58 protein-coding genes, 1 tRNA gene and 3 pseudogenes (2 of these 62 cut by a window edge) are annotated in these 57,671 nt (G+C 32.7%); 27 read left to right on the forward strand and 35 right to left on the reverse strand.

Features of this window, described 5'->3' with window-relative positions:
- A protein-coding gene (locus tag DFR85_RS21540; RefSeq protein WP_168367133.1) for a protein kinase domain-containing protein crosses the window boundary here: on the forward strand, window positions 1–1,931 show its 3' portion. It extends 493 nt beyond the left edge of the window; only the last 1,931 of its 2,424 coding nucleotides appear in the window; its start codon lies off the left edge, out of view; it ends in the stop codon at window positions 1,929–1,931.
- On the opposite strand, the gene DFR85_RS21545 is transcribed toward DFR85_RS21540, so the two are convergent.
- Window positions 1,928–2,719 (reverse strand): tetratricopeptide repeat protein, encoded by a 792-nt coding sequence (locus DFR85_RS21545; RefSeq protein ID WP_110270040.1) that lies wholly within the window; start codon window positions 2,717–2,719, stop codon window positions 1,928–1,930. The genes DFR85_RS21540 and DFR85_RS21545 overlap by 4 nt on opposite strands.
- 51 nt (window positions 2,720–2,770) lie before the next feature.
- Window positions 2,771–3,577, reverse strand: coding sequence for a DMT family transporter (locus DFR85_RS21550; protein WP_168367134.1), 807 nt, complete (start codon window positions 3,575–3,577; stop codon window positions 2,771–2,773).
- A gap of 47 nt (window positions 3,578–3,624) precedes the next feature.
- Between DFR85_RS21550 and DFR85_RS21555 the strand changes: the two genes are divergently transcribed.
- Together DFR85_RS21555 and DFR85_RS21560 are read left to right on the forward strand one after the other, a co-directional pair.
- Window positions 3,625–4,026: a hypothetical protein gene (locus tag DFR85_RS21555; protein ID WP_110270041.1), complete on the forward strand. Its 402-nt coding sequence runs from the start codon at window positions 3,625–3,627 to the stop codon at window positions 4,024–4,026.
- Between the two features lie 2 nt (window positions 4,027–4,028).
- Complete coding sequence (locus DFR85_RS21560; protein ID WP_168367135.1) at window positions 4,029–4,538, forward strand: hypothetical protein; 510 nt, start codon at window positions 4,029–4,031, stop codon at window positions 4,536–4,538.
- Here the strand turns inward: DFR85_RS21560 and DFR85_RS21565 are convergent.
- Window positions 4,518–5,780 carry a phytoene desaturase family protein gene (locus DFR85_RS21565; RefSeq protein ID WP_110270043.1) on the reverse strand — a complete coding sequence of 421 codons (1,263 nt, stop codon included), beginning with the start codon at window positions 5,778–5,780 and terminating at the stop codon, window positions 4,518–4,520. The two genes, DFR85_RS21560 and DFR85_RS21565, sit on opposite strands and share 21 nt — an antisense overlap.
- 35 nt (window positions 5,781–5,815) lie before the next feature.
- Here DFR85_RS21565 and DFR85_RS21570 point away from each other — a divergent pair, with 35 nt between their 5' ends.
- Window positions 5,816–7,585 carry a helicase HerA domain-containing protein gene (locus DFR85_RS21570; protein ID WP_168367136.1) on the forward strand — a complete coding sequence of 590 codons (1,770 nt, stop codon included), beginning with the start codon at window positions 5,816–5,818 and terminating at the stop codon, window positions 7,583–7,585.
- On the opposite strand, the gene DFR85_RS21575 is transcribed toward DFR85_RS21570, so the two are convergent.
- From DFR85_RS21575 to DFR85_RS21600, 6 genes are all read right to left on the reverse strand, one after another.
- Window positions 7,572–8,699, reverse strand: a complete 1,128-nt coding sequence (locus DFR85_RS21575; protein ID WP_110270046.1) for a DNA double-strand break repair nuclease NurA — start codon at window positions 8,697–8,699, stop codon at window positions 7,572–7,574. The two genes, DFR85_RS21570 and DFR85_RS21575, sit on opposite strands and share 14 nt — an antisense overlap.
- 24 nt (window positions 8,700–8,723) lie before the next feature.
- Window positions 8,724–9,263 (reverse strand): adenosylcobinamide amidohydrolase, encoded by a 540-nt coding sequence (locus DFR85_RS21580; RefSeq protein WP_110270047.1) that lies wholly within the window; start codon window positions 9,261–9,263, stop codon window positions 8,724–8,726.
- A gap of 32 nt (window positions 9,264–9,295) precedes the next feature.
- Entirely contained in the window at window positions 9,296–10,915 is a 1,620-nt protein-coding gene (locus DFR85_RS21585) for a cbb3-type cytochrome c oxidase subunit I (protein WP_110270048.1), read from the reverse strand.
- Window positions 10,916–11,063: 148 nt separating this feature from the next.
- Entirely contained in the window at window positions 11,064–12,332 is a 1,269-nt protein-coding gene (locus tag DFR85_RS21590) for an MFS transporter (protein WP_110270049.1), read from the reverse strand.
- 47 nt (window positions 12,333–12,379) lie between these two features.
- The gene (locus DFR85_RS21595; RefSeq protein WP_110270050.1) at window positions 12,380–12,745 is read right to left on the reverse strand and encodes a hypothetical protein; all 366 of its coding nucleotides are present in this window, start codon (window positions 12,743–12,745) and stop codon (window positions 12,380–12,382) included.
- 87 nt (window positions 12,746–12,832) lie between these two features.
- The gene (locus tag DFR85_RS21600) at window positions 12,833–13,510 is read right to left on the reverse strand and encodes a maleate cis-trans isomerase family protein (RefSeq protein WP_110270051.1); all 678 of its coding nucleotides are present in this window, start codon (window positions 13,508–13,510) and stop codon (window positions 12,833–12,835) included.
- 38 nt (window positions 13,511–13,548) lie between these two features.
- Between DFR85_RS21600 and DFR85_RS21605 the strand changes: the two genes are divergently transcribed.
- Entirely contained in the window at window positions 13,549–14,247 is a 699-nt protein-coding gene (locus tag DFR85_RS21605; protein WP_246253034.1) for a hypothetical protein, read from the forward strand.
- Here DFR85_RS21605 and DFR85_RS21610 read toward each other — a convergent pair.
- Genes DFR85_RS21610 through DFR85_RS21625 form a run of 4 tightly spaced genes read right to left on the reverse strand, consistent with a single transcriptional unit; the run spans window position 14,240 to window position 17,551 of the window.
- Window positions 14,240–14,902, reverse strand: a complete 663-nt coding sequence (locus DFR85_RS21610) for an ATPase, T2SS/T4P/T4SS family (RefSeq protein ID WP_110270052.1) — start codon at window positions 14,900–14,902, stop codon at window positions 14,240–14,242. The genes DFR85_RS21605 and DFR85_RS21610 overlap by 8 nt on opposite strands.
- Window positions 14,883–15,863, reverse strand: a complete 981-nt coding sequence (locus DFR85_RS21615; protein WP_110270053.1) for an iron ABC transporter permease — start codon at window positions 15,861–15,863, stop codon at window positions 14,883–14,885. The genes DFR85_RS21610 and DFR85_RS21615 overlap by 20 nt, the downstream gene beginning before the upstream one ends.
- Window positions 15,864–16,844 carry an ABC transporter substrate-binding protein gene (locus DFR85_RS21620; RefSeq protein WP_110270054.1) on the reverse strand — a complete coding sequence of 327 codons (981 nt, stop codon included), beginning with the start codon at window positions 16,842–16,844 and terminating at the stop codon, window positions 15,864–15,866.
- A gap of 35 nt (window positions 16,845–16,879) precedes the next feature.
- Entirely contained in the window at window positions 16,880–17,551 is a 672-nt protein-coding gene (locus tag DFR85_RS21625) for a CRISPR-associated protein Cas4 (RefSeq protein ID WP_110270055.1), read from the reverse strand.
- A gap of 99 nt (window positions 17,552–17,650) precedes the next feature.
- On the opposite strand from DFR85_RS21625, the gene DFR85_RS21630 reads away from it, so the two are divergent.
- Window positions 17,651–18,667: a potassium channel family protein gene (locus tag DFR85_RS21630; protein WP_110270056.1), complete on the forward strand. Its 1,017-nt coding sequence runs from the start codon at window positions 17,651–17,653 to the stop codon at window positions 18,665–18,667.
- On the opposite strand, the gene DFR85_RS21635 is transcribed toward DFR85_RS21630, so the two are convergent.
- Complete coding sequence (locus DFR85_RS21635) at window positions 18,664–19,431, reverse strand: winged helix-turn-helix transcriptional regulator (RefSeq protein ID WP_110271798.1); 768 nt, start codon at window positions 19,429–19,431, stop codon at window positions 18,664–18,666. The two genes, DFR85_RS21630 and DFR85_RS21635, sit on opposite strands and share 4 nt — an antisense overlap.
- A 130-nt stretch (window positions 19,432–19,561) precedes the next feature.
- Between DFR85_RS21635 and DFR85_RS21640 the strand changes: the two genes are divergently transcribed.
- Genes DFR85_RS21640 through DFR85_RS21650 form a run of 3 tightly spaced genes read left to right on the forward strand, consistent with a single transcriptional unit; the run spans window position 19,562 to window position 21,502 of the window.
- Window positions 19,562–19,744: a hypothetical protein gene (locus DFR85_RS21640; RefSeq protein ID WP_110270057.1), complete on the forward strand. Its 183-nt coding sequence runs from the start codon at window positions 19,562–19,564 to the stop codon at window positions 19,742–19,744.
- A 34-nt stretch (window positions 19,745–19,778) separates the two neighbouring features.
- Window positions 19,779–21,023 (forward strand): 3-isopropylmalate dehydratase large subunit, encoded by a 1,245-nt coding sequence (locus DFR85_RS21645; RefSeq protein WP_110270058.1) that lies wholly within the window; start codon window positions 19,779–19,781, stop codon window positions 21,021–21,023.
- Complete coding sequence (locus DFR85_RS21650; RefSeq protein ID WP_110270059.1) at window positions 21,020–21,502, forward strand: 3-isopropylmalate dehydratase small subunit; 483 nt, start codon at window positions 21,020–21,022, stop codon at window positions 21,500–21,502. Before DFR85_RS21645 ends, DFR85_RS21650 begins: the two co-directional genes overlap by 4 nt.
- Window positions 21,503–21,555: 53 nt before the next feature.
- Here DFR85_RS21650 and DFR85_RS21655 read toward each other — a convergent pair whose 3' ends face one another.
- Window positions 21,556–22,332, reverse strand: a complete 777-nt coding sequence (locus DFR85_RS21655; RefSeq protein WP_110270060.1) for a KaiC domain-containing protein — start codon at window positions 22,330–22,332, stop codon at window positions 21,556–21,558.
- A gap of 68 nt (window positions 22,333–22,400) precedes the next feature.
- On the opposite strand from DFR85_RS21655, the gene DFR85_RS21660 reads away from it, so the two are divergent.
- From DFR85_RS21660 to DFR85_RS21680, 5 genes are all read left to right on the forward strand, one after another.
- Window positions 22,401–22,856 carry a protein-tyrosine phosphatase family protein gene (locus tag DFR85_RS21660; RefSeq protein ID WP_110270061.1) on the forward strand — a complete coding sequence of 152 codons (456 nt, stop codon included), beginning with the start codon at window positions 22,401–22,403 and terminating at the stop codon, window positions 22,854–22,856.
- A gap of 5 nt (window positions 22,857–22,861) precedes the next feature.
- Window positions 22,862–23,449, forward strand: a complete 588-nt coding sequence (locus DFR85_RS21665; RefSeq protein WP_210433955.1) for an endonuclease V — start codon at window positions 22,862–22,864, stop codon at window positions 23,447–23,449.
- A gap of 25 nt (window positions 23,450–23,474) precedes the next feature.
- Window positions 23,475–24,074: a cysteine hydrolase family protein gene (locus tag DFR85_RS21670; protein WP_110270063.1), complete on the forward strand. Its 600-nt coding sequence runs from the start codon at window positions 23,475–23,477 to the stop codon at window positions 24,072–24,074.
- Between the two features lie 18 nt (window positions 24,075–24,092).
- Window positions 24,093–25,076, forward strand: coding sequence for a DHH family phosphoesterase (locus DFR85_RS21675; RefSeq protein WP_168367137.1), 984 nt, complete (start codon window positions 24,093–24,095; stop codon window positions 25,074–25,076).
- Window positions 25,077–25,150: 74 nt separating this feature from the next.
- Window positions 25,151–25,798 carry a peroxiredoxin gene (locus DFR85_RS21680; RefSeq protein ID WP_110271799.1) on the forward strand — a complete coding sequence of 216 codons (648 nt, stop codon included), beginning with the start codon at window positions 25,151–25,153 and terminating at the stop codon, window positions 25,796–25,798.
- Window positions 25,799–25,804: 6 nt separating this feature from the next.
- Here the strand turns inward: DFR85_RS21680 and DFR85_RS21685 are convergent, their stop codons facing one another.
- The gene (locus DFR85_RS21685; protein ID WP_110270064.1) at window positions 25,805–26,458 is read right to left on the reverse strand and encodes a metallophosphoesterase family protein; all 654 of its coding nucleotides are present in this window, start codon (window positions 26,456–26,458) and stop codon (window positions 25,805–25,807) included.
- 34 nt (window positions 26,459–26,492) lie between these two features.
- Here DFR85_RS21685 and DFR85_RS21690 point away from each other — a divergent pair, with 34 nt between their 5' ends.
- From DFR85_RS21690 to DFR85_RS21705, 4 genes and pseudogenes are all read left to right on the forward strand, one after another.
- Entirely contained in the window at window positions 26,493–27,641 is a 1,149-nt protein-coding gene (locus DFR85_RS21690) for a DUF763 domain-containing protein (RefSeq protein ID WP_110270065.1), read from the forward strand.
- Complete coding sequence (locus DFR85_RS21695; protein WP_110270066.1) at window positions 27,619–28,734, forward strand: citrate synthase/methylcitrate synthase; 1,116 nt, start codon at window positions 27,619–27,621, stop codon at window positions 28,732–28,734. Before DFR85_RS21690 ends, DFR85_RS21695 begins: the two co-directional genes overlap by 23 nt.
- A gap of 367 nt (window positions 28,735–29,101) precedes the next feature.
- Window positions 29,102–30,145 (forward strand): annotated as a pseudogene (locus tag DFR85_RS21700) (IS110 family RNA-guided transposase).
- 156 nt (window positions 30,146–30,301) lie between these two features.
- Window positions 30,302–30,961: a DUF47 domain-containing protein gene (locus DFR85_RS21705; RefSeq protein WP_110270067.1), complete on the forward strand. Its 660-nt coding sequence runs from the start codon at window positions 30,302–30,304 to the stop codon at window positions 30,959–30,961.
- On the opposite strand, the gene DFR85_RS21710 is transcribed toward DFR85_RS21705, so the two are convergent.
- Entirely contained in the window at window positions 30,956–31,915 is a 960-nt protein-coding gene (locus DFR85_RS21710; RefSeq protein WP_110270068.1) for an inorganic phosphate transporter, read from the reverse strand. The two genes, DFR85_RS21705 and DFR85_RS21710, sit on opposite strands and share 6 nt — an antisense overlap.
- Window positions 31,915–32,118 carry a ribbon-helix-helix domain-containing protein gene (locus DFR85_RS21715; RefSeq protein ID WP_110271800.1) on the reverse strand — a complete coding sequence of 68 codons (204 nt, stop codon included), beginning with the start codon at window positions 32,116–32,118 and terminating at the stop codon, window positions 31,915–31,917. The genes DFR85_RS21710 and DFR85_RS21715 overlap by 1 nt, the downstream gene beginning before the upstream one ends.
- Window positions 32,119–32,281: 163 nt before the next feature.
- On the opposite strand from DFR85_RS21715, the gene hel308 reads away from it, so the two are divergent.
- Window positions 32,282–34,402, forward strand: a complete 2,121-nt coding sequence (gene hel308 / locus DFR85_RS21720; protein WP_110270069.1) for an ATP-dependent DNA helicase Hel308 — start codon at window positions 32,282–32,284, stop codon at window positions 34,400–34,402.
- Complete coding sequence (locus DFR85_RS21725) at window positions 34,362–34,514, forward strand: hypothetical protein (RefSeq protein WP_162582693.1); 153 nt, start codon at window positions 34,362–34,364, stop codon at window positions 34,512–34,514. The genes hel308 and DFR85_RS21725 overlap by 41 nt, the downstream gene beginning before the upstream one ends.
- Here DFR85_RS21725 and DFR85_RS21730 read toward each other — a convergent pair.
- The 5 genes from DFR85_RS21730 to DFR85_RS21750 form a co-directional block, all read right to left on the reverse strand.
- Window positions 34,509–36,083 carry an acyl-CoA carboxylase subunit beta gene (locus tag DFR85_RS21730; protein WP_110270070.1) on the reverse strand — a complete coding sequence of 525 codons (1,575 nt, stop codon included), beginning with the start codon at window positions 36,081–36,083 and terminating at the stop codon, window positions 34,509–34,511. The genes DFR85_RS21725 and DFR85_RS21730 overlap by 6 nt on opposite strands.
- 80 nt (window positions 36,084–36,163) lie before the next feature.
- Window positions 36,164–36,667, reverse strand: a complete 504-nt coding sequence (locus DFR85_RS21735; protein WP_110270071.1) for a biotin/lipoyl-containing protein — start codon at window positions 36,665–36,667, stop codon at window positions 36,164–36,166.
- The gene (locus DFR85_RS21740; RefSeq protein WP_110270072.1) at window positions 36,667–38,196 is read right to left on the reverse strand and encodes an acetyl-CoA carboxylase biotin carboxylase subunit; all 1,530 of its coding nucleotides are present in this window, start codon (window positions 38,194–38,196) and stop codon (window positions 36,667–36,669) included. Before DFR85_RS21740 ends, DFR85_RS21735 begins: the two co-directional genes overlap by 1 nt.
- A gap of 139 nt (window positions 38,197–38,335) precedes the next feature.
- On the reverse strand, window positions 38,336–39,949 hold the full coding sequence (locus tag DFR85_RS21745) for an ABC transporter permease subunit (RefSeq protein ID WP_110270073.1): 1,614 nt from the start codon (window positions 39,947–39,949) through the stop codon (window positions 38,336–38,338).
- The gene (locus DFR85_RS21750; protein ID WP_110270074.1) at window positions 39,942–40,655 is read right to left on the reverse strand and encodes an ABC transporter ATP-binding protein; all 714 of its coding nucleotides are present in this window, start codon (window positions 40,653–40,655) and stop codon (window positions 39,942–39,944) included. The genes DFR85_RS21745 and DFR85_RS21750 overlap by 8 nt, the downstream gene beginning before the upstream one ends.
- Window positions 40,656–40,788: 133 nt before the next feature.
- On the opposite strand from DFR85_RS21750, the gene DFR85_RS21755 reads away from it, so the two are divergent.
- Complete coding sequence (locus tag DFR85_RS21755) at window positions 40,789–41,163, forward strand: thioesterase family protein (RefSeq protein WP_110270075.1); 375 nt, start codon at window positions 40,789–40,791, stop codon at window positions 41,161–41,163.
- Here the strand turns inward: DFR85_RS21755 and DFR85_RS21760 are convergent.
- The 10 genes from DFR85_RS21760 to DFR85_RS21805 form a co-directional block, all read right to left on the reverse strand.
- Complete coding sequence (locus tag DFR85_RS21760) at window positions 41,135–43,102, reverse strand: DEAD/DEAH box helicase (RefSeq protein ID WP_246253035.1); 1,968 nt, start codon at window positions 43,100–43,102, stop codon at window positions 41,135–41,137. The two genes, DFR85_RS21755 and DFR85_RS21760, sit on opposite strands and share 29 nt — an antisense overlap.
- 48 nt (window positions 43,103–43,150) lie before the next feature.
- Entirely contained in the window at window positions 43,151–43,477 is a 327-nt protein-coding gene (locus DFR85_RS21765) for a DsrE family protein (RefSeq protein WP_110270077.1), read from the reverse strand.
- A gap of 530 nt (window positions 43,478–44,007) precedes the next feature.
- On the reverse strand, window positions 44,008–44,823 hold the full coding sequence (locus DFR85_RS21770; RefSeq protein ID WP_110270078.1) for an ABC transporter ATP-binding protein: 816 nt from the start codon (window positions 44,821–44,823) through the stop codon (window positions 44,008–44,010).
- Window positions 44,820–45,680, reverse strand: a complete 861-nt coding sequence (locus DFR85_RS21775; RefSeq protein ID WP_110270079.1) for an ATP-binding cassette domain-containing protein — start codon at window positions 45,678–45,680, stop codon at window positions 44,820–44,822. The genes DFR85_RS21770 and DFR85_RS21775 overlap by 4 nt, the downstream gene beginning before the upstream one ends.
- A 4-nt stretch (window positions 45,681–45,684) precedes the next feature.
- The gene (locus tag DFR85_RS21780; protein WP_168367138.1) at window positions 45,685–46,440 is read right to left on the reverse strand and encodes a peptide ABC transporter permease; all 756 of its coding nucleotides are present in this window, start codon (window positions 46,438–46,440) and stop codon (window positions 45,685–45,687) included.
- Window positions 46,437–47,666, reverse strand: coding sequence for an ABC transporter permease subunit (locus DFR85_RS21785; protein ID WP_110270081.1), 1,230 nt, complete (start codon window positions 47,664–47,666; stop codon window positions 46,437–46,439). Before DFR85_RS21785 ends, DFR85_RS21780 begins: the two co-directional genes overlap by 4 nt.
- A 49-nt stretch (window positions 47,667–47,715) precedes the next feature.
- Window positions 47,716–50,100, reverse strand: coding sequence for a plasma-membrane proton-efflux P-type ATPase (locus tag DFR85_RS21790; protein WP_110271801.1), 2,385 nt, complete (start codon window positions 50,098–50,100; stop codon window positions 47,716–47,718).
- A gap of 25 nt (window positions 50,101–50,125) precedes the next feature.
- Window positions 50,126–50,524: an SRPBCC family protein gene (locus DFR85_RS21795; RefSeq protein ID WP_110270082.1), complete on the reverse strand. Its 399-nt coding sequence runs from the start codon at window positions 50,522–50,524 to the stop codon at window positions 50,126–50,128.
- A gap of 18 nt (window positions 50,525–50,542) precedes the next feature.
- Window positions 50,543–51,592: a M28 family peptidase gene (locus DFR85_RS21800; protein WP_110270083.1), complete on the reverse strand. Its 1,050-nt coding sequence runs from the start codon at window positions 51,590–51,592 to the stop codon at window positions 50,543–50,545.
- A 22-nt stretch (window positions 51,593–51,614) separates the two neighbouring features.
- Window positions 51,615–52,538, reverse strand: a complete 924-nt coding sequence (locus DFR85_RS21805; protein WP_110270084.1) for a tetratricopeptide repeat protein — start codon at window positions 52,536–52,538, stop codon at window positions 51,615–51,617.
- Between the two features lie 141 nt (window positions 52,539–52,679).
- Here DFR85_RS21805 and DFR85_RS21810 point away from each other — a divergent pair.
- The 4 genes and pseudogenes from DFR85_RS21810 to DFR85_RS21825 all read left to right on the forward strand — a co-directional run bounded on the left by DFR85_RS21810 (window position 52,680) and on the right by DFR85_RS21825 (window position 55,512).
- Window positions 52,680–53,681 (forward strand): annotated as a pseudogene (locus tag DFR85_RS21810) (transposase).
- A gap of 165 nt (window positions 53,682–53,846) precedes the next feature.
- Window positions 53,847–54,314 (forward strand): dCTP deaminase, encoded by a 468-nt coding sequence (dcd, locus tag DFR85_RS21815; protein ID WP_110270085.1) that lies wholly within the window; start codon window positions 53,847–53,849, stop codon window positions 54,312–54,314.
- A 95-nt stretch (window positions 54,315–54,409) separates the two neighbouring features.
- Entirely contained in the window at window positions 54,410–54,973 is a 564-nt protein-coding gene (locus tag DFR85_RS21820) for a hypothetical protein (protein WP_110270086.1), read from the forward strand.
- 23 nt (window positions 54,974–54,996) lie between these two features.
- The gene (locus DFR85_RS21825) at window positions 54,997–55,512 is read left to right on the forward strand and encodes a hypothetical protein (RefSeq protein WP_110270087.1); all 516 of its coding nucleotides are present in this window, start codon (window positions 54,997–54,999) and stop codon (window positions 55,510–55,512) included.
- A 264-nt stretch (window positions 55,513–55,776) separates the two neighbouring features.
- Here the strand turns inward: DFR85_RS21825 and DFR85_RS21830 are convergent.
- Window positions 55,777–56,973: pseudogene (locus DFR85_RS21830) on the reverse strand (RNA-guided endonuclease InsQ/TnpB family protein).
- Between the two features lie 11 nt (window positions 56,974–56,984).
- Here DFR85_RS21830 and DFR85_RS21835 point away from each other — a divergent pair.
- Entirely contained in the window at window positions 56,985–57,173 is a 189-nt protein-coding gene (locus tag DFR85_RS21835; RefSeq protein WP_110270088.1) for a hypothetical protein, read from the forward strand.
- A gap of 107 nt (window positions 57,174–57,280) precedes the next feature.
- Here the strand turns inward: DFR85_RS21835 and DFR85_RS21840 are convergent.
- A tRNA-Leu gene (locus DFR85_RS21840) sits at window positions 57,281–57,365 on the reverse strand.
- Window positions 57,366–57,551: 186 nt separating this feature from the next.
- Between DFR85_RS21840 and prf1 the strand changes: the two genes are divergently transcribed.
- A protein-coding gene (gene prf1, locus DFR85_RS21845; RefSeq protein ID WP_110270089.1) for a peptide chain release factor aRF-1 crosses the window boundary here: on the forward strand, window positions 57,552–57,671 show its beginning. It continues 966 nt past the right edge of the window; 120 of the gene's 1,086 nt are visible here — the first part of the coding sequence; the start codon lies at window positions 57,552–57,554; its stop codon lies beyond the right edge, outside the window.

Here is a 57,671-nt window from a genome sequence, read left to right on the forward strand (position 1 = left end):
TTATTAAAGAACCTATGAGTAAAGTATCTTTATATGGTATTTTCTCTACAATAGTAGGTGGTATAGGCTACATTTTAGCGAGTTTAAGAAAAACCTTTACGCCTGTTTCTAACTTAACTAGAATAACTATTCCTGTAATATTAGTTTCAGCCTTTACTTTCTTATCGTATAATTTACTAGGTAATATTTCAAGTTTTTATGGGCTATTCGAGTATAACATAATAGCCATAGCCATACTTTCCGCTGTTTTATTAGCATTCTATAACAAAAAGAATATTTACGGACTAATTATATCTGCAGTATCGTTTTCTCTATTGATATTATTTGTATTAGAGATGGTCTTTTCCTTATCGTTTACTTCTACATATCCTTTTTTAATTGAAAAAAATTTGCCATTATCATCAATAATATTTCCATTATTTCTAATCACAATAAGCGGAATAGCTTCACCTAGAGGGATTTTAGATCCAATTAGTATAAAGAAAAAGTTATTTACAGCATTAAGCAAAAATGAGTATGGAAAGGCTGGAGATTTTATATACACATTGCGTAGTCTAGGGATTTCAGAGACAGATTTATTTTGTGAGTTAATCAATAAAAGCAGAAACTGTAATTCTATCCTTTGGATGCAAGAAAAGTATAAAATAAATTACTCTAAATGTTCTAACCTTAGAGGTCTTGTGGATTGCATAATGTATAAAAACAGGATTCCTAGAGATATTGATGTAATTCTTGACATTTTATATAATAAGGATCTATCATATGCTGAAAAATTAGCAGGTTTTGTATTATCTAAAGGAACTAAGGACTATAGGGAAGAAAAAGCAAAAACGATAATCGCCAAAATTCTTGGAAATACCCAAACAGCTCAAAATAATACAAATACTCAAGTTCAAAGCAAACCGAACGACGAGAAAACTCCTCCTTTAGAAAAATGGGATCCTAATATATGGGTAGGAAGAGAGATTTATGGCTACAAAATTATTAAGGTCCTAGGAAATGGAGGAACATCATATGTTTTACTTGGAAGTAGATCAGGAAATAATCAAAATTATGCTATTAAGATACCTAAATTATCTGTACAGAAAAACGAAGCTACAAGGGCTAGTTTCACTACTTTCGATGATCTATCTAAAGAATCCTCAAAATTACAGGAAATGTCAGAAAAAAATAATGAAATAGTAAAAGTATATGGAACATTTGTAGACGTTAATACGATTAAAAGTATTACTTCAGGAAATAACACGTTAGATTATCTAAAGTCACCTCCTGCGATAGTAATGGAATTAATGGAAGGAGGAACATTAAACGACCTCATAAAAAATCAGATAGTTATTAATTCTACATATTGGACTAATATTGTTAAACTAATTTTCCTTAAAGTAGGATACGCATTAAGTTTTATTCATGCAGAAGGTTATGTCCATTTAGATGTAAAACCGGCTAACATATTTTTTAATAAGTCTCCTGGTAACTATGGAGAGATAATATATAATAGAATAAAATCTGGTGAAATATCTGTAAAACTAGGAGATCTAGGATCTGCAAGGAAAATAGGTGAAAGATTCTTTGAATATACTCCAGAGTATTGTCCAGTCGATCAAGTAAAATCGATATTATTTGGAAAAGGAGCAGATCCTTCAATGGATGTTTACGCTTTCGGTGCATCATTATATAAAGCATTAACTGGATATTCATATAATCCACCTGAAGTGGTAAATTTAATGGATAAAGCGATAACAGATTCATTATCGGGTCGTAACTTTAAAAAGTCTATAGAAGAAGCAGAAAATACCTATGCTACTTTCTATTCACAATTAAAAATCCCAGATGTAGATTTTTCTCTTCAAAAAATTATAATATCCACAGTGAACCCTGATCCTTTGAAAAGACCTAAAATGAAAGATATAATAAAAGAGCTATCTACTTAATGAATATCTTTTTTATTTTTGCTATCTTCTATTTCTTTTACCTTGTCTATATCTTTTATGGCCTCGTCTTCCATACCCATTTTCATGTAAGTCTTAGCTCTTCTAACGTAAGCACCCTTATAATTAGGATTTATTGAAATAGAACGAGTATAAAGTTTAACAGCTTCTTCAAACTTACCTTTCTTCTCTTTCATTATCCCTTTACCAAAATACGCCTCTGCATAGTAAGGATTGAGATTAATAGCAGTATCAAAATCCTTTTCTGCATCCTTATCATTATTCAAGGACATATGACATAATGCCCTATAGTAAAATAGATCTGCATCAAAGCCGTACAGTGATATTGCCTTACTCAGATCTTTTATGGAATCATAATAATTTCCCAAAAAATACTCTGTTATGCCCTTGATCTTATAAAAAATGGGAGAATTCAGATATTCTCCAGAGATCTCTTTTAATTCATCTAAAACTTTCTCGTATTGTTCTAACTTTAGATATGCCATAGCTCTAAGCAATCTAGCTTCTGGCTCATTTATTCCCTCTAATAACTGCAAGGCATCTGTATATCTTATTCTATTAATTAATATTTTTGCAGCATTAATTTTATCCCCTGCATTATTAAATGCTTCTAACGCTTCTTCTTCTCTGCCCATATCTAAAAGTATTTTACCTAATAGCTGATATGCTTCTTTAGAAGGATTAGAAGAAATTAGTTCTTGAATTTTTCTCAAAGCATAATTCAAGTTGCCAGAATTATACTGAGAAATTATGTCTTCTAGTTGTGACATTATTATTAATTATTCAGAAATACCTAAAAAATTATCTTATAAAAACAAGATTCAACTACTCCTATAAAGTATGATAAAAATTGATAATACTATTATAACACTTCCTATTATTTCATAAATATTAGGTATTTGGTGAAAGAAAATTATTGCTAGAATAGTAGCTACAACTGGCTCCAATAGACCTATAGTCTCTATAACATGTGGTTTTACATGTCCAGAAGATACTATTACCGATGTATGTCCTAAAAGGGTAGGAAGAGCTATTAGCCCCATTAAAGCAATAATAGAAATCATGTTTATTTTACCTACTCCATTTATTAACATTAAAGGTATCATAAATATCGAAGAAGAAATGTATATTGCAGAAGTTAATGAAATGGGGTCGCCTGCATCTTTTCTGCTTAAAAAAATGGTATAAAGGGAAATCATAAATGCTGAAATTATAGCAAATACATTTCCTTCAAATTCTCCTGGAATTATTGGATAATTTAAAATAATAACTCCTAAAAACGCAGTTAGTGCAGATATTATTTCCATTTTGCTTGGAGTAAATTTACTTAATGGATATAGCAATATGGCAAAAAGAGGAGAAGTAGAGACTAAAACTGTAGCGTCTATTATTGAAGTAATATTAACGCTCATTATGAATAATATCATATGAATAGCAAGTAAGAATCCAAAAGGCATTACCTTAATTATCTGTTTTAAATTAATCTTTCCAAAAGAGAGAATTAATCCAGCTATAAGAAATCTAAAGAAAGCTATAGCGGAAGGAGATAGATCGCATATTTTAATAAATATAGCGGCAGTACCAAATGATATCCCCCCAAATACAAGGAGGGTAAAATATTTGTTCATAATTCCATTCGAACAAAGCTTATTTTTGAGTTTTATGAATTACTAAAGTGGACATAGCAAAAGTCATTGGTGTAATAGTATTTATTAGCATTATAATTATAGAAATTTTTGTACTAAATGTTAATGAGATGCTAACACAAGGTATATATCAAATAACTAGTTTACCGAATGCCTTGAAGAATTTGTATTTTAAATTTTACTATTATAAAGGAGATTTAATATTATGCGCAAATAATCAAAACAATTTTAGTATAACTATTTATAATATATCTGGTAAATATACATATATAAAATCTCCTCAAACAGTACTTCCACATACAACGAAAAATATAACGATAGTAGTTACTAATTGGAATGAATTTATTAAAAGTTATGAAGATAATTCATATAATTTAACTACAAAACTTGGTTTTCTTGGACTTAACGTAACATCTTACTCGGTGATTTAGTAATGATGTATAAACTTACTATTGCTAGCCTAATATCTAATATCATTATAGCATTATTGCCATTTTATTGGTGGTATTATGGAACTGGAAATTTAATAGAAGTAGCCGATTCACCATTTATGCTTAACATAATTTTTATGGGATCTCAGCTGGAAATAATACAAATAGTAAATCTATTTCTCTTAGCTTTTAGATTTTACGTAATTATAGTATCAGGAATATACATATATTACGTCATAAAAGGGCAAAAGAAAACATACGGATTAATATTCTGGACTAGCTATTTATATATCTTAGATCCTATCGTATTTTATATAATATTTAATTATCTATTTCCCCTTATAGGTTATGGATTTCACTATCCATTTTTTATAATAGGAAAGGAAAAAGTAGATTTTACATATCAAAATACACTTATTTCAACTATAGTTTATAGTTATCCAAGCTCAGCTTACTGGATAAGCTTAGCTGCTGGTACAATATACCTTGCTTCAAGAATTTTTAAGAGATAAATCATGAATAATTTTCATAGCTACATTATAACCAGGAATACCCGTCACTTGTCCGCCTGGATAAGTTCCAGCACCAGTAATATAAAGACCGTCTATAGGAGACTTATATCCCCAACCTTTTACTGGCCTACCATCAAATAAGTAAGGTTCAATCATAGGCAAATGATTAATGTTGCCTGCAGGCAATATATACATTTTTTCGGCATCTTCTGCTGTAATTTTCTCTTCATATATCACCTCTCCTTTAATGAGCGATAAAGCTTCGTCTAAATCTCCCATCATTTCCATAACATTCCCCCCTAACGTTTTATCTAAAAGGGACGGTATTACGATCTCACCTGCATCGCAATCTATAATAGATGAAGCAAATGGTTCCAATTCTTTAGGCACTTTAGGCGAATCTTTAAATATTATGTTATATTTTACCCATCTATTTTTTCCTAGATGAAACTTAGCATCTAAATCTGCAAGTTTTACCGTCTCTGCAGGACTAGTAGCCGAAACTACTATATCAAAATCGCATTCTTTGCCATTAACTTTTACTCCTTTAGCCTTGTTATTGCTAATAAGTATTTTATCAACTTTTGAGCTAGTTCTTATATTTACGCCTATCTCTTCAGCAGATTTAGCTATTCTATCTGCTACAGTTCCCATTCCTCCCTCAACAAATGACCAGTCTGCATAAAAATACGAAACTAAATAAGCTGGAGAATTTTCCATTCCAGGATAAATAAAGAATCTATGCAGTTTTCTCGATAAGTACTTAGAAAGAAAATCTTTAGCAGAGGTTCTCATTAGCTCCTCTACCCCTATTTTTTCAGCTTCTTCTATTATCATTTCTTTTGATGGTGGAGAAGTTACGAAAGTAAATTTATCTTCTATTAATTTTTTAAATTTTTCTATTTTATTTTCAAATTCTTCAAACTTCTCTTCCCCTGCTTTTTTAAGTTCCTCTATTCTTTTCTTTTTATCTCTCCAAAAAGGAATAGGTTGATCAAGGTAAATCGTTTGTATTGGATCTTGCTCTATTACAGGTATTTTAAATTCATTAACTAAATTCTTAGGCATCAAACCAAGAACATAAGACGCTCTACTTATTTTGACTCCATTTATGATCTGGGTATCAGTCATTCCCCCTATTTTATTACTCCCTTCGAAAACAGTTACATCAAAACCTCTTTTCCTCAAATAATATGCTGAGATAAGCCCATTATGTCCAGCCCCTATGATAGCTATTTTCATAATATTATATTTTTGCGAAGAATCTTTATTATTTTATGGATCTAGCAGTTCTCATTGATGAGGCAGATAAGTATGCTAAGGAAAATTCTGTAGAAGGAATAATTGGAAGAGTAACTAGATTTGAAAGTGTAAAAATAGGAGAAACCCATTATGTTTCTATAGATATTTCGTTTGAGGATTATTTAAAAACTCAAGTAAGAAGAGGAGAATATCTAGCTATCAGGTCAATAATACCTAAAGTTACGATAGTAGGAATTGTAGATACAATAACACGATCCGATATGTTAGCATCTTTAAAAATTAGAGAAACTACTAACAATAGAGATCCATCTACAATAATGACTCCTACAACTATTCAACTTTCTCCAATTGCTGAAATAGACGATAAAGAGAAAGTAAGGCCTGCAGTTTCTCCTATAGATCCGCAATCTCCAGTCTTTAGACCTAAAGCAGAATTGTTAGAAAAAGCTCTTGGAATACCTATGAGAGGTGTAGTTATAGGAAATATCTACTCTGGAGGCGAAGAAATAGATGCTGAAGTTAGATTAGACGAAGATACTTTAAGACATCATTCCTTACTTATAGGAACTACTGGAGCTGGAAAAACTACTACATTAAAAGAAATAGTTAACGATGAAAACATTGAAAAACAGAACGTAATTTTCGATAGACAAGGAGATTTCGTACGATTTTCCATTTCGAAATTAGATGATACTACAATAATAATGCCAGTAACTAAACTTATGGAAGGAAAGGAAATTCAGGATTATGTAATAAAATTCATTGATAGATACTCTAATTGTAAGGATGTAGAATACACAGACAATAGTGTAGTCTTAGATTGTGGAAACAAAATACGTTTAGTTCCATACTCTATAAATTTTGGAGATATAATGAATAAGTTCCATAAACTTACACCGTATATGTCCTTAAGAGCTAGCATGGCATGGGAATCATTAATAAGAATAACTAAAAACAAAATTATAAAGGGTATATCGGAATATTTTTCCTTACCTAATAAAGATTCATATATAATTTTTATTACAGAAATACTTCCTAGAATATCTATAGAGAATTTGTATTCCGGGTATATAGAATTTGAATCTAAAAAACTCCCTACAAATAAAAGTAAGAAAACTCAGTTAATATCTACTAATGGAGACAAAATAATCATATCCACTAAAGACGCATTCTTTGACTCTGAAAAAGAACTAAAGCTTCCTAGCCAAACTACTGATGCCATAGAAAGAACATTAAAAGCGTATGGAGAATACGGAATATTTAATGTTGAAGGCAGTTACCAAAAACTCTCAGAAAAAATTCTCCAATCCAGAAATCTAATAATTGATCTTAGCTGGGTTCTTGATTATACTGCATCAATAGAAGCATTAAGTACTATAACATACAAGATTTTGTCAGATTTCTTTGATTTAAAAGATAAAAAATATAAAGAAGGAAAAAATGATATTTTAAGTTTACTTATAATGGATGAAGCACACGAATACTTCCCTCAAGGTGGAGAGGAAGTATCAAAAGAAATAATAGAAGAATTCTTAAATAAACTCATGAGGTTAGGAAGAGTTAGAAACATAGGAGTTATAATGGCTACGCATGTTCCAGACGATCTTAATCCACTTATACTACAATTATCAAATACTAAAATAATCATGAGAAATGAGCTAGAGATAATTAGAAAAATGTACGCAGACGAGTTTGCGGATCTCCTAATTAATGCACAGCCTGGAGTAGGTTTAATAAGAAGTATAAAATTCTCTAATGTGGTATTTAGATCTAAAATGATCTAACTTCAGTATCAAAAGCTAATTTATCATCATGTATTATATCAAGGAAAGATGAAGAAATCTCATATCCTATTATAAATAACGAAGAAGAGATTTTTTTACTTGCAGTATCTACTATTTCTATCCATGTTGGTATACCTCTACAACTAATCCTTGAAAATATACTTTTTATATATTGTAATGTATTTAAATTTAAGGACTCCACTCTGAAAAAAGATGATGGCCCTACTATTCTTTTTACAATAACATAATAAGCATATTTTGGAGGAACGTCTTTCAATATTCCCTCAACATTAATTTGATATGATAACATAAAAGGACCTAAAATACATATAGATTCACCTTTACATAATTTATGATAAAGTAATCTAAGTACTTCCGGATCAGTTATAGGAGGTAGCTTACCTAGAATTTTTTGGATTTCGTCTAGTTTATACAGTTTTTTAGAATTTTCTAATCTTTTTACTATTCCAATAACTTCTTTATCTTTTATTTTATTTAGTCTATCCCTAACTAAAGAAGCATAGGCTTTCCTATGGGTCTCCCTTGACATATTTCTAAATTCAAAAACATTCGTTAATTCTAATGGAGTAGGATATATAGGACCATCCATTATTATTAATCCGTTCATATCATCAATGGCCGAATTTTCTGACTCTAACCTTAATTCGTCAGCAACATCGTCTAATCTATAATCTTGATCAAAATAGTCTCCTATATAATTTCTTATAGCTATATGTTTTGTATTTATAATATCCTCTATTTTCGTTAAAATATCTTTATTTGCAGAAATTCCAAGAAATCTTATTTCCTTATCATATGGGGCTAAAATCAATCCCTCTTTTGTAGAGAAAGTAGCCATCCCAGTCATCACTATCCCTACAGTAGTATCCCTAAGATATCTCGTTGATGAATCTACACTAGATATTTCATTAACATGTTTTTCTTCAATTTCATTAAATTTATTACTAAGCTCAGAAAGAGATACTATTGAAAATTCCTCTCCGAACGCAGACTCTTCGTAATTTCTAATAACTTGAGGTAAAGTATTTTTTATAGATGATATCTCTCTCGAAATGGTGTAAATATAATTCCTTACTTGAGCTTCCGACAGCATAAAATAAAATCTTTAAAGAAATTTTTAATCTTTACGGAGTAAAAACTTTAATGTTTCCCTTATTTCGAGAGCAATCTTTTTACCTAATGGAGTTCCAGGACCTAAGAAGGATATATTACCGACTTTAGCTCCCACAGCTACAGCATCACTTACTGTCCCTGTAATTTTCATTGATAGATCCATTAAAGCTCCACTTTTTGCTTCTGTAACTGTCCTAATCAAATCAATAAGCCCGTTTATATTAACTCCTTCATCTAGAAATACTCCAATATTTATTGTCTTTCCTGCGTTTTCAGCACTTTCTCCTATTCCTGCACTTATTATAATTTTACCGTAATCAGTCTTCTTAAAAATGTAATTCTTAGCAGCAGTCATAAAAATAACAGTATTCTTACAGTCTATAAACTTAGAACAGTATTCATAAGCGTCTTTCCAAGGATTATCACTACAATAATTATGATCTACAAAGATTATCATAACCTTATTTACATACGAAATCCCTTCAGGAAAAAGTGCAGAAGTTAAAGAAAAATAATTCCCATTTAGATCATACAGAACATGCATTAAAAAAGAAATATAAAGGAATTAAAAATAACTTACTGTTTTACTTTGTTTATCTTTAATACTTTTTCAAATCTAGTTATTTTTAGATCGTTCTTTATTTCGGTTAATGAAGGTGCACTTAAGTACATTGCTACCGTAGATACAGCGTCATCAATACTTAGATTTTCGAAGTTTCCAGTTCTTCCTTTCAGTAATGTTAATACTACATTACCTAACCAACCTAATGTAGCTATATCTGCTATAAATGCTCCAGCTGTAGCTATTACTTCTGGTGTTATATATGCAGGTATTAAGGGGAATATCTCAGCCTTTCTTATTAAACCAGTTAAGCCTAAAGCGTCCATACCATATATTACCATTGTAGTTCCTATCATATATCCGATCATGTGAATCCAGCCTATTTTATTAGAATACCATTGCCTTCCAGTTAACATTGGTATCATGTAATACAATGTTGCAAATCCTGCTGGAACTATTGACCAGAATATCATAGCATGGAAGTGACCAGGCACCCACATACTATCATGGATTATAGCATCAAAACTTAAATCTCCGTTAGCTATCCCAGTTACACCTGCGGCTATTGAACCAGCAAAACTAATTGATATCCATGCAGCAATCAAGTTCATCTTAATATTTACGCCTTTTACTGTAGCCCATAAATTCAAGAATGTCATCATTGATGGTACTACTACACCATATGTTAATACTTCTTGTAATATCTTTATTCCTACTGGTAAGTTTACCATGTATAAGTGGTGTATCGGAACGTTATTTGAGAATACTAGGTATAATAGTGCAGCAATCCTAGCGCTTCTATCACTATAAATTGGCCTGTTTGCTAAAGTTGGAATAAGGTAATACATGGCACCTACTGCAGGCATCCAAGAAATGTAAACTATTGAATGCCATAATATACCGAATGCTATTTGGTTAGAAATTACGTTTAACCCTACTAATCCATAGTATGCTAAAATATCCCAAGTGTTAGCTGCTACTTCTCCGCTCCATCCAATAGCTATCATTAATGATGTCATTAATGCGAAAACTGCAAATATAGGTAATTTTTCTTTCATTGTCTTTGTTGCCAAATAGAAATGATAAATTAGCCATATTACCATTATATATACTCCTGCATCCATTAATTCCCAGCCGAAGAACCATAATGGACTAACAACTGCTTGAGAATAGTTTGGTACACCGTATGGTGATAAGTAATACCAACTGTTAGCTGGGAAATAATTATCATTAAATGTTGGAAATGCTACTATTGGACCTTCTATCAACATGAAAGCTATATTGAATAGAATGAATCCTATATTGAGGAACCATTTCATTCTTGGTTGCATATTTAGTATCCTAAGTGATAGAAATATGAAAATTGCCATTTCTAGTTGCACTGCAAATCCAAATAAATCCCTCATTGCATGTAATGCTATTGACGCATAATATTCTTGTGAAGTTATTACTAGAGAAGCTGTTGTAGCCCATGCCGCTTCTTGAATTCTAACCATTAATGCGTCAACTAAACCTAGCATTCCCCATATTAGGCTCATTACGATCATTGCCATAGTTATTCTCGATACCCAAGGTTTATCTAATTGAAATACAACATTAACAAGATTTACCAATCCTTTTGTAACTGAACTCATAAGGGAATATTAACACTATTCAATATTTACGTTTTCTCTCGTTTTAAGTATATACTATTATGAAAATTATTTTAAAAATTTTGACAAATTTTGAAAATAAGTTGGCCAGATCTTGAAAGTAATTGATTTTACATTATTTTATTAAAAATCATTTTAATGGAATAGAAGTATCTTCTAGTTGTTTTCTCTTTGTCTCTTTAGCAAAAATTAAAGATATAAAGAATGCTATGAAGCTAGTTGATGCAAAGAAAATTAGAGATGACGAAAATCCGATTATAGACACCATTTCAGGGAAGAAGTACACACCCAATATTGCTCCAATTCTACTAACAGCAGTTGCAAAACCTTGTCCAGATGCTCTAACTGATGTTGGAAATAATTCTGTTGGATAAAACAATGTTACTGCCCCAGCCCATTGCTCTAGTGCTACGAAACCCATGAAATATGGAACTAAAATTCCTCCTGTTATTCTTGTAATTCCGCCTAGGAATAGAAGTAATGCCATAGAGCCTAATCCTATTAAAAGCACTTCTCTTCTTCCTAGAGTATCTATTAGGCTTCCAGCTAATAGATATCCTAATAGGGCTGCAAAAGAAATTGCGATAGTTCCATAAATTACCTTATATGCTGAAGGAAAAGCAAATTGCTTCAAAATTAATGGATAATATAAACCTATACCATAAGCAGCAACATCGAATAAAAACCAGACTGATGAAGCAAATAGAGTAATATAAATTAACTTGCCTTTAAAGATATCGAAAAATCTTTCAGCTCCCTTGTTTTCATCTTCTTTACTAGGTCCTTCCTTAAGTAATCCTACTGAAACAAGCCATCGTGGAGATTCAGTTAACTTTAACCGTAAAAGAATAACTGGAATTGATATTATTGCTCCTGTTAGAAATACCCATCTCCAGAAATAAATACCTACTGGTAAGAATAATAAATTTGCAACATTAGCTAAAAGTGTTCCTACCCAATACATCGCTACAGAGGCAACTAGATATTTTCCCCTATTAGCCGAAGGAGAGATCTCTGACAACATAGTACTACTAATTGGATAATCTCCCCCTATACCTATACCTAACAATAACCTGGAGGCGAATAATTCAGCAAAATTTTGAGAAATTGCAGAAGTTAATGCAAAGAAAGAAAAGAAAAATAGATCTATACCCATAAGTTTCTTCCTACCCAATTTATCTGCTAAATTACCTAAAATTATTGAACCTATAACCATACCTATTAGAGAAGATGATACAACTAGACCTAACAATGGCGCAGTTAAATTCATTTCTTTTGAAATAAAGGTCTCTGCAAAAGATATTACTGATAGATCATATCCGTCCAAGAGAAAACCAGCAGAAGACACAAATAGAGTCTTAATTTTAACTCCAAAAGGCAGAGTATCAAAGTAACCCATGACTCTAAACTTTACATACCCTTTAAAAAACTATTTTTCTATAATTTTCATTTATACTTCTTTTTAACCCCTGCTAAAACAATGATGGCACCTAATATAAATAAGATAATAGCTAGAAAGAATTCTAAACCTAACGACGAATTATCTATTATTTCACTATATTTCAAAATTATAGGCTGAGATAGATTATTCACAATTTTTAGATGTCCATTATCACCTTGTACTACTAAGTTATTTCCTTCCTTAAATAAGGATGCGTTATTTATGTTTATATTAATATTAGCTACATCATGGAATAATACTACTGTAGGTTCTTTGAAATTTATGTTTAATGTCTCATTAGGTTGTAAAGTATCTACGACAGGTTTTGATGATAAATACCCAAAATAGATAATAGAAATAGCGAATATCATTATTAAGAGGCCCGCAATGACCAAACTCTTCTTCAATCACTCCACTATTTCCTCATTATAGAATTGATTATATTATAAAGCTTACGGTCATGCTTCAAACCCAGGAAATTTTATTTTAATTTTTATTCTTTCCAATGCACCCCACATTGCTGCAGAATTTTCTGTTATAATAGGAATACCCAAATCTTGATAAAGATATTGTGCTGCCTCATAAGTCGATAATGCAGTACATGCAATATAAACAGCATCTGCTTTAAGAACCTCTACTAAATGCTTCTTAACGAGTCTATATATCGTAAATATAGGAGTATTAGAAATATCAACTCCTCTTATTTTTCCTAATCCATCAAAACCAGTAACTTCAAAACCATTATTTTTTATCCATTCTACCTCTTCTAAGGTTCTTTCTTTTATATATGGAGTGCCTACCCATACTCTTTTGATACCTAGTTTTTTCAGTATCCTTATAACTTCCTCTTCTGGTATTACCACGTTTTTTATAATATCTTTTATAATATTAACGTGCTTATGCGTACCATATGTTCTACCGTAAATAACTACATCTGATACTTCTTGTATTAGAGAATATGTTTCTTTTATTTCCTTTTCGAACGCATTAACGTCAGTTGGTTCACACCCCTTAGTAGGCTTCATTCTAGTAGTATGTATAGTAACTCCTTCAGGAGCCATTTTCCATAAATCGTATTCCATCGCCGCGTTATTAGAAGGTAAGATTAAACCTATTCTTCCTCTTCCGCCTGGCATACTCAATTATTAAATTCTCATTTTGTTTAAGTTTAGCTGTGGATCTGGATAAGAAAATAATGAAGGAAATAAAGGGTTTCTTTCAGTATTACAAGAAGGGAGACGATGATATATTAGAAGAAGCTCTAAGCAATGTTAGTTATGAAAAAGGAAAAGTGAAAATAAGAGATGAAGAGATAAAGGTTGAAAAGAAAAAAGATAGTCTTGGAGTATTTTTAGCTAATATACCCTACGCAATTTTAGGCGAAGGAGAACTTCACTGGGATTTACCAGAAAAAGTGACTAAGGTACAAGGCGACGCACTTAAACTTGTAGAAATTGGAGGATTAAATGAAGTAGCAACCCTAGAGACTTATTTAATTATGGAAATGGCATTACGTTCGCTATATACACAATGGATAGGTGAAGTAGCTGTCATAAAATACAAGCAAAAGAAGGTAAAAGTTAAGAATACTGATTACAGAAAACTGAAATTATATTTACTAAAGAAAGGTTGGAGTAAATACAAAGTTAAAATAAATAACGAAGCTTTCCCATATTCGCAAGGTTCTTTATTAGCATGGGCTGAAAGTTTTATGGATGAAAAAACTAGTTTAGCATTTAGACTATCTATAAATGTTAGGAATCTTTTAGCTCACGGAGAAGTTGAATGGAATTTATATCCTACAAGAAGTAGTATTGAATCAGCATCATTTGCATCATGGTTACTTTTCCAAAGGCTTCAAAAGTCTAAATAGCCTTAAAGAAAACTTCTCCATTAATTTCGTATTTTTTTATTGGAATCTCATAGAGTTCTGAAAGAATATCTTCTGTAACATCTTTTGGATTACCTTGAAATACTATCTTTCCACCTTTAATTAAAATAACATTATCGGCTATTTGTATCATATTAACATCATGAGTAGTTATTAAAAATGTTTTATCTTTTATCTTTTTTATTACTTTCATTATAATAATTGAGTTTCTCATATCTAAACCAGACGTAGGTTCATCCATAATAACTAAGTTTCCTTCAGAAAGGGCTTTTGTTATTAAAACAATCTTTTTTTCTCCAGTACTTAAAGTTGAGAAATCACGATTTAAGTATCTTTCTACATTTAAAAATTGTATATATCTTTTATATCTTTCTAAAGTATACTTTCCACCAGAAAGAAGAACATCAATTACTTTCATTTGTACCTCAAAAAATTCTGCAGGTACATAAGACTTGTCCTCGTTTACAACAATTTCACCACCAGATGGTTTTATCATGCCTATTATTGTCCTTAATAGTGTAGTTTTCCCAGATCCATTAGGGCCTAAAATTAAATTAATTCCTTTATTTATTTCAAGGTTTATTTCCTTTAAAATTTCCTTGTTAAGTATTTTTACATTAAGTCCCTTGATTAGCAATACCCTTCACCAGCACATAAATAATTATAGGCGATGCTATGAGCGAAGTAATTGCTGTTATTGGTATTTTAAAACCTAAACTACCATCAGCTACTAAATTACTTAATAGTAGTACCGAAGATCCAAGTAGTGCCGAAAACGGTATCAATTGCGTTGAACTTCCACTAAAGAATCTTCTAACTATATGAGGAACTATTATTCCTATAAATCCTATTATTCCTACTTGAGAAACTATATATCCAGTTATTATACTTATTATGGAAATCCAGAATATTCTGAATTTTGATGGATTTAATCCAGAAGAATAAGCCATCTCATCGCTTATTGATGCTAAATCTATTTTTCTCGAAAATTTAATAGCTAAAAATATAATAGAAAAGGATAATAAAGCAAGAATTATTACATAATTCCATCCTATTACTTGAATATCTCCAAGTAACCAGAAAACTAAAGGAGGAACTTGAGGATATCTAATTTCCATAAATGTTAGCAAAATAGTGATTAATGAAGAAAAAATATATGAAATTACAACACCGCCTATAACTATACCATATACCCCACCTTTCCTACCTATAGCTATGGTTAAGAATGTTGAGAATAATGCAAAAACAAATGCAATAACAGGAGAAACATAAATTATCCAACTAAAAGGTAAATTAAACGCTAGCAAAAAATAAGATAATACTGCACCGAAAGCCCCTCCAGACGCAGTACCGCTAATATATGGATCAAGTAAAGGGTTTCTTAAAAGTAATTGCATTATAGCACCAGAAATAGATAACACTGCACCAATAATTGCTGCAGAAATTACTGTTGGCAATCTTATTTCAAGAAATATTATTTTGTATACTCCTTCAGGTCTAAATATGTCCTGAATAGGAATTTTTACTGAACCATAAATTAAAGATAATAAAAAAGAAAGCATTAAGATCAAAACAAAAAACATTATCTTTAGCTTCATTTAAAACACCGGTAAATCTGGATTTATGTTCTTTATTATCCATGACGTATTAATGTATTGAGGAGCCTCGCCATTAATAATTAACTTAATCATTTGAATGGAGTAAACTGCTAAAGGACCAGGTTCATTCATTAGATTTGCAGGCATTCCTTCGGATAGAATATATATTCTGTGTTCTTTATACGCTGTTACATTTTGTATTCCCGGTAAATGTGAGATCAAATATTCGGTATAACTAACGTTATAAATTTCTTGAACAATTATGACGTGAGGATTACTTTCTATTAGTTGCGATGGATCTAACACTGGATAATCAGAATATCCAGCAAAGACGTTTATCCCTCCTGATAACGAAATAATATTGCTAATGAAAGTATTACCTCCCGCTGTATAAAACTCTTCATTAGGACATATCCATAATAAATAAGCTACTGTAGAATTTCCACTCGTTGTAAAATTGCTTATTTTAGAATTCATCCAGTTTATTAATTCCTGGCTTTGATTAGTAGAGTTAAATATGTTTCCTAAATATTTTATGGAATCTTCTATTTGATAAAAGTTTGAAGCATAATCATTATTAGTTAGAACTAAGTGGAGACCACTAGCGTTGAGTTTTCCTACATAGGAGCCTAAAAGTCCAATCTCTCCCACGACTTTTGTTGGATTTAATGAAACAATTCCAGAAATATTAGGAGGATAAATTTGTTGAAATATGGTAACATTTGATGGCAATTGTGATGTCATATTTAGATATTTTAAAAGTTGATAAGAATATTCATCAATTCCAATTATATGTTTACCTAGACCTAAAGAAACTAATATTTGAGTATCACTAGGAGCTAAAGATACTATTCTTTGAGTATTTTGTTGAGCTGTGATTATTACAGATGATGGAGATTTTGTTTTAATATAATCATATAATGTTAATCCAGCTATAGCTACTAAAACTACAATGAGAATAGCTATATACTCTGATTTCATATTCTTTGGATAGCCTATCCAACTAATAAAATTTTCTAATGTTTATCTTCTCTTTCACATTTAGCTCTATAATCACAATAATCACACTGCCATCTCATTTCAGGATTATTCTTAGCCTCTGCTGATGGAAGAGTTTTCCTCATAAGATAATTATGTAGATCTTCTACTCGCTTTACAGTTTCATTATATAAATCTTGGTCAAATTCTACTTCAAATTCTTCAATCTCGAAATTCCCTCTATCTACATAGAGAAGTATACCCTTAGAGTTAGGAAATGCCTTAAGATATAGATTCAGTTGGGCCCTATGTTCCTTTTTAGGTATATATCTTTTTAGTTTCTTCTCTTCTACGTCTTCTACAGTTTTCACTTCAATGACATATCTAGTTCTTCCTACCGAAACTAAGATTATGTCATCGGCTCTTCCAGTTATGACTATATTGTCTGATGGATGTGGTATTCTAACGGGTACTTCGCTCATTACTTTTATATTTTCCTCTTTTTTTAAGATATCCGCAATAAATTCATGAATTATTGTACCCAAGATAGTTATTTTAGCACTGTCTAAAGTTTGAGGTATTGGAGAAATTCTGGAATAATACTGTTTCCTCATGCAATTCCAAATTTGTGAAGGCCAATATTCGCCTTCATAAAATTCTGAAATAGAAGTTGAACTTAAGTGTTTGTAAATTATTTCCTTAACTACCATAATATATAATTATATGAATTATTTTTATCTCTATATGAAGGTTTTTACGGTCTAAAAAAAGTTTTTAATCTTAAAGTTTTGGCTATAATTTGAGATTTCTTGGAGAAGAAGGAAATATGGAACAAATTTCTTTTACCAATAATGGAGAATTTTGCTGCTCCTTATTCCGTCTTAAGGAGAATTTTCCCTCAAATATTTTTACTTGGATTAATAGTATATTTCAATTCACTAATATTTGTATATTTTCAGCATCTAGACTGGATATCTGCAATATACGCAGGCATAAATGTAGTAACTACTGTTGGGTTATATGCACCAAATATAAATCAAATGCCAAGTACAGAAAAATTATTCCTTACAGTTACAATAATATTCGCAGTAGGATTGTACGCAAGTATGGTGCAATCAATAGTATCCACAGTAGTGAAAAGGAGTACATGGTTAGATGCCAAAGCTAGATGGAGGGGATCGCATATGAGATCACATACAGTAGTTATAGGGAAAGGAGAAGTAATCCTAAGTTCTGCAAAAAGATTAGAAAAATTGGGAGTAGATTACGTAGTTTTAACGTCGTCTAAAGAAATTTCTGATTCATTAAAAAGTGATAGAGTAATTCTAGGTGATCCGACAAAGGATAAAGATCTTCTAGATGCAGGTATAATGGAAGCTAAAAACGCGATTATATGTATGGATGACGACATGAATACCTTATTAGTAACTCTAAAAGTTCAAAAGCTAAATCCTCCGTTAAGTGTAATAGCTGTAGTAAAAAACGAGAATATAGCAGATGAGTTCAAGACTGCAGGAGCAGACATTGTAATACCTTATGAGGAAATAGTAGGCAGAATAACAGCTGCAGCAGCAGTGTCAAATAACGTAGCTGGTTTAATTTTCTCAATGAATAAAGTAAGGGAAGATATAGTCATTGGAGTATTTGATATAAAAAACAAAATAATGATTAAGGACTTACCTAAAGAAGTTATACCTCTTGCAATAGTTAAAGACGGAAAAATAAATCCATACTTTTCTAAAGATACTGAATTAGAACAAGGAGAATCATTAATAATTTTAGGTAATCCTTCTTCTTTTAAAAGAGTAAGAGATATCGTAGGTTAAGAAAAATCGTAGCTATATGTTACCATTAGTTCTGCTTCCTTATCAAATTCTCTCATTTTATCAGTATATCTTTTTATTTCTTCCATATCATTGGCAATATTAACAAATATACCTGCTTTATTGTCGCTTATTTCCCTAAAGTTTATTTCAGAAAAAAGTTTTCTAGCGATTTCCACGTTTTTAGTAAAAATAGCAAACATTGAAATACCTGCTTTATTCAAGTCGACTACTGGAATTAATCTCATAAAATTTTTATTAATTAAATATCTTATATGTCTTCTAACCGTTTTTGATGAGACTTTAATTTTCTCAGATATTTGAATGCTTTCTATCTTTGGGTCATCCTTCATTATTGAAACTAATTTAAAATCAAAATTGGACGGACTATAAGGATACTGCGTAGGAATATATATCATTTCTGGTGTCCCTAATTCTTCTGACATGGAATTTATTTTAGATTTAAGATCTTCAATACTTTTGGACTCTATTTCATAAATGGTAGTTCTTTCCAGACATTCGAACTTGGCAATATATTCTCCGTTCCAATTTTTGTAGTTTTTAAATGCTACATATCCGTGATATTTCCCATAAAAATTAGGATTTATGTACAGAGAAATTTTCCTTATTATTCCATCAGATAGTAATTTATCAATCCTATAATTTACTGCAGGAGGTGATATACCTAGCTTTTTAGCTATAAATCTTTGAGAGGAGTTATAATCCTTTAATAGCATAAGTAAAATCTTTCTGTTTAATTCGTCCATACCATAAATATGTAAAAGAAAAATATATGGTTTGATTATTATCATGCTTAACAAAAGTCACCAATTTTTATTAATACAATAAAAATTTTATGTAAAATAGCTTTTAAGCTTTTTAGCAAAGTTTAAGCTCATGGCAAGAAAATATTGTCCAATATGCAAAAAAGTTGTAGACGAAAAACTAGTTAAAGAAGGTAAAAAGGTTACTAAAATGTGTCCAAATTGCGGTTATATCTTTATTTCGTACGAGATAGGAAAAGGATATATCGAATCAAATAACGATAAAAAGTTCGAAGAAAAAACCGTTTCTAAATAAAAAGTTTATTTATCCTAACTATTTTTCTTCTCTTATGCAAACTCTTACAGAAAAGATACTTAGTAGGGCTGCAGGAAAAAACGTATCTCCTGGAGATGTAACTGAAATCAACACCGACATAGTAGCTTTTCATGATCTAACAGGATATCATGTTATAGAAGTAATGGAGAAAGCTGGATTAGAAAAAATATTTGATAAATCAAAGATAGTAATAGCTTTTGATCATTTAGCTCCTCCCCCAGATATAAGGAGTGCGGAAATTCAAGAATACATAAGAAAATTCGTAAAAAGTATGGGATTACCAAACTTTCACGATATAAATTTTGGAATATTACATGAGATATTAATAGAGAGATACGCAAATCCTGGTCAAGTAATAGTTGCAGCAGATAGTCATACTACAACTTCTGGCGCAGTAGGTGCATTTGCACAAGGTATGGGAGCTACTGATATAGCAGCAGCTGTAATTACTGGAAAAACTTGGTTGATGGTTCCAGAGCCATTCAAAGTTAATCTAAAAGGAGAACCGGCAAAATGGATTAATGGCAAGGATGTAGCTTTGAAAATTTTAGGTGAATTTAAGGCTGACTATTTTAATGGTATGTCAATAGAAGTGCACGTAGAGAATCCAAAAAGTTTCCCAATGGATTATAGAGCTACCGTATCAAATATGGGAATTGAAATGAACGCTGATGCTCTAATGTTTGTACCCGATGAAGAGACTATAAATTACATTAAAACAATGAGAGGATATGAACCACAAACGGTAAAGCCAGATGAAAATGCAAAGTACACAGATGAATATGAGATTGAGTTAGATAAAATGGAACCTTTAGTAGCTGCTCCTTCAAGTGTAGATAACGTTAGAACTGCAAGAGAAGTTGAAGGAACTGAAGTAGACCAAGTATATATAGGCTCATGCACTAATGGGAGATTAAGTGACTTTGAAACTGCAGCAAAGATAATGAAAGGAAAGAAAGTAAAAAGTAGATGCATAGCGATACCTGCTTCTTATGAAATGTTTAAGAAAGCAATGGATTTAGGATATATAGAAACGTTAGTAAATTCTGGTTGTATAGTAACATATGGAACTTGCGGTCCATGTTTAGGTGGTCATTTCGGAGTAGCAGGACCTGGAGAAACTATAGTATCTACAAGTTCTAGAAACTTCAAAGGAAGGATGGGTAGCGTAGATTCTAAAGTATACTTATCAGGCCCTGCAGTCGCAGCTGCAACTGCAATAGAAGGAAAAATAGTAGATCCGAGGGATGTAGAATGATAGTAGAAGGTCCAGTTATGAAATTTGGAGATAAAATAGATACAGATATTATAATTCCAGCAAGACACTTGAAATATACAGATCCACAATATTTGGCTCAACATGCCATGGAACCTATAGATCCTGAGTTCTACAAAAAAGCGTCAAAGGGCGTAATAATAGTTGCAGGGAAGGTTTTTGGAATGGGATCGTCTAGGGAACAAGCTGCAATAGCACTTAAAGCTGCTGGTGTAAAAGCCATAATAGCAGAAAGTTTTGCCAGAATATTTTACAGGAATTGTATAAATAACGGACTTCCAGTAGTAGTATTACCTAAAGCTAAAGACGAAATTAAGGAGGGAGACAATGTCAAGGTTAATGTAGAAACAGGAGAAATAATTGTGGGAAATAGAGTACTTAAAGGAAGAGGAATATCAGGAATGGCATTGGAAATTCTAAAATCTGGTGGATTAATGGATTATATAAAAAGCATAAAATAAAATATATAACAATTTAATCATATAGCATTAATATACCATAAATATTTTTCAAATTATAAAATTTCATCCTTATTTGCTTTCTTAATTTTCTCATTTATTTTTCCAGGTAACGCATAATCCTCTTTTCTTTCATTTATTTTACCTAGGAGAACTATTCCTTTTCCAGGTTTTATGTCTATTTCCCATACGTACTTATCATGATTTGTCTGCCTCATTTTTTCAATAAGAATATATCTCTTTAATTCTCCGTCCCTAACTACTCTTCTGAATCTTATTATACCATCAGCTACATGCTCTATTCCAAAACCAAATGCTTGGGAAGTTGTTATAGCATATTGAGAAGTTGCAAGAATAGTAAATCTCCACTTATATAACACTCTTTTTAAATAATAGCTTATTTTTCTTGACATAGCAGGTTTATCCAAAAATAGTGCACTGACTGAATCTATAACAAGTCTGGCTCTAGGCTTACCTAGTTTCTGCTTAGCTTCAATCACTTTATTTACTAATTCTTCGGCAGAAAGCTCACTTAAAGACCACTCGTCTTCCTTTTCTTTCATCAATGCATCAATAATAATAAGTTTCTTATCAAGATAATCCTCAAAATTCCAATTAAATTGCTTAGCTTGATTTATTATGGAATCTCTACTTTCTTCAGTAGTAACATAAATGCATGCGTCCCCTTCCTTTAATCCCTCAGCTATGAAACTTTCTGAAAAAATGCTTTTTCCTGTACCTGGTTCTCCTGTTAGTGCTACGAAGAATCCTTGCGGTATTCCTCCTTCTATTAATTTATCAAATTCTGGTATTCCTGTAGAGAGTCTTACCATAAGTTTAAAGTTCTCCTTTATAATTAATAAACTTGATGAAGATCAGCGGATCTACCTGAGTGATAACTATGTATTGGGTGAGGAAAAGGGAAATAGGCGGATCATGTTTGCCTTATACAGTAGACGAAATTAGAGAGTGGAAAGCTAAAGGTGTAAAAAGAGTCTTAGTACTACCAGAAGAATGGGAAATAGAGGAAGCTTGGGGTAATGCAGACTATTATTTCAGTATATTAAAGGAAAACGGTTTAGATTACCTTCATATTCCAATACCAGACAATTACCCGCCAACTCAGTCTCAATTTAATGAAATATATGAATGGTTAAATAAAGGAAAAGGAAATTTAGTCCATTGCGTAGGGGGAATCGGTAGGACAGGAACTGTAATAGCGGCATACTTGATCATAAAAGAGGGCTATGATCCTAATGACGCAGTTACAGAAGTTAGAAAATATAGAGAAGGAGCAGTACAATCTTTGCAACAATTCGAATTTTTAATCAAATTATCATCAAAATTTGAAAGATGAGAAGATTGGAAAGCTATTTACTTGATTTTCTTAAGCTTTTTCAAGGATTAATTGCTAAAAATATAAAATTAGAGCATCTTGATATATCTAAAGTAAAAACGCTTTGTGCAGTAGATGTAGCATATAAAGGAGAAGAAGGTTACGCTGTTTCCGTAAAATTCGATGGAAAAAATTACGAACATTATTTAGTTAAAGGTAAGGTTGATTTTCCTTATATTCCTGGCTTTTTATTCATGAGGGAAGCTCCAATAATGATAAAAGCCCTAAGCAAATATTCATGCGATCTAGTACTTGTGGATGGACATGGACTAGCTCATCCAAGAAAAAGCGGCATAGCAACAGTGATAGGAGTATTACTGGATATTCCAACAATAGGTGTAGCTAAATCCAGACTTACTGGAAATATAGTTACCGAGGGGGAAATAAACTATGTCATAGTAAATAATGAAAAAGTAGGAGTAAAATCCGGAAAATATTTTTATAGTCCAGGAAACCGCACAGATCTGAACGACGTTATTGAACTTTCAAAAAAAGGATATCCAGAAATATTGAAGATAGCTGATAGACTATCTAAACAGTTGAAGAAGGAATAAAAACACTTGTTCGTATTTATTAATTATGGAAATAAGAGTTCCTCAAATTCCGGAAGAGAAGGAAATAGAACTAGATCCTAGAAATACTGCAGTAATAATTGTAGATATGCAAAATGATTTTGTTAAAAAAGGAGGTAAGCTTTACGTTCCTAACGCTGAAAAAACAATTGGGCCTATAAACGATTTAATTAAAAAATCTAGAAATTCATCTGTAACAGTAATATATACTCAGGATTGGCATATGAAAGACGATCCTGAGTTTAAGATATGGGGAGAACATGCTTTAGCCGGTAGTTGGGGAGCAGAAATAGTTGATGAACTTAAACCTGAAAAAGATGATTTCGTTATAAAGAAATATAGATATGATGCTTTTTTTGAAACTCCTTTAGATTACATTTTACGAGTGAAAAATATAAAAAACATAGTAATATCTGGAACTGTAGCAAATATTTGCGTATTACACACTGCAGGAAGTGCATCACTAAGGTGGTATAACGTAATAATGATAAAAGATGGAATTTCTGCGCTAGATGATTTTGATTATTATTCAACGCTGAGACAAGTTGATTTTTTATATAAAGGAAAAATTACAACTTCCTCAGGAATAAAGTTTAATAATAGTTAAAAGTCATTTTTAATTCAAATGGATTATTATGCAATAGTTCATAACGACTTTGACGGAACTGCTTCTGTAGCAGTTTATGCAAGAGCCGTAAACTCCTTACCAAAAAAGGTATGGTTTACTGAACCTACAAAAATACATAATTTACTTGCAAAATTGGAACTTAGAGGAGTAAAGAAAATAATGATTGCAGATATAGGAATAAACGGCTCTACTTTCCAAAGTGTAGTGGAAAGCTTAACTAGGCTAAAGAACGAAGGAGCTGAAGTACAATGGTTCGATCACCATGTATGGAAACAAGAATGGAAAGATAAATTAAAGGATATAGGTATAGAAGTTTATCATGATACTTCTACATGTGGTGCAGGTGTAGTTCATAAGGTTTTGAATCCTAACGACGATTTTTCTGGCAAATTAGCGTCCGCAGATTGTTCTGTAGATATATGGTTGCATAATGATCCTATGGGAGAAAAATTAAGGAGAGTAGTAGAAAATAACCATGATTACGCTTGGAAAGAAAAGCTTATACAAATTTTCTATTCTGGCACATTATGGAACGATGAATTTCAAAAAATATTAGAAAAACAAGTTGATGAAGAATTGAAAGGATATCAGAAACTTCCAAAATACTATAAAGTTATAGAAATAGATGGCAAAAAAGTAGCTATAGCAATAAGATGGAGAGGCCCACCGGATATTAGTTACGCTGGCCAATACATAATGACAAGAACTGGGGCAATAATATTTGTGTCCGCCAACGGGAAATCAATATCCTTCAGAAGTAACTCATACGAAATAAGAAGATATGCCGCAAAGTTAGGAGGAGGAGGACACCCACTAGCTGCAGGAGCGTCTTTAAAAATTCCTCTAATATATAGAATTCTTAGAAGATTAGGAATAATTTCGCCAGCCTTAAACTGGGTATCTAAAGTAGTATACAGAACAATAAAAGAAGAAGGTTTCTCTGAATATAAACAAAAAGATATAACTCCTAAACAAAGTTAAAAAGGTTTTACTTGTTAATTCAAAGTGGAAACGTTTTAATTAAACTATTACTATCAAATTGTAGTGAATCCAAAATGGTGAAGATATATCAAAAATTCCCCGATGTTCAAGTTTTAACTACTAAAGGACCAATAGATTTCTATAAAGATATCTTTGGTAAAGGAAGATGGTTATTCCTGTATGCACATCCTGCAGACTTTACTCCGGTATGTACTACAGAGTTTGCAGCTTTTGCACAAGCATATGACGAATTTGATAAACTAGGAGTACAATTGATGGGATTGAGCGTTGATAGCATATACTCTCATATAGCATGGCTAAACGATATTGAACAGAGGTATGGTGTAACTATAAAATTCCCCGTAATTGCAGACCCCGATAAGAAATTAGCTAGATTATTAGACTTAGTAGAAGAAAGCTCTGGAGTTACAGTAAGAGGAGTATTCATTGTAGATCCGCAAGGAACAATAAGATTCATGGCACAGTACCCAATAGAAGCAGGAAGAAAGATAGAAGAAATGCTAAGAATAACTAAGGCAATAATGGTAGCATATAAGGCAAAGGTAGCAACTCCAGTAAATTGGGAGCCAGGTCAAGATGTAGTATTAGGTGCACCGACTACTCTAGATGAAGCTACAATGAGAATGAAATTACCAAATGCTAAGGCATGGTATCTAGTATTCAAGAAGTATAATGAACTACCTGCAGATCAAAGAATCTAAACTTTTTTACATGTTTATTATTGTAAATTTTTTTGTAGCAGGTAATGCTACATTATATACTTTTACGTTCTTAACTATACTGAAAGTTACTTTAGAATAATGAGCATGACCGTGAACAGAAATATTTGGCAAACATGATAACTCTTCAAGTAAATTATCACCTAAACTTGGATATGCAAATTTCTTTTCTCCGTATACAGTATTAAACGTAGTAGCATAATGTGTCAAAAGAATCCTAAAATTATTTGAGGAGCATAACATTTCCTCTATCTTATTTTTCCTATATTTATAAAAATCGGCATTGATTCCTTTCATTTTCTGATAGAAAGTAGGTCTCTGTATAACTCCTTCACTTCCGACTATCGTAATTTTTTTACCGTCAACCTCCATATTTACGCTTTCATCATCTAGCCAAATCACTGAAGGATATTTTTCCCTATATTCATTTCTATATTCTGAAAAATCCTCATTCCCAAAAGTAGCAACTACCTTATATTTAGATAAAGCTCTATATATGGGATCAAAATGTAAAAATCTCCCTCTATCAACAAGATCTCCTGCTAATAATACTAGATCTACTTGTGGCAAATATCTAAGAGCAATAAAGAATTCATTTAAATACCGAGGAGAGTGTATGTCCGAAATACCAGCTATAATCATAGTTTAATAGATACTATGCTAAAATAAATTATAAATGGAAATAGAAGGAATAGCAGATTTACCTCTTCACGGAGGAAAAGTTCCACCATGGTTAGTTCCAATTATGAAAAGATTGGCAAAGTCTATCATTGAGATCATGGTTATTGAATGGGGACCAGAAAAAGTCTTGGAAAGATTGGCAAATCCTCTCTGGTTTCAGGGTTTTAATAACGCAATTGCTATGGATTGGGATTCATCAGGTTCTACTACTGTAACAATGGGAATCTTAAAGGACGTTTTAAATCCAAAAGAATTTGGTTTCGCAATTTTAGGCGGTAAGGGAAAAAATGCTCTTAAGGTCCCTCAAGAATTAGAGGAACTTCCTAAAAACTATAATGTAAATACAAAAAGGCTTAGTATAATAAGCAAAACAGTAGCTAAAGTTGACACAACGTTGGTTCAAGATGGACACCAACTTTATCATCACACTATGGCAGTAACAGAAAATGGATATTGGATAATAATACAACAAGGAATGAATCCAGAAACAAAATTCGCTAGAAGATATCATTGGAAGAATACGGAAAATTTCACAGTAGAACCACATGAGGGAATTGCTGGAACTAAGGGAATTGCAGTAAATATTATAGAGAGAAATAAAGACGACGTTAGAAAGTTAGTTCTGGATCTATTAAGGGAAGATCCAAGACATATCATTTCTGAATATGAGAAAGCTCAAGCCATGGTAAAAGGACAAGGGATTTTAGACATGTGGATTAAAGGTGGATCTATAATAGGACTATCTAAGAAGGCTAAAATGATTTACATGAAACCAGTAGATACCAAGAGAATTAAACAAATTTTAGAAAACATTTATGAGGCTCAACCTTCTACACTAGAAGAAGCTTTAACGCAAGGTATGGGACCATCCACGGCTAGAGCTCTATATTTAGTTTCCGATCTAATTTATAATGAACCGCCTTCTTATAATGATCCCGTAACCACACCTTATGACCCGTTTAAATATGCGTTTACTGTTGGTGGAAAGGACGGAGTACCTTATCCAGTAAATATAAAAGTAGCAGAAGAGGTAGTAACTACATTAGAGGACTTCGTTGAGAGAGCCAAGTTAGATAAAAAAGATAAAAGCTTATCTTTAAATAGATTAAGGGAATTGAGCTGTGGAATTAAGGAAAGGTCTTGAAGACGTAGCAGTAAAAGAGACTGCAATAACTTACATTGATGGAGAATTAGGTAGATTATATTATAGGGGATACTCAATCTTTGATTTAGCCGAATTCTCTAATTTTGAGGAAACTGCATATTTAATATGGTATGGTAAATTACCAAATGAAAAAGAATTAGAAGAACTAAGGATTAAACTATCTACAAATAGAGAACTACCAGATTCCATTATAAATTATATAAAAGAAGTTAAAAAAGACGCTAACCCTATGGATGTCCTTCGGACTGCTATAAGTATGCTAGGAGTGGAAGATACTGATAATTCAGACATAATGGAAAAATCAATTAAGATCACTTCAAAAATACCTACTATAATATCTTATTTTTACAGATCAAGGAAAAACCTAGAAATAATTCATCCTGATGAAACTCTCTCTCATTCTGAGAATTTTTTTTACATGTTAAATGGAAAAAAACCTTCAGAAATAGAAAGTAAATCAATGGACGTTTCACTAATTTTGCATATGGATCATGAAATGAATGCCTCAACTTTCGCATGCCTTGTAGTAGCTTCTACTTTGTCCGATATATATTCTTCAGTAATAGCTGGAATAGCTGCTCTTAAGGGCCCACTTCATGGCGGTGCAAATGCAGAAGCTTTAAAACAATTTATTGAAATTGGAGATAAGAAAAATGTTGAAGATTACATTAATAAGAGATTACAAAGTGGTCAGAGATTGATGGGGTTTGGGCATAGAATATATAAGACATATGATCCAAGAGCAAAGATTATGAAAGAGTATGTAAAGGAAATAACCAAGGAAAAGGGAATATATAACTTATATGAGATTGCAAATGCAGTTGACGAAATAGGTATTAAAGAATTGGGAAATAAAGGTATATTTCCTAATGTTGACTTTTATTCAGGTCTAATGTTTTACTCTCTAGGTTTTGATCCCGATATGTTTCCCGCTGTTTTTGCTTCGTCTAGGGTAGTAGGTTGGACTGCGCACGTAGTAGAATACCTTAAGAATAATAGGTTAATAAGACCTAAGGCTATCTATATAGGGGAAATAGGCAGAAAATATCTTCCTCTAGAAGATAGACAGTGAACTACTCCGCCCTAACGGGCGTGGCTTCCTGCTTCAAAGCCGAGGCTTGCCAAAGGTAGAGGTCTCAGCTCCACAGGCACTAAGGGTCGTTCCGACCCCGAGCACTAATGTGAACCCACAGTATCCCAATATGGGACTGTTGAATGGAGCAGAGGCGTACCACATAGACCCTCGCTTTAACCAAGGCGTCTCAGTGACGCTTACTCCGTCAGTGACTGCCATTAAGAGAATATTTGAAAAATACGTATTTAAATGTAACCACAAAGGGGGCAATCCATCTCCACCCTTACGGATGGAGTCTTCCGCCCCCTTTGAACCCTATATAGATTAATTAGTTGGGGAGAGTAATACTCTCCAACTGGGAAACATGGTCGACCCCTTGACTGAAGCAAAGTCTTCGAACGGGGGCGTGACAAACCCCTACCATCGGACTGAACATTGTGATAATATGCACGGATATGTGATAAAGAGGTAGGGATCCTAGGAATAGACATATCAAAAGATCATGTGACGAGTGAGGGGAGGGTCTACACAACAAGAAGGGTTATGAAGAAATACTAAAAGTGAAACTAAACACAATAGTGGTCGAACCGACAGGAGCATACTCAATAAAACCATGTCAATACTTCAAGGAAAAAGGGATCAAGATACTACAAGTAAGCCCAAATATACTATGGAAGGAGAAGGACTTGAGAGGAAAGAAAACAGATTTTTACGACGCACAAAAACTAATAAACATGGCAAACAAGGCAAAGGAGTACAACTACAACCCATTGAAAGAACTAGTAACACTATATATCTTCCTAAAAGACCTTGAAGTAAAGTACAAGAACAGGGTAAAAAGAGCACTATTCCTAGTCAGTGACGAGGAAAAAATAAGCAAGGAAATGCTTGAAGAATTCTCTAAAGGAAACTTCAAAATACAATTATACAACTTGGAACAAAGATCGTACTTGAAGAAATCGAAGTATTATCTAAAGCACTACTGGAAACAAGCGAGAAAATAAAAGAAGTAGAGAAAATGATACAATTACAGTCTGAAAATCACGTTCTATTAACTATACCGGGAATAGGAAAACTTTCTTCGGGAATAATAATAGGCATTGTTGGAGACATTAAACGCTTTCCTAACCCTGAGTCCTTCGTAGCCTACTGCGGTTTAGACCCAATAGTTGAGAGGAGCGGTAAAGCTACTGTAAGTAAGGGAATATCGAAGAAGGGTAATAAGTACTTGCGCAGCTTGTTCTACTTCCTCGCTGAGATGAATTACTCTCGTAATCCTACATTACTAGAATTTTACGAGAACCATAAGGAAAAGTTGAAGGGAAAGAAGTTGTCTGCTTTAGCCAGGAAATTGGCTAGAATAATTTGGAGTGTTTGGTATAATAATAAGCCTTATGAGCCTAAGTGATCCTCCCCAAATCGCCACGTGGATTGAAAGGTACACGTGGCAATCTTAGTTGACATTATGCTTGAAGTTCAACCAAAATATTTATTACTGAACGCCCCTTGTTAAGATAAAATGCGTACAATGAGTTTTTAATTTTCCTTTAACTACATTTTACTAATGATTAAGTTAACCCTTAATAAAGAACAATTATTATTTTCCAAAGTTCTACAGATAGCAGAAAGTATTAAAGACGCTAGTAACAGACTTACTTCCCTTTATATCAACATATTTAAACAAAATTATGATGCTTCTACAATGGAAATGGTCAAAATTAAAGGAATTTATGAGAAAATAGCACTAGTTAGAGAAGATATAGTTTCTATGCTCTATGGAGAAGCGTTCTTACCTGATTTTAAAGAATCAATGATGATGTTAACACAATCATTATATGAAACTATGAAAGCCATTAAGGACTCAGGAAGAGCTATATCATCAAGAAAGCCAGATGAAAAATTATGCAAGATCCTTCAAGAAAATCTCCTATCGTATCTCTCAACTATTTCCGAAGCCTCAGAAAAGCTGGTTGAGATGATATCTCTCTTACAGAAAGATATAGGAGAAGCTGTAAAAGTAGGAAAAGAAATTCAATTACTAGAAAGAAATGGAGATAATATAAAAGACGGTTTAATACAAAGACTATATGAATCTGAAAAAGACTCTGATATTATCAGTATTTTACAATTAAAGGACGTTACTATATTTCTTGACGACATACTAGATAACATGGAAGAGACGTCCTTAAGTATAGAAACACTTTACGCAACTCTAAAATCATAACCCTAGAATACTTTTTATTATACCAAAAGCGGCTAAAGAAGCAATTATGGCTATAAACGGAGAAGTTCCCCAACCTTTAGCTACTTGTTTTAACTGCTTCTCAACATCATATCCAAAACTTCTAAAACTAAGGCCTATTATTCCCCCCATGGTTGTCTGCGTTATAGATATAGGTATACCGAATATTGTAAAAATTTCTGAAATTATATCACTTCCTAAAAGTGCGGAAGTGGCACTTACATAGCCTAGTCTGGTTACTTTGAAACCAACAACTATTGAAGCTTTTTTTGAACTAAGGTATATTCCCATAGCCGCAGCTAATGCATACAAAGGAGCTACTATATAATACGGTAGTGCAATTAGACCTGCAGAAACTATTATTCCCACTGCGTTAGCTCCTGTTACAAAGGACGTAAAAATGGAGGAGGCAATTATTAGAGACTTATAAATCTTCATTTCTCTTATTACTCTTTTCTCTTTAGAAGTAAGTCTCCTTAATATATAGTACATTACAAGAGCTGAAACTATAGCCAATAATGGAGAGAATCCCCAAGAGGCTACAGTAAACCAAAACTTAAACCAATTGAAGTAGAGAACTTTTGATACTAATACTAAAACAGCTAACGAGGGATAAATCATTTGGCTTAAAGAAGAAGGAATTCCTGATTTATTTAAATAATAGAATGCTATAATAGAAGCAAAAATAACTGAAAAAATTGAGACTTGAACATATATTTGACTTCCCTTTATTTCACCATATATACTACTAGCCATTGTGTAACTTCCTAGGGCTGTACCTATGAAAACACTCAAAGCACTTACTAGGTATGAATATTTTCTTTTTAGTGCATTGGTTGATATTAATATTCCTAGGGCTGTTGCTGAGTTATTTCCACCTACTATAAATGCAGATATTAGCCCAACCAAAAATATTAGGATACCAAATATAAACATTATTTAGTACCTTTATTTTTATTATACTTTATATACTCTATAATAGCCTCTCTAATGAAGTCGCTCCTATTAGTGTATCCTAATCTTCTTACCATATCGTCAACCTTACCTAGCAACTCGTCTTCCAACTTAAAGGAGATTGTAACAGTAGAATTTAGTTCTAGCTCATAAGTACCTTCTCCAACTTTTTTAACAGAATCCATAATGATCACAATATTAGTATTGTGTAATATTGATAAACCTTTTGTAGAAAGCTTAACGAAGTAATAAATCTTATACTATGGAAAACTTTATATAATATGTGACAATGAAGATATCCTTTAAATAGAATTCATTTTTAAATATGTAAAAGCAATAAGTATCTTCATGGAATTTATGTCACTAGAAGAACTTAATGCTGATCAAAGAATTATAGACGTAATAAAGAAAAGAGGAATAGAAAGATTAAATCCTGTACAAACTGAAGCAGTAAAGAAGGGATTAATGGAAGGTAAAAGATTACTAATAACCTCGCCTACAGGATCAGGAAAAACTTTAATGGCTGAGTTAGGCATGATATCCTTCTTACTTAAAGAAGGAGGAAAAGCAGTTTACGTTACACCTTTAAGAGCTTTGACTGCAGAGAAGTATAATACATTCAAAGATTGGGAATCTCTAAATTTCAAAGTAGGAATGTCATCTGGAGATTACGACTCTGACGATGAATGGTTAAGAAACTATGATATAATTGTAACAACTTACGAAAAATTGGATTCCTTGTGGAGACATAAGCCATCTTGGCTTAAAGACGTAAATTATTTCGTATTAGACGAATTTCATTATCTTAATGATTCGGATAGAGGTCCAGTAGTAGAAAGTGTTGCAGTAAGAGCTAAGAAAAAGAACATCTTAGCTCTAAGTGCTACTATAAGTAATTACGCTAAAATATCATCATGGTTAGGTGCAGACGCAGTAACTACTAATTGGAGACCAGTTCCACTTAAAGAAGGAGTAATAGTTCAAGATAGAAGAAAATGTCAAGTTATATTTCAAGATAACCTGACTTTAACATTAAACGGGAGCGACGCTATAATTGCATATACTCTATATACTATTGAAAAGGGTGGTCAAGTTTTAGTTTTCAGAAACTCCAGAAAGATGGCAGAAACTACTGCGAGAAAAATTGCTGCAGAAATGGAAAAAGCCCCATTGAACGATAAAGAACTTCTAGAAGTTGCTAATAGAATAAAAGATGTAGACGATGCTGGTGGAAACGAAAAGGAAGAATTATACAATCTTTCTTTAAAAGGAGTTGTATTTCATCATGCAGGACTATCAAAAGGCTTAAGAGAAATAATAGAAAACGCGTTCAGAGAAAGAAAATTAAAGGTAATTGTAGCTACTCCTACATTAGCTGCAGGAGTTAACTTACCTGCAAGAGTAGTAATAGTTGGAGATATGTACAGATATAATAGAAAAATTCTAGGATATCAGGAAGAAATACCTATTATGGAATATAAACAAATGAGTGGAAGAGCTGGAAGGCCTGGGTATGACGATTACGGTGAATCTTTGATTGTTCTAAGAAACAAGAGAGATATAGAAAAGATATTTGAAAAATATATCTTATCTGATCCTGAGCCTATAGAGTCAAGGCTTGGGAACGAATCATCGTTTTATACGTTTTTACTAGGAATACTCTCCACAGAAGGAGGATTAAATAAGAACGAAATATATGATTATTCACATCAAACTTTATTAGATAGAGAAATAGTAGATGATTACTTAGAAAAAGGTATTTCTTGGCTAAATGAAAATGATTTTATTGAAGAAAGAGATGAAAAATTTAGATTAACTAAATTTGGAAGAAAAGTCTCTGATCTCTATGTAAATCCATTCACTGCAAAAACTATAAGAGACTATCTATCTAGAGCCGAAACTAGTTGCGAACTAGCTTATTTCCATTTACTTGCTTATACTCCAGATGGACCATCAATTGGAGTAAGTAGAGCTGAACAAGATCAGTTAATAGACGAAGCTTATTGCCCATTATTTATAGATGAACCTGATGATGAAGACGAGCTATATGAATATTTATCTGCATTGAAAGTAGCATTAATAGTTAAAGATTGGATAGATGAAGTAGATGAAGACATAATTTTAGAACGATATTCAATAGGATCAGGAGATCTAAGGTCTATAGTGGAAACTATGGACTGGTTAACGTATAGTGGTTCCCATATAGCGGGCGTAATTGAGGCTACTGAGCATTCCAGAAAATTGGAAATACTTAATAAGAGAGTTAAAGACGGCGTAAAAGAAGATTTAATACCTTTAGTACAAATTTCTGGTGTAGGAAGGAAAAGAGCGAGATTATTATATAATAATAAAATAACTACTCCAGAAGATATAGTCATGAATCCAGAAAAAGTTAAGGCATTACTTGGTCAGAAAATAGGTGAAAAAATTGCAAAAGAAGCTGCAAAGCTTATTGCTGGATTACATTAATGGAAAAAGAGAATTTGAAGGAGACGAAGATGAATTACAAAAACTGAGCCTATTACTTTTAGCTATTGGTGTAAAAAGTGAAATTAAAAATAAAAAACTTATAGTATTATAATGGAATATTTCCATGTTTTTTAGGATATCTGTATTCTCTCTTATTTTTAAGCATGGATAAAGCGTTAACAATTATCCTTCTGGTATCTTTAGGCTCTATTACATCATCTATAAGACCTTTTTCTGCAGCCCAGTATGGGTTGGCGAACAGTTTCTTATATTCGGCTATTTTTTGTTTCAGGAACTCATCAGGATTTTGAGAATTTTGAATATCTCTCTTATATAATATTCTTACTGCTCCTTCAGGACCAGTAACAGCTATTTCTGCAGTAGGCCAAGCGTAAACCAAATCTGCACCTAAATTCTTTATGCTCATTGCTATATGTGCACCTCCATAAGACTTTCTTATAATAACTGAAATTTTTGGTACAGTAGCTTCAGAAAATGCATATAACATTTTAGCCCCATGCCTTATTATTCCCTTATATTCTTGTTCTGTTCCAGGGATATAGCCAGGAGTATCAACTAAACTAAGTAGAGGAATATTAAACGCATCACAAAATCTGATAAATCTAGCAGCTTTATCTGCCGCATCTATATCTATAGCTGCACCTAGTGTATTGGAATTATTAGCAACTATACCTATTACATTTCCAGCAACTCTAGCAAATCCTACTACAATATTCTGAGCCCAATGTCTATGAACCTCCATAAATTCTCCATTATCTACAATCCTGTATATTACCTCTCTCATATCAAAAGGTTTAGCTGAATCTGTGGGTACAATACTTTCAACGTCTTTAGTTTCCCTATCTGAAGGATCTCCAGTATCCATATAGGGCGGATCTTCCATGTTATTAGAAGGAAGATAAGACAGTAATCGCTTAGCTATACTTATAGCGTCTTGTTCATTTTCGGCTAAGAAATGAACAACCCCAGATTTAGTAGCATGAACTACAGCTCCTCCTAAATCTTGAAATGTTACTTCTTCTCCTAAAACTACTTTAGTTATTTCTGGACCAGTTACAAACATGTAATAAGCATCTCCTTTAATCATTATAATAAAATCAGTAAGTGCTGGAGAATATACAGCACCACCAGCTGCTGGGCCGGCCATTATAGTAATCTGTGGAATAACTCCTGAAGCCAATGTGTTCATCTTGAATACTGTAGCATATCCTTCTAATGCTATAGCACCTTCTTGAATTCTTGCACCACCAGAATCATTAATGCCTATTACCGGAGCTCCCACCTTTAGAGCTAGTTCATAAACTTTACCAATTTTGTTTGCGTGCGTTTCACCTAGAGTACCTCCTAATTCTGTAAAATCCTGAGAAAAAGCAAATACTGTCCTTCCTTCTATTTTTCCCCAACCAGTAACTACTCCATCACCATAAAACTTGTTTTTATCAAGTCCGAATTCTGTAGCCCTTGTAGTTGCTAATGGCATAATTTCATTAAAAGAACCTTCGTCAAACAATAAGGCTAATCTTTCTCGAGCAGTTAATTTACCTTTATCGTGCTGTGCTTTAATTTTGTCTTCTCCACCCCCTTGAAAAGCTTTAGCTTTTATTTCCCTTAACTGAGCTATTATTTTATCCATATCTGATTTTTCAGAAGTTATAGCCATATATACTCACATATATATTAGTTATCTACCTTATAAAATTTTTATTGTATAAACTTTAGAAAAAAGTATAGTGAAAAAATTTATTTAATTATAAGTAGAGTATCTCCTTTCTTTACTCCTTGTCCAGGTTTTACAATAATTTTCTCTACTATTCCTGCTATTGGCGCGGAAATAATTGTCTCAGATTTCATAGCTTCAACAGAAAGCAAAGGTTGGCCTTTATTTACTGCATCGCCTTCATTAACCCTAATCGTAACTATTCTGCCTTGTAATGGTGATATTACTTCACCTTCCTTTCCTTTGATCATTTCTTCTATTGACTCGCCTTCTTTTGAAGGAAGTTCTGTAAGCCTTTCTAATCTAAATACGCTAGCGTTATCTAAGAGTATATAGCCATTGTCTATGAATGCTCTATGAACTTTTCCATTAACTTTGAATAGATATTCATTTTCTCTTGTACCTTTTCCCAGATATTCTATTTCAAATTCATTATTCTCTGTTTTTATCTTATCTTTATCACCTTTACTATCTATAGCCATTATATAGGTATCTCCAGTATCTGCGTATGCCCTATATAGTTTCATTACCACATCACCCTCGTAGAAGATTGCGTTATTATACCGTAAGTCTTCCAACCAGACTTACTTTGGGCTTTACCTTTGTTATCAGTGCTGCTTGTTCTCAAAAGTCCTCTACTCTGAATTTCTGCAGCTATGGCTGCTTTTATCTCCTCTTGTTCTCTCAAATATTTTACAAATTGATCAGTTTTTTGTGAAATATACGAAGTACTGAATTTTCCTTCTTGAAAATCTGGATCTTGCATTATCCATTTATAAAGCTCTATAGTAGTTTTTATTCCTCCTATTTTATAGTCAGCTAACGCTCTTATTCCGGCTTGTATAGCATATTCTCTACTTTCCCCATAAACTATTAATTTAGATACTAGGGAATCGTAATATGGAGGAACGTAGCTACCAGATTCTATTCCACTATCTACTCTAACGCCAGGCCCTGTAGGCTCCCTATAATATGTTACAAATCCGGAACTTCCAGTAAAATTATTTAAAGCGTCTTCTGCATTTATTCTATATTCTATTGCTGTTCCTCTAACTCTCTTGTTTAGATCCTCTTGGCTAAAAGGCAGATGCTCTCCTGCAGCAAGTTTTATCTGCAGTTTTACCAAATCTATCCTAAATATAAGCTCTGTGGTAGGATGTTCAACTTGTAATCTCTTATTGAGTTCTAAAAAGTAGAAATCTCTAGAAACGTCCGAAAAAGCAGTTTCAAATGTACCTAATGTAAAATAGTTTATCAATTTCCCAAATTTTATGATTGGCTCAAACATAGATTCTCTTTCTTCCATTTTAAGAGCAGGAGATGGCGCTTCCTCTATTAGTTTTTGATTTCTCCTCTGAATAGTACATTCTCTTTCCCAAGCTACTACATAATTACCATATTTATCTCCTATTAATTGAAATTCTATATGCCTAGGATTTACAGCGTATTTTTCTATAAATAAGTCTGCTTTTCCAAAGGCTTGATAAGCTAATCTTTTATTTCTTTCCCAAACGTCCATTAATTGATCCTGATTATCTACTCTTGTTATACCTACACCTCCACCTCCGCTAGCAGCCTTAACCATTATTGGGTATCCTATTTTTTCAGCTAACTTTAACGCTTCGTCTATAGAGGTAACAGGGCCGTCTGATCCAGGAGCTGTAGGAACTCCTGCCATATTTGCTAATCTTTTTCCATCTAGTTTATCCTTTATTTTTCTCATGACCTCGGATGAAGGACCGATAAACGTTATGCCAGCTTTTTCTACTGCTTCTGCGAATTCTGCATTCTCTGATAAAAATCCGTATCCAGGATGAATTGCGTCAACATGAGCTTTTTCAGCAGCGTCTATTATATGTTCAATATTAAGATAGCTATCTAACGCAGGAGCCTTACCAATATAATAAGCTTCATCAGCATATTTTGTATGAACGGCGTATTTATCTGCCTCAGAATATACTGCAATTGCAGTCATTCCCATTTCTTTTATCGCCTTAAGCACTCTGGTAGCTATTTCTCCTCTGTTCGCAACTAAAACTCTACTAAAAGGCGGCATTTTACCCCATATATTATTGCTTTAACTGTTTAAAAGATTTTTACCTTAGAATATTTAAACCTTAAAAAAATAATATTCAGTGTTCGTGATTCTCCTCACCAATCGGATCCCGGATTCCACATCACTAAAAAAGATTATATTAAGCTGCATAAATACCTTCCTCTGCAACGTATTTTTTCCTAGCCAAATCTAACAATTTTCTTGTGAAGAAAATGGAATACATGACTACAATAACTGCAAATATTAATGATAACCATCCTACTAATGCTAGTTGTCCGTTAGCGTCAGCTAAAGCTAATTCCTTCATTAAACCTGTTCTTACTTCAAGATTATAATTATTATATATTTGAGGCCAATATTCACCAATAGCTAAACCTCCCCATGCGCTATTTACAGTACTTGAGAGTCCTGCTATTATATAAGGAAAAGCTGACGGAATAACAACCTTTCTTAGTCTTTGCCAAAATCCCATATTAAGATTATCCATAACTTCCCAATATTCTGACGGCATATTTTTTACTCCTAACCAATAACTATAAAATATATAATAAAATGTGGATATAAATCCTAGAAATAGTACATAAAATTCATCAGTATAGCCTCCAAGAATTTTTGATAAATATGGATACGTTGCACCAAAAAGTAATGGGAAGTATGCTGGAGCAGGAAACGCAGCTATACTCTGAATAATAGGTATGGCAATCCTTTCTGCTTTATGATCTTTGGCTAAAAAATACCCTGAAAATATGGCTATAACAAATGATATGAGAGCTATTATGGCTACACGAATATAATCCATTCCTATTTGAATCAAATCGTCAGGAACAGTGGAGAATAAATAATACCATGTACTAGCTGAAACGTTTTTAACTACTATAAAGGCAGAATATGCAAGAAGAAACAGGAACAAGAATCCTATCCCTGCACCGATTTTTCCCCATGGCATTTTCTTTTTACTTTCCTCTTCATCTATATCTATTGGTCTAGGCCTAGTAACATATTTAGCTAGTTTAGTAAAAGGACCTTTAGCACTACTTAATCTTGCAGAATACCCTACTCTAAATCTTCCTCTCCTCATATTATTCTCTTTAACCTCAGTATCTAAACCATATCTTTGAACTGAAAAAGCTGCAAATTCTCTAAGTAAAAATGTAATACTAGTAGTGAATATTGCTAAAACTAGTAATAAGTACAGTGCGTTAGTGTATTCTCCCATAGCAGTATACTCAGAAATTAGCGTACCTATTCCAAATACTTGATAAGTATGTACCCCTACGCTGAATACCTCGCTTACACTTATGTAAAATAGAGCATCAGCAAAACTGGGAATTAAATTAGCAGCTATTCTAGGAATGGAAAATGGAATATATAATTTTATCATTTTATCTAAAAATCCTAGTTTATAGTTTTCTGATACTTCCAATAGATTTTCTGGAACAGTTTTAAATGCCTGATATATTCCCATCCATATATTCCATACTACTGCCGTGAAAACAAGGAATAATACAGCAAGTTCTACCCCTAAAGAACCACCTATTTCGAAAACAAAGAAAATCAAAACTACTGGGAAAAACGTTATCACTGGAACTGATTCTAAAACCTCCGAGATTGATATGTATATATTCTCAAATATTCTATTTTTTATTGCTATATACCCTAACAACCATCCAGTAACTATAGAAGCCCCTATTGTTATAAAAACCCTTGCCAATGTTGCTAATGTAGCTAGGATCGCTAGTCCTAAATCAAACATTTGCTTCACCACCATTTAATTTAGATTTAGTGGTAACTGGTGTAAGCAATCTATAGAGATTATCAAGCAATTCTTGAAACTTTTCACTCTTAGGATTTCTAGGTCTTTCTATGTCTATTTTTACCTCTCCTACCACATTAGCAGGCCTATCATTCAAAACATAAACTCTGTCAGCTAATTCTATAACTTCTGTTAAATTATGAGATACAAGAACTGCTGATCTCAAAGATGTTTGATCGTTAAATAACATACCATAAACTTCTTGCCTAAGGCCTTCTGCAGTTAATTCGTCTAAATGTGAAAACGGTTCATCCATCAAAAGAACCAAAGGATCTGCCGCTAGTGCCCTAGCTATTGCAACTCTTTGTCTCATTCCTCCACTCATTTGTTTCGGATAAAAGTCTTCAAATCCTTGTAAGCCAACTATCTCTAGCATTTTTTTAGCTATTTTATTCTCTTCGTCTTTATTCAATTTTCTATATTGAAGACCTAATTTTACGTTATCTAAAGCAGTTAACCAAGGAAAAGTAGCAATTGATTGATGAATCAAAGAAATCTTCGGAGTTGGAGAGACAATTTTTTTGCCCAAAAGTCTAACCTCACCCTCTGTAGGTTTTATAAAACCGCCAAGGATTCTTAGCAAAGTGGATTTACCTATACCAGAAGGACCCACAATTGCAACCAGCTCATTTTCTCCAGCATATATATTTACGCCCTTGAAAACTTCATAACCGTTAGGATACTTATAAGCTAGATTTATCCCTTCTAGGATTCTTCCATCTGTATTCCCCGTTTTTCATCACAAATAATTTCTTAAAAGCTTTTCCTCAATTAAATATATGCAAAATTCCTCAGAAAAAATTTTTATTGTTAAGCCTGAATATTCAGCACGTAAAGTATCTTCTGGGGCCGTAGATGTACTTTCAACACCGATGATGATTGCATTTATGGAAGATGTATCGTTTAATTTAGCTAAGAATGTGACAAAGGAAGGAGAAACTACTGTAGGAATTCATGTGGATGTTAAACATCTAAATCCAGTACCTATAGGTGCCGAAATTAAGGTTAGATCGGAATTAATCAAGATAGATGGAAAAAGATTGGTATTTAGTGTAGAAGCATATTGGAGAAATACCAAAATAGGTGAAGGAATACATGAAAGATATATAGTAAATGAAAATGAGTTTATGAAAAAGATTCAGAATTTACAATAAATTTCTCTCCACTCTTTATAATATATTTCATCTTATATAGTTTTGATGCGACATCTATCCCGTATTCTCTAGCAATTTCTCTAAGTGTAAACTCTTTATTATAATATTTTTCTAACGCTCTCTTCATTTCAAATAACGAAGGATCATTAGAGTAATATTTCCTACAAATCCCTTCTGCACTGTACCCTTTTTCTTTAAGAATAGCTTTTATCTTTGGTATACCTGCTTTTATACAAAAATCTACTGAATCCTTTATTTTAATATCTTTTAATTCCATTACTGTATTTCTATCTAATCCTAATTCTGCTATCTTTGATAGCTCATATGGAACACCATATTTTACTGACATGTAAAGCTTGAACGCTTCGTCATACTTTCTATTTAAAGCTTTTAATACTCTATATAAAGCAAATGATATCCAACGAGCGTTAGCTATTATTTCTTCTAAATCTTTTGCCGAAAGTTCTGGACATACAGTAGATATATTTTCACCCTGAGACCATTTTTTCAATAGTTCCTTTCCTAGTTTACATCTTCTCATAGATTGAAGGACAACACTCGAACTAGATACTATGTCTAATACGTCAAAGTTTTCTTCATTTAAAGGGAAACCATTTAGTGAATCAATGTCTATATAGCTCCTCGAGACAGCTTTACCTAAAGCGGTTAGGAAAATTCCCCTGCTTATTCTTATTAATTTAGTATCACTTAATTTATGTAAAATACTGGAAAAATCATCCTTATCCATATTCTTAAATTTTAAGCTCCCCATAAGGATCTTATGAATTTCATCGTCATCAAGACCTTCTGCCCAAGATATTACACCTATTGAAAGATTTTCTGGCTTATAATTAACTAATTTACTCTGATATACATTAGTAAAATATTTACTTCTTAATTCGTCGGCATTTCTCATTGACGTTGCTATTATTATGCTTAATCCTTCTTTATCATAAATAGGCCTTCCTGCCCTACCTGCCATCTGCTTAAATTCCATCAAATCGAGATCTCTCCATCCCTTGAATTCTCCTCTTTCATCGACTTGAGGTAAAGAAGTATCATAAAATATCGTAGCATAAACAGGCAGGTTTACTCCTTGTCCCAATGCAGTAGTAGCTACAACGAAATTTATTTCTCCTTTCTTTAGAGCCTCCATCACAGCCTTCCTATCTTCAAACGAAAGACCACTATGATAATTTTCTACCTTAAATCCAAATTTAGATAATACAGAACTTAATTGCTCCGTAGATCTTCTACTCTTTACGAAGATTAATGCGTTTTTGTTTTGATTCCTTATATATTCCAATACGGAAGCTAAGATTTGTAACTTTATTTGCCTTATTCCTTCAAAAGTATTTAAAGGAATATCAAAATTGTTGTCATAACATCTTAGTACATATGGATAAGCAATACATTCGTGAAGAGGAACGCTTCTCTTTTCGTATGATATTACGTCTGCGTTTAACCATTCTGCATAATCCTTTATATTAGGCAAAGTAGCACTCAAAGAAATAGTAGGTACAGAATTATTCTTACTCCATAAAACAATATTTTCTATTGCAATACCTCTATCTGTTTCTACATTATGAACCTCGTCTATTACTACAACGCTAACATTTGAAAGCCATTTGTAGTTATGCCTAATTGCGCTGTCAAACTTCTCATATGTAGTAAGAAGAACGTCCGATTCAAAAGAGCCTAAATCGTCCTCATAGACATCTGAATCTATATATCTTGATTTTCTTTTTTGCCTAACGTCCTCATATACTTCTTTTGCTAGAGCTTTTAGAGGAGATACATAAACAGCTATTTTTTCTCTATTCTCCAAAACATATTTTGCCAAAAAAGTCTTACCTGAACCTGTAGGTGCTGAAAGTAAGTAATTATTATCTGGATCCTTATCATATTTCTCTAAAAACAATGACTGTAATTCATTCAACGCAATCTATATTGATAAAAGTAAAATAAAAAGGCTATTATGATTATCTTATAATCTAAGATATATCCAACCTTCAGACTGTTTCCTTACTATTTCTCCTACGCCTGCAGTAACTATTTTTATTCCTTCAATTAATTGCTCATCTTTTATTCCTAAAGCAGTCATACTATTTCTACAGCCTACCACAGCCACGTTATTTTTAAATAGTTCGTTTATTGTATTTTCATTTTCGTTACCTTTGATAAGAGATCTTATAGCATCCTGATGAAATACGACTTCTATTTCAGCATCTTTTATATCGTTTCGTAAGTTCAGTACTGATTTCATAGCTTGTAAGGCTCTTGAATTATCTGAAACTTGTACTACTACTTTCATATGCTACTTTAACGGTGTTTTAATAAAACATTAACTCTATTTAAATAATGACTAAAATTAAAGAAGATTTTTCCTTACATGGAATTTTCCATTTATGTAAAAGCATTATTTTATCTGAACAAGGGGTTCAAAGGGGGCGGAAGACTCCATCCGTAAGGGTGGAGATGGATAGCCTCCTTTGTGGTTACATTTAAATACGTATTTTTCAAATATTCTATTAATGGCAGTCACTGACGGAGTAAGCGTCACTGAGACGCCTTGGTTAAAGCGAGGGTCTATGTGGTACGCCTCTGCTCCATTCAACAGTCCCATATTGGGATACTGTGGGTTCACATTAGTGCTCGGGGTCGGAACGACCCTTAGTGCCTGTGGAGCTGAGACCTCTACCTTTGGCAAGCCTCGGCTTTGAAGCAGGAAGCCACGTCCGTTAGGGCGTGGCAGTTCACCTTAATGAAGCTAAAGGGATATGGAAGACTTCTAGCATTGGCATAGCTTTGAAATAGGAAGCTACATTAGTAAGACGGTGTAGTTTACATTTCATATAACCAGCAAGCTACCTTATTCCCTCCCTTTATAAAAAATGGAGGTTCTTGTAATGCGCATTTCCTAAATAGAAGTTTATCATTTTTTGCTGCATAGCAATAATCATGGAAAGGACAACCTTTATCACTTGGCTTACCTACTTCTACAACATCAATTTTTTCAAATTTTTTACCTATAGTTATTACAGATTTTTGCATAGTTTGAGAATAAGGATGATATAATTCTTTTCTTCCTTCTTCTAAAACTCTCCCACCGTATATAACATAAATCTTAGAACATATTTCAGAATATTCTGCAGAACTCATAAATAGGAGGAGAGTAGAATTAAGCATCTTGGCCGCTTTAATTAAGTATTTTAATGCAAGATACTTAGCTTGTTCTTCTATTAATTCCAAAAAATCTTCACTTATTATAAGCTTTGTTTTTCCGAAAAATACTGATGATAAATAAACCTTAAATACTTCAAATTCTTCGAGGCTATTCATTTCAGTATCATTAAGATTTAGAAAATTCATTATGACTTCGTAATTTCCTGAATATCTCTTAGAAAAAAGTTTGAGAATTTGACTAACAAAAACCTTTGGTCTTTCAAGATTTCTAGGAATAAGCCTTATATTTGAAGGAGAAATTTTCTCTATTCCATTAAAATAACTTACTTCACCAGAAAATCTTTTTCGTCCAAGTAAAACGTCTACTAAATCTGACTTATCCTTGTCCCAATCACCAAGAATGCATGTAATACCGTCTATAGCTAACGTTATACCATGAATATTTTCTGTAGTAAGATTCTTTACGAATATCATGTCTCCCACGGATAAAGAAAACATTTAACTTTGTTATTTCCTACCTTAACTTCTTCTGGTTTATTGCTCTTGCATTTATAACTTGAAAATGCACAATTTTCGCTATATACACAACCATTTCCTATAATATTCCTTTCTCTTATATTCCCAGAAATTAAATCAGTTGTGTATGGATGATAATGATCATATAATACGTCACTACCTTCTTCCACTTTTTCTCCTTTATATATTACAATAACATAGTCGGCAAGCCTAGATATTACGGCAGGATCGTTATCAAGAATTATGAAACTAGACTTTACTATCTGCATTAAATCTATTAAAGAATTAATTATAATAGCTCTCCCATTATCATTAAGACCAAACTCTATGTCATCTACTATTATATACTTAGGTTCCATAAAAGATGCTAACGCTATTGAAATTTTCTTAGCTTCTAATGGTGAAAGTTGAAGAGGATGTCTGTATACCAGATCTTCTTTTGCTCCAAGAATTTTTAGATATTCCTTAGCGATCTCTTCTGAAAAATGAAAATCTCCAAAATTATGTGATATGGCTATTTCAGCGAAGTGGGAAGCCACATTATAGATAGGATTAAACATAGAGTAAGGATCATAAAAAACTGCAGATATTTTACTCCATCGTATTGCATTCATTTCTTCTTCTGATAATGAAAATATATCAACTCCATCAAGTATTATACTTCCAGATATCTTGTTTTTCAGCCTTAAAGTAAGATATATTAGGTCCTCCTTACCGCTATCTCTTTGACCTAGAACTCCTAGATACATATTGTCGGAAATTTCTGCATCAAAACACCTTAATTTTTCTGAAGTTATACAATTATATTTTAGCATTATCTCACCTTAAAGAATCTGAAATAATATAAAGAATGACTATTACTATCCCCCTAAATACAGCTGGAATAAGGAATAGCCACCAGTCTGGTAATAATCTGGAAGTATTAAGTAGAGTGGTTAAAGTAGGATAACTAGGATCCCCTACTCCTGCTATAACACCCATTGCAGTATATGTAGATATTCCGTCTATAATAGCTGGAATAAAAAATTTCTTAGTTAAAGATGACAATGATGGCCAATATTGGGAAATAGATAACCTAAATGAAAGCTTACCTACAATTCTTGATAAAAGAGGCATTGATGTAGAAAAATAAAGATTTTCACTTATTTGCCTTGCATAATTGGACCATCCAGTAAGAGCAATTATAATCGCAGTTAAGAAAAAATTAGCTCTCAAAAATGTCCCTTCTGGAATTCCATAAAATAAAGCTATAGCTAAAAGAAAAGGTATTCTAGGAATTATTGTCAATGCGTCCAAGAACCTAACCATTATAACTCTAGTTCTACTACCTATAGTGGAAAAAACACCATATGTAGCAGCTAATAATATTTCTATAATGCCTACTACTGTTCCAAAAATGAAAGTGTTAATAATTGCTATTGCATTTACATTTATCATATTTTGTCCATTAATATACGTTCCAAGAGGAAATTCTAGATTTGGAGAAGTCAATGGTGAACCTTGCGGAAGTTTGTAGAAGGAAAAAAATAAGGAAAATAGTATTATAAAAACTAAAATTATGACAGATACTTTCATCTTCTCACCCTTGGATCAACTATTCCGTAAATAACGTCTGCAATGAAATTTGAAATAAGAACTATAGTCGAGTATATTAATAAGATTCCTTCAACTACTCTAATATCTCCAGAATCCACGCTAAATCTTAATAGGTATCCTAAACCAGGCCAAAAAAATATAGCTTCAATTAAAAACTCTGCTATCAACATTTCTATAAAAGCCGAGGATATTGTAGACAAAGTTACTACCATAAGATTCCCTACAACGTGACGATAGACTATTATGTCCTTACTTAAACCTTTTGCTTTGTTGATATCTGAAGTAGAACCAACTGTATATATTATTCTATTAGCAAATATTCCGATATAAGGAAAGAATAGTGATAATAAAGGAAGTATTATATAAAAAATTAGATGACCCTTCGGAGATCCTATAGGTAAAATTCCAAGATAATAATGAAAGGTATAGAGTAACGCTATGCCAATAACCCACGACGCTAAAGCGTTTCCAATATATTTCCATTTTTGTATTAAAGTTAGTAAAAATCCGCTACTGCCAATAGATCTCATTACTAGAAAAGCGCTTAAATAAACAGTTAAGGAAAACGCTATTCCGCTTAAAAGACTTGTATAAGAAAGTGAGGTAAGAAGCAAAGAATCTACGCTTATTCCAAGTTTACTTAATCCCTCATTAAATGTTAATAGGTCTATAATATCCTTAACAGGATTTATTCCTTGAATAATCTCTAAAAAATAAACCACTACTGAAACTATAGATATAGATATTACAAGGCTTGAAAATCTTTTCAAGATATAGCGTGATAGGGACCCTTCAACTGCATAACCTTTAGAAAGTTCGCCTAATACTCTTTCTTGCATTAAAAGAATAGAGCTTCTGAACCCAAAAGCTGTACCTATAAATATTAGAAATAATCCTAGAATTGACAAAATAGCATATGGTTGAATATATCCATACACTGAAAATACATAAAAACTTGACTTATTTAAATAAATGTCATGTACTCCAGTGATGTTTATTTCCTTATTAGGAAGAAATATAGTAGAATTTGGAAATCCTTTACTTAGAACTGACCAATATTGATATCTCCAGTTTTGCGGAGGATAGGCAATGCTACCATTGCCATAACTTATATCTTGATAAAATACAGTTATCGTAGAAATATATGATAGAACAATACCTATTAATAATGATAAAATAGAAAAAAATAGAAGACCGTATTTCATGGCTTAGCTATTGAAGATCTTTAGATTAAAAAAGTTTTATTTTAGTTTTTTAGATTCCAACAGTCTTAAATGAAATATTCTTTATTAGATCTATTCCAACAGTAAATAAGAATGTTATTGCTAAAACTTCTAGAATATAAAATAGCGGTAGAGGAGTAACGAAAATCCCTAACAATGAGATAAGAGTAATAAATATTATATCTGCTATACTTGAAGTCAGCAAAAATTTACTTGGCATAGAAGCCCACATACTTCTTCTTTCCCTAACCATATATACGGTAAATTGACCACTAAATACTAACATATCGAAAATGAATGTATGAATTTCGTTTATTGATAATCCTTGATACAGCGAAACCCATAAAGCGAAAAATGACTCAACTACTACAAGAAAAGCTAAAATCAATGATGCTATAATTAATTTTTTGGCACTCCATCTTTCTGGATGTTGTGAATATCTTACATTATCAGTAGCTATAGACATAGTAACGAAATCGTTAGCAAACAATAATAATATTATATCAAAGGGAGTAGTTACAAAGAATCTCACTATAAAGAAAGATAATGTTAGAAATAATACAACTTGTAATGTTTTAATTATTTTATTTATTGTATATGTTAACATCCTTTGATAAATTTTTCTTCCAGTTTTTATAGATTCTACTATATCTGTAAGTCCCTCATGTGTTAATACCATACTTGCAGACGCTTTTGCCACATCTGTAGCGTTAGCCACAGCTATCCCTACTTCAGCTTGTTTTAGTGCAGGAGCATCATTTACTCCGTCACCCGTCATTCCTACGTAATGTCCTGCTTTTTGTAAAGTTTTAACTATGAAATATTTATCCTCTGGATAAACTTCAGAAAATACATTACATTCCTCTATTTTCTTTACTTTTTCATGTTCATCTGGAATTTCTTTTATATCATTTATATTGCATATAGTATCTCCTATATCAACCTCTTTGGCTATTTCTTTTGCAATAAGTTTAGTATCTCCAGTTACCATCTTCGGTTTTACTCCCAAGGCCTTAATCTCTTGAATAAAGCTTTTACTATCTGGTCTAGGTCTATCATAGAGTGGAAGAATACCTACTACTTTTAGTTTACCTTCTTTATCTCCTATTGCAACAGATATTGTCCTAAAACCTCTAGACGATAAATCTTCCAAAGTCTTATTATAATCTCCAATATTATTTAGCTCGGCCATGGATGCTATAACTTGCGGTGCACCTTTAACTACTCTTAATATTTTACCATTATAATTTACTATAGCCTCAGTTCTTTTTATGGAAGGATCAAATGGTTTAAAACTTATTTTCTCAAAATTCTCTGGATTTATTTTATTTTCTCGTAGACATGTTATAACTGCGTTATCTATAGGATCTTGACTTGCCTCATCAGAAGCCATATATGCATATTTTACAACCTCGTCTTTACTAAAACCCTGCATAGGAATAGGGTCTCCTACTCTCATTCTATTTTCGGTTATTGTACCAGTTTTATCTAAATTTAAGACATCCATTGAAGCAGCGTCCTCTGAGGCCGTTAGCCTAGTAACTAATATACCCTTTTTTGATAATTCAACAGCTCCAAGTGCCATGGCTATTGTAAAGGTTGCGGGTAAAGCTACAGGTATGGATGCTATCAATACTATTAATGAAAATGGTAATACGTCTGAAATACTTATTCCTGATATTATTGAAAATACCGTTAATGCTATTACAAGAACTACATCGATAATTATTAAATATTTCACTATATTTAAAATAAGTTTTTCCAAATGAGATTCCGCCTTAGCTGACTGAACTAACTCAGTAGTCTTTCCAAAATATGTCTTAGCTCCAGTTAAAATCACTACTCCAGTAGCTTCGCCTCTTTTTATTATAGACCCAGAATAAGCTACGTTACCCACTGTTTTTGAAACTGGCATTGATTCTCCTGTGAGAGCAGATTGATCTACTGATACTTTACCATCAAAAATTTTCACATCAGCAGGAACTATATCTCCTAATCTTACATGAATTACATCTCCTGGCACTAAATATCGCGCTGGTATAACTTCCCACTTTCCATTCCTTAGTACCCTAGCTTTAACGTTCAACTTCTGTTTTAAGAGTTCTACAGCATTTTCCGCTCTATTTTCTTGAACAAAACTAACTATTGCATTAAAAACTAATAAAAATGCTATAATATACATATCCAAATATTTTCCCAATACATATGTTAATACTATTGCAGCTTCTAACATCCATGGAACTGGAGCCCAAAATTTCTTAAGAAATTTTATTACTGGACTTTCTTTTTTCTCTTTTATTTCATTGTAACCGTAAGTCTGTAACCTGTTTTTAGCTTCTTCCTCAGATAGCCCATTTTTTGACGTGGATAGTTCTTTCAATATATCCTCTATAGAAGCCTTTTCATAATCAGTCATAGATATTATATAAAAAAATGGGAATTTAAACATTAACAGACTCTATTATTCTTTCCAATGCATGTTCGGCACCTAATTTAAAGTGCTCGAAATTTCTTTTTTCAAAAGGTTTTAAAATGATTGATTCTGAAACTTTCCAAAAAGAGTAAATTTCACTTTCCTTAACTCCTACCTCATTAAAACCTTTTATTATACCTTTAGTAAATTCTATTTTCATGATCTTATTATCATCATCTACAAAAATACGTACATAGGAAGTTGAAGGAAAGGCAAACCTAACCTTGCCTTCATAATGATCTCCAACCTTTTGAACATCTAACCTTGATATTCCCTTCCAATACTTAGGAATTGAAACAACATCGCTTGCTACTTTCCATACTGCTTCAGGATTCTTTATTTCTCTTGAAACTCTAAATTCGATCATAATACAATTTAATTATACCTAGATTTTAAATCTTGACGTCAAATTCCTGTAATCAGGTATAATAGAACCTTTTCTTATTTTTGTTTTTGAATATTTATAGAATTGATTATCTAAATATTCTGAATTCTTCTCATCAATAGATTCAATCATTCTTTCTAAACTAGTTTTCATATAGTTAAAGTATGAAAGATCCTCTTTTATTGGAAGATCTTGATCAGAATGATAAAAAGGTATTAAATCATCATTATAAAGTACCATTCCAGGGTACCCTTCGGCGACATACGGAAAATGATCTGAAAATGGAGAAGGCATTTCTATTCTTTTTAGTCTAAAAAATTTAGAAAATTCCCATAAGTCTGGTGTAGCAGAAAAAACTACTCTATTTGGAAAAAGAGCATCAAGCGAAATCATTACAAAAGTTTTATCCTTAGGTTGTTGTAATGATCCAGTACAACACTTAGGACCTTCCTCAGATGAGAAGAAAACTAATTTAAATCCATGATTCTTTAGATTAGGTCTTAAGGATAATGCTAACGCTATACTAAAGAGATTGTCATGAAAGCCTGAAAGCCAATGATCTACATGAGCTCCTATCACGATAAAATCATTACCATCTTTCCTTATAGTTTCCAAATTATACGAAGTGGCGTCTTCTAGCTTACCTTCACCGCATATTTCGACATATCCTTCCATTTTATTCTTTATAAAGAAAGAAACGGGCTTATTCTTAGATAAGGAAATGCGTCGCAATTTATTATCTACTACTAATAATCCTTCTGTTTCTGGCTGAGACAAACTAAAAGGATGAGAAGGCATATCTATTATAGTTATTTCTCTTCCAATTTTACCTTTAATACATCCAGACGTATAAGGAAGGAGGCTGGCTTCAATTCTCTTGTTATTTACATATACGTCTTCCCTTTCTATTTTCCAGAATTTAGTCCTAACAACATTTTTTCTGAAATTATCAAGGTTTCCTTCAATTATTTCCAAGATTTTCTTCTCAATATTCCCTCCATGTATTGCCTCTCCAAGTTTCATGAGATCTTCTGCAAAACCAATATCCATAAATTAAATCATGGAAATTAGCTTATTTGTTTTGCCAGCTCTCTATATATTTCTCGTAATATTTTACAGCCTTTCTTAAATTCTCTATTTCATTCTCATGCAATGATAGCTCAGCGTATGCTCTAGCTAAAAATAGTTTATTATCAATCTTTTTAGCAATTTCTATAGCTCTTTTAAGAAAATCTAAAATATTTGTTCTCTTATACATTTCAAATAAAAGCTGTAAAGTTTCAGCGCTTTCTCCTTTTCCACTTTCTTCCAATTTTTGTATAGCCTCATAAATAAGCTCAGGCTTTTTAGAAGAGAGTGCAAAGAGAGCCTTAGCTTCTCCGCTTACATCTCCAATTTTCCTAAATATTTCCAAAGATTCCTCTAGATCAGATATCTCGTCTGAAGATAAGAGAGCCTCAGCTAATAATTTATCGTTTTTTAAGACCTTGGCTATGTCAATAGCCTTTTTATAAAGATCTTTTTCCCCGCTTCTTGAAAGCAAAATATAGACTAATGCTAAATCTTCGTTAGGCTCATCATAACTTTCAAGAATACTTCTAGCCTCATTTAGATATTTACCTCCTCTAACTATGCATACTTTAGCTAATAATCTATTAGCATGAGCTCTTACAGAAGTTCTTAAAGATACTACTTGCTTCAAGATTTCGTACGTTTCTACATAATTTTTCTTTTTAAAGAAGCATAGAGCTTTATTGAATAATATTACTCCTTTGCTTTCATCGTCTTTAGCTAACTTGTAAGCTTGATCAAAGTATTCTAATGCTTTATCTGGATCTTCTTTATCAAGATAACATAAACCTAATAGATTAAGACTGTTAAGATCCTTTTTTAAAGAATTTAAAATTTTAATTGAAGAATCCAAATATTCTACATTACCAGATTTTTTAAACTTGTCATAAAGGAACTTTGCCTCGTCTAAAGTATTCCTTTTCACAAAATGTTATTTTGATTCAATAACAAATAACTCTTTTAGTTGATTTTTAACATGCTAACTGAAAATTCCTTAATATAGATATACTTGGAAAACAATGATTATTATACTATTTTCTTAAACTAGTGAACAACCCCGCCCTTACTGGTTGACCCCTTGACTGAAGCAAAGTCTTCGATCGGGGGCGTGACAAACCCCTACCATCGGACTGAACATTGTGATAATATGCACGGATATAGGTGTGATAAAGAGGTAGGGATCCTAGGAATAGACATATCAAAAGATCATGTGACGAGTGAGGGGAGGGTCTACACAACAAGAAGGGTTATGAAGAAATACTAAAAGTGAAACTAAACACAATAGTGGTCGAACCGACAGGAGCATCAATAAAACCATGTCAATACTTCAAGGAAAAAGGGATCAAGATACTACAAGTAAGCCAAAACTATGGAAGGAGAAGGACTTGAGAGGAAAACAGATTTTTACTACAAAAACTAATAAACATGGTAAACAAGGCAAAGGAGTACAACTACAACCCATTGAAAGAACTAGTAACACTATACGTCTTCCTAAAAGTTGAAAGTAAAGTACAAGAACAGGGTAAAAAGAGCACTATTCCTAAGTGACGAGGAAAAATAAGCAAGGAAATTGAAGAATTCTCTAAAGGAAACTTCAAAATACAATTATACAACTTGGAACAAAGATCGTACTTGAAGAAATCGAAGTATTATCTAAAGCACTACTGGAAACAAGCGAGAAAATAAAAGAAGTAGAGAAAATGATACAATTACAGTCTGAAAATCACGTTCTATTAACTATACCGGGAATAGGGAAACTTTCTGGATAATAATAGGCATTGTTGGAGACATTAAACGCTTTCCTAACCCTGAGTCCTTCGTATCTGCGGTTTAGACCCAATGAGAGGAGCGGTAAAGCTACTGTAAGGGAATATCGAAGAAGGGTAATAAGTACTTGTGCAGCTTGTTTTCCTCGCTGAGATGAATTACTCTCGTAATCCTACATTACTAGAATTTTTACGAGAACCATAAGGAAAAGTTGAAGGGAAAGAAGTTGTCTGCTTTAGCCAGGAAATTGAGGATAGTTTGGAGTGTTTGGTATAATAATAAGCCTTATGAGCCTAAGTGACCATAAATCGCCACGTGGATTGAAAGGTACACGTGGCAATCTTAGTTGACATTATGCTTGAAGTTCAACCGAAATATTTATTACTGAACGCCCCCGTAAAGTTAAACCGACAGAGATTAAGAGGAGCTCAGTTTTTATTCATTTTGTTTTTAATAAATATTCCGTATGTTAAGCCATCAATCTATTTACTCTCTTATGATAAAAAATATTTCAGACGAAAGCGTAAGAGAAAATGGATACGATTTAAGGATATGCGGAGACAAATATTACGAAGTCACTGGAGAAATAATAATTCCTGACAAAAAGGCTTCTCTTAAAGAACATCAATTTAAGGATTATGCTGAAATGGAACCTCTTAAGACGTATCTTTTTGAAACATGTGAGGAAATAGAAATGCCTAACGATACTGCAGGTTTAATGACACTTAGAAGCACTCTAGCACGTAATGGATTTTTAACACCTCCAACTGTTATTGATGCAGGATATAAGGGAAAAATAACAATAGCCCTAACGTCTTTAAATAAAGCTAAAATAAAAAAAGAATCTAGAGTTATACATTTAATTTTTATAAAATTAGATAAACCTACGGAAATGCTATATAACGGAAGTTATCAAGGAGGTAAGATAATTTAATTTCGTTTTTTATATTAATATAAAATAATACTCTATAGAAGTATCTAGTTATTTACTCCAGAAAATTATATTAAAAAATATAACAACTCTTTAGCATGCAACGAGTAGAAGAAGCTTTTAAGGAGCTTGCTAATAGGTTAACGCTAATATTGCCAGTTCTTATTATAGTAATTTTAGACTTTATGGTAGATTTAGTTATTGAAGTTTTAATTCCCCCTACATTGTTAACCAGGATTGGTATATCCATAATAAACGGAATAGCGTTTTCTTTTGCAATTTCTATGGTATTTTCTGGCTACATGACTACACCAAGTTTATATGAAGAGTGGAGAGATACGTCCAGCAGACTAAACTGTATAATAGAACTAGGAATAATTTTAGGATTTTTCTTTTTTATTTTCTCGTATATTCCCTTTGGATTTTTACTTAATTCCCTAGCATTAGCTTTTCTTTTAGTTTCATTCCCATTCGTATACAAAAGTGGAATAAGAGGTATAAATCAGAGTTTACAATGGCTAACAAGAGCTATAAGTGAAGATGCCTTGTCATTTATAATCATTTATCTATCTGCATTGTTATCTTTCTTTCCAGTTATAGATATATTGTTATTACCTTACGGTACGATACTAGGATATATAGTTTACAGAGAAGTCATTTAAATTTACGGCACAAAATTTTCATAATGAGCAGATTAGAGCAACTTTTAGATGAACTTGATGAAGAGGGCAGACTAAATTGTAGAGAAATTACAAAATTGTTAATAAACGACATAGTAAGAAACTTTGATAACTACTTTAACCAAAAAGAAGTTAATTATGATATTACAATTGATGAGTTAATAATATATTCTTTAGCACACGAATTAAATTTACAACAACTCCTTACAGCTTGTTTTGTAGTTTACATGAAATTGAATACATTACAAATACAAGAACCTTTTTTCAAATTTAATAGAAAGGGAGTTTCTAGTGAAAGAATAAAGTGCCACATAAAAAAACTTATTGAAGAAGAAGTTATTCATAAAAATAAAAGATTCTCATTGACGTATAGGGGTTTATTTATGAGAAAAATTTTAGAATCTAAACTAAGAAATGGTGAAATTGAAAAAATACTTATTGAAATAGAAAAACTGACAACAAATAAAGATTTGAGAGATTTTTGTTATAAAATTTTGAAATTTGAAAACGAAAGAAGTTAGATTATTGATAACATTAATTATTATATATAATATTCTTAACTGTTTTGTAATATTAAGAATAATATTGCAAACTAATCTTAGTGTTACTGTGAGGAATATTCTATGCATACTTTCAGTTTTATGCTTTTTTAGGCTATTTGTATCTATTTTTAAGCTTATGTGATGAAAAACAGTATAATGCTTCTCTGTGCTAAGCAACACAAAGGATAAGTAAAAGATAGTACAAAGAAAACTTACTTTGCTCTATTAGGTGAACTACACGCCCTAACAGACGTGGCTTCCTGCTTCAAAGCCGAGGCTTGCCAAAGGTAGAGGTCTCAGCTCCACAGTGAGGGTCGTTCCGACCCCGATCTTCTCAGGATGTTGAGAGAAGCATTATAGTCACGATCTACAGACCAACCACAATTAGGACAAACAAACATACGTTCTGCTAACGTCAAGTCCCTCCTAACATGTCCGCATTTAGCACAAGTAATTGAAGTAAAAGCAGGATTAACAAAACGAATCTCCTTACCGTACTTCCCAAGTTGATACTCCATGATACTCCTAAGCTCATGAAAAGCGACATCTTGAAGCCTCATCCTCAGCCTTCGAAGAGACTTACCAACAATTTGCTTAACATGAATATCCTCCATGACCAAGACGTCATAATGCTCAGCAAAATACTTCCCGAGTTTCATGTACATGTCCTTCCTAAGATTCTTCAAGTGCTCATAAGCCCTCGCTAGACGAATCTTTGCCTTAAACCAGTTGCGTGACAAGAACTTCTTCCTTGAAAGAGCTTTATGAAGTCTCCTTGTCTTATTGAGCGCCTTCTCGTAAGGCCTCATGTTTGGCACATATTCCCCATCAGAGGTAGTGAGAAGTTTCTCTACACTAACGTCCACAGCAACTACTTTGTTTGTCTTGGGAAGTTGAGGGTACTCTTGGTCAACGACGAAAGTAATGTACAATCTGCCTGATGGTGTTAACTTGACTATGACCCTCTTTACCTTGTCTAGCGGGAAATCCCTATGAACAATAACGTTGAAGATCCCTAGGTTTGACAGCTGAAGCGTTATTACCTTCTTCTTGTTCTTCTTGCTTTTCGTCCTTATTCCTCTTACCCTCAGTATTTTCCAACCTGATTGAGGGTAGACGAGGGAATACCACTTGTGCGCTTTCTTTTGGGTAACGTGCTAACCCATCGAAGAACCTCTGTCTAGCGTCGTAGAACCTGCCTGCGATCTGTTGCAGTGTTTGGGAATATATTTGTTGATACTGTTCATCCTGTTTTCTCAGGTCAAGGGCTAGTTGCCTCAACTCCGTCTTAGTGAGTCCTTTCCCATCTCTTTCATGAAAATACGCATCTGTCCAGCGTAGGGTGTTGTATACTTCTGACGCTAACCTCAATTGGGCTTTTAACGCCCTCAATGTTTGTTCGTCTATGTATGCTCTGAAACGTAACCCTACGTCGGGCATTAATAGGGTATTTGAAAAAGACGTATATAAGCCTTACAAAGGGGGCTCCTACGGCGATTTTCACGAACAACACTCCTAAACAAGAAGACAAGCTTTACAAGGGTGAGACTAAGAAGACTAGGTATAGGAGAGGAGGTGGTGAAGGCCCTCAAGTTGACCCCAATCAAGTAGTTCCTTCGGCTCTTCAAGCCATCGCCTAGCCATGTTAGAGGCAAAGGATATGGAGCCTATCCATCTCCATGGAGTCTTCCGCCTCCTTTGAACCCCTGAATCTGATAAAGATAATAGAATAACTAGGAATTAGCAGTGCGGGGAATGGGATTTGAACCCACGCAGGCCTTCGCCAGTGGAGCCTCAGTCCACCCCCTTTGGCCTAGCTCGGGCATCCCCGCATGATAAAAAATAACAATGATTTAACTAAAAACGTTTTCTATAGTGCGATAAGAAAAGTTATTTAGTAATATATGATGTATTATTCTTGATTATACTTCAAAAATTCATAGAATAATGTCAGCAACTTTTTAACTCCTGCAAAGAATAGATATATTGATCAGGGATGAGTCTTTGACAAATATGTCCTGAATAAGCAGGAATTAAAAACAATTCTAAGGGAGTTGAAAAAATGGAGCGCACCAGCTACGGTCTTACTTTCCTTGTATATACCGCCAGGTAGACCAGTAGCTGATGTTGCTAATATG

Origin of the sequence: Acidianus brierleyi (assembly GCF_003201835.2) — an archaeon.
In the GTDB taxonomy this organism is placed as follows: domain Archaea; phylum Thermoproteota; class Thermoprotei_A; order Sulfolobales; family Sulfolobaceae; genus Aramenus; species Aramenus brierleyi.

Coding starts and splice junctions, on each gene's coding strand:
- DFR85_RS21590 (WP_110270049.1), bottom strand. CDS start 12,332: ATGGGTTACTTTGATACTCTGCCTTTTGGAGTTAAAATTAAGACTCTA.
- hel308 (WP_110270069.1), top strand. CDS start 32,282: ATGGAATTTATGTCACTAGAAGAACTTAATGCTGATCAAAGAATTATA.
- DFR85_RS21710 (WP_110270068.1), bottom strand. CDS start 31,915: ATGTTTATATTTGGTATCCTAATATTTTTGGTTGGGCTAATATCTGCA.
- DFR85_RS21615 (WP_110270053.1), bottom strand. CDS start 15,863: ATGAAGCTAAAGATAATGTTTTTTGTTTTGATCTTAATGCTTTCTTTT.
- DFR85_RS21820 (WP_110270086.1), top strand. CDS start 54,410: ATGCAACGAGTAGAAGAAGCTTTTAAGGAGCTTGCTAATAGGTTAACG.
- DFR85_RS21565 (WP_110270043.1), bottom strand. CDS start 5,780: ATGAAAATAGCTATCATAGGGGCTGGACATAATGGGCTTATCTCAGCA.
- DFR85_RS21585 (WP_110270048.1), bottom strand. CDS start 10,915: ATGAGTTCAGTTACAAAAGGATTGGTAAATCTTGTTAATGTTGTATTT.
- DFR85_RS21790 (WP_110271801.1), bottom strand. CDS start 50,100: ATGACTGATTATGAAAAGGCTTCTATAGAGGATATATTGAAAGAACTA.
- DFR85_RS21625 (WP_110270055.1), bottom strand. CDS start 17,551: ATGGTAGTTAAGGAAATAATTTACAAACACTTAAGTTCAACTTCTATT.
- DFR85_RS21675 (WP_168367137.1), top strand. CDS start 24,093: ATGGATTATTATGCAATAGTTCATAACGACTTTGACGGAACTGCTTCT.
- DFR85_RS21635 (WP_110271798.1), bottom strand. CDS start 19,431: ATGGACGAATTAAACAGAAAGATTTTACTTATGCTATTAAAGGATTAT.
- DFR85_RS21650 (WP_110270059.1), top strand. CDS start 21,020: ATGATAGTAGAAGGTCCAGTTATGAAATTTGGAGATAAAATAGATACA.
- DFR85_RS21735 (WP_110270071.1), bottom strand. CDS start 36,667: ATGAAACTATATAGGGCATACGCAGATACTGGAGATACCTATATAATG.
- DFR85_RS21740 (WP_110270072.1), bottom strand. CDS start 38,196: ATGCCGCCTTTTAGTAGAGTTTTAGTTGCGAACAGAGGAGAAATAGCT.
- DFR85_RS21670 (WP_110270063.1), top strand. CDS start 23,475: ATGGAAATAAGAGTTCCTCAAATTCCGGAAGAGAAGGAAATAGAACTA.
- DFR85_RS21545 (WP_110270040.1), bottom strand. CDS start 2,719: ATGTCACAACTAGAAGACATAATTTCTCAGTATAATTCTGGCAACTTG.
- DFR85_RS21705 (WP_110270067.1), top strand. CDS start 30,302: ATGATTAAGTTAACCCTTAATAAAGAACAATTATTATTTTCCAAAGTT.
- DFR85_RS21560 (WP_168367135.1), top strand. CDS start 4,029: ATGATGTATAAACTTACTATTGCTAGCCTAATATCTAATATCATTATA.
- DFR85_RS21745 (WP_110270073.1), bottom strand. CDS start 39,949: ATGTTTGATTTAGGACTAGCGATCCTAGCTACATTAGCAACATTGGCA.
- DFR85_RS21595 (WP_110270050.1), bottom strand. CDS start 12,745: ATGATATTCGCTATTTCTATTATCTATTTTGGGTATTTATCATCAAAA.
- DFR85_RS21715 (WP_110271800.1), bottom strand. CDS start 32,118: ATGGATTCTGTTAAAAAAGTTGGAGAAGGTACTTATGAGCTAGAACTA.
- DFR85_RS21780 (WP_168367138.1), bottom strand. CDS start 46,440: ATGAAAGTATCTGTCATAATTTTAGTTTTTATAATACTATTTTCCTTA.
- DFR85_RS21785 (WP_110270081.1), bottom strand. CDS start 47,666: ATGAAATACGGTCTTCTATTTTTTTCTATTTTATCATTATTAATAGGT.
- DFR85_RS21685 (WP_110270064.1), bottom strand. CDS start 26,458: ATGATTATAGCTGGTATTTCGGACATACACTCTCCTCGGTATTTAAAT.
- DFR85_RS21575 (WP_110270046.1), bottom strand. CDS start 8,699: ATGCTGTCGGAAGCTCAAGTAAGGAATTATATTTACACCATTTCGAGA.
- DFR85_RS21795 (WP_110270082.1), bottom strand. CDS start 50,524: ATGATCGAATTTAGAGTTTCAAGAGAAATAAAGAATCCTGAAGCAGTA.
- DFR85_RS21570 (WP_168367136.1), top strand. CDS start 5,816: ATGGATCTAGCAGTTCTCATTGATGAGGCAGATAAGTATGCTAAGGAA.
- DFR85_RS21660 (WP_110270061.1), top strand. CDS start 22,401: ATGTATTGGGTGAGGAAAAGGGAAATAGGCGGATCATGTTTGCCTTAT.
- DFR85_RS21580 (WP_110270047.1), bottom strand. CDS start 9,263: ATGCATGTTCTGTATGATCTAAATGGGAATTATTTTTCTTTAACTTCT.
- dcd (WP_110270085.1), top strand. CDS start 53,847: ATGTTAAGCCATCAATCTATTTACTCTCTTATGATAAAAAATATTTCA.
- DFR85_RS21620 (WP_110270054.1), bottom strand. CDS start 16,844: ATGAAATCAGAGTATATAGCTATTCTCATTGTAGTTTTAGTAGCTATA.
- DFR85_RS21550 (WP_168367134.1), bottom strand. CDS start 3,577: ATGAACAAATATTTTACCCTCCTTGTATTTGGGGGGATATCATTTGGT.
- DFR85_RS21600 (WP_110270051.1), bottom strand. CDS start 13,510: ATGCCAGGCGGAAGAGGAAGAATAGGTTTAATCTTACCTTCTAATAAC.
- DFR85_RS21770 (WP_110270078.1), bottom strand. CDS start 44,823: ATGATATTCGTAAAGAATCTTACTACAGAAAATATTCATGGTATAACG.
- DFR85_RS21645 (WP_110270058.1), top strand. CDS start 19,779: ATGCAAACTCTTACAGAAAAGATACTTAGTAGGGCTGCAGGAAAAAAC.
- DFR85_RS21775 (WP_110270079.1), bottom strand. CDS start 45,680: ATGCTAAAATATAATTGTATAACTTCAGAAAAATTAAGGTGTTTTGAT.
- DFR85_RS21800 (WP_110270083.1), bottom strand. CDS start 51,592: ATGGATATTGGTTTTGCAGAAGATCTCATGAAACTTGGAGAGGCAATA.
- DFR85_RS21680 (WP_110271799.1), top strand. CDS start 25,151: ATGGTGAAGATATATCAAAAATTCCCCGATGTTCAAGTTTTAACTACT.
- DFR85_RS21690 (WP_110270065.1), top strand. CDS start 26,493: ATGGAAATAGAAGGAATAGCAGATTTACCTCTTCACGGAGGAAAAGTT.
- DFR85_RS21640 (WP_110270057.1), top strand. CDS start 19,562: ATGGCAAGAAAATATTGTCCAATATGCAAAAAAGTTGTAGACGAAAAA.
- DFR85_RS21730 (WP_110270070.1), bottom strand. CDS start 36,083: ATGGCTATAACTTCTGAAAAATCAGATATGGATAAAATAATAGCTCAG.
- DFR85_RS21655 (WP_110270060.1), bottom strand. CDS start 22,332: ATGGTAAGACTCTCTACAGGAATACCAGAATTTGATAAATTAATAGAA.
- DFR85_RS21825 (WP_110270087.1), top strand. CDS start 54,997: ATGAGCAGATTAGAGCAACTTTTAGATGAACTTGATGAAGAGGGCAGA.
- DFR85_RS21765 (WP_110270077.1), bottom strand. CDS start 43,477: ATGAAAGTAGTAGTACAAGTTTCAGATAATTCAAGAGCCTTACAAGCT.
- DFR85_RS21755 (WP_110270075.1), top strand. CDS start 40,789: ATGCAAAATTCCTCAGAAAAAATTTTTATTGTTAAGCCTGAATATTCA.